Here is a 40,845-nt window from a genome sequence, read left to right on the forward strand (position 1 = left end):
AGATGTGTATAAGAGACAGGTGCTGGTGGATCTCGGTGGTGAGCTGGTGCACCTGCCGGGTGAGGTCGGCGATGGAGGTGAGCTCTTGGTCGGACTTAGCGAAGTCGTGGTCGGCCTTGGCCTGCTGAAAGGCGGCCTGCCTGTTCTGGGCGATCATGACGAAGGTCGACAGGAAGATGGCCTCGAGCGACACCACCAGGGTGAGCGTGGGCCACGGGCTCTGCTCGAAGACGAGCATCCAGAGCGCGAAGAGGGCGGCGTGCAGGTAGACGAACCTGATCGACCCGGCAAACGAGGTGATGCCGTCGGCAACCCTCAGCTGCACGCTGCCCGCGCGGCGGCGCGCTTCGGCCAACACGAGTGGGTGGTGTGGCTGGCCATCGCGCAGGATGCGGCGGGGCACGGTGGCGTGGCCGAGTGGCAGCGGCGACCGGGTGGGGGCGGGAGCCATCGCCGGAGCGGCTGGTGGCGCAGTGGCCGGCGCCGGCGCACTGGCCGGGCGAGGCGGATGAACGGGGGCAGACATGCGTCGAAGTTTAGGCAGCCCGACGCTGACGTTGGCCGATTATCTATGCATTCGAGCAATACTCACATCAGAGATTCAGCGTCAGCTGGAGGCCGCCGTGGCACCGATGACGCCGTGCAGCGCCGAGCGGAGGTGCTCGAGCTCCGGCACGGGCATGCTCAGCGCCTCAGCCACCCGCGGCGGAATGGTGAGCGCCTCGGTTCGGAGTGCGGCCCCGCGGGCGGTGAGGGTGAGGTCGAGCATCCGTTCATCTCTGGCACTTCGGGAGCGAGCGAGGTACCCGGCCGCCTCGAGGCGCTTCAGCAGTGGTGACAGGGTGGCGGGCTCGAGACTCAGCGCGTGACCGAGGCTCGTGACCGAACGTGGGCTCTGCTGCCAGAGCGCGAGCATCACGAGGTATTGGGGGTGAGTGAGGCCGAGCGGCTCGAGCAGCGGACGGTAGAGCGCGATGACATTGCGTGCGGCCACCGCGAGCGCGAAGCACACCTGATTCTCGAGCGCGAGCGGATCATCCGACATAGTTAGTACACTAACAGTATGCGCACGAAACGACCACGCAAGGTCACACTGAAAGAAGCCGGCGGCGTTGGCAACTGGCTGAATGCCCGGCTCTTTCCCTACCTGGGCCCACCCCCACTGGGCACGGTCGATCAGCGCGAGCCCGCCGAACGCGCGGCCGAGGCGCTCACCCGAGCCTGCCCGCTCTGCGGGGCGCCGATGTCAGAGCACGAGGTCGACCGCTCGGGTGAGCGTACGCAGCTGTACTGTCCCTGACGGCTGCCTGAAGAGATTTCGGCTGAGTAGGAATATCCAACTCAGACAGTGGTTGAGATGAACACGCCTCGGCGGCGACCGCACGAGCGGGAGCAGCCGGGCATCCGATCACTCGAGCACAGGAGTCAGCTATGTCAACCACCCTCAGCGGCGCAACCGTTCTTGTCACCGGAGCGAACGGCGGCCTCGGCGCCGAGTTCGTTCGCCAGGCGCTAGACCGCGGCGCGGCGAAGGTCTACGCGACCGCCCGCACGCCCCGCGAGTGGAGCGACCCGCGCGTCGTACCGCTGGCCCTCGACGTGACCTCTACGGCATCGATTGCCGCTGCGGTCGCCCAAGCGGCAGACACGAGCATCGTGGTGAACAATGCGGGCGTGCTGGGTGCCGGCGGCATTCTCGAGGGCACTCTGGATGACCTGCGAGCCGTCTTCGAGACGAATTTCTTCGGCGCGGTGGCGGTGGCGCGCGCGTTTGCACCGGTCGTGGGCGCGAACGGGGGCGGCGCCTACCTCGACGTACACTCCGTTCTCAGCTGGATCGGCCTCGCCGGCGGCTACAGCGCCTCGAAGGCGGCGTACTGGTCGGCCACGAACTCGCTGCGCCTCGAGCTCGCTCCGCAGGGCACTCAGGTGGTGGGGCTGCACCTCGGCTACACCGACACCCCGATGACGGCCGGCATCGACGCCCCGATGAACGACCCGGCCGACGTCGTGCGCGCGGCCTACGACGGGCTCGAGGTGGGCGAACTCGAGGTGCTCGCCGACCAGCTGAGCGCCGACGTCAAGAGCGGCCTCGCCGGCCCGATCGAGGCGCTGTATCCGCAGTTCGCGCGCGTCTGACCCGCGCCCGGCATCGCCCGCTGTGCGCCGGGGCAGCGCGTCAACCGGCTGGAGACGAGACGGCCTCGAAACTGAGCTCAGCTTGTCTGCAGCTGGTGGCGCCTGGAGCGCCGGCCACACGCCTCAGCCGATGCGGCCGACCGTCACCGCGATCGACTCCACCGGTTCGCCCGCAGCGGCCAGCAGGTCGGCGATGACGTCGTAGACCCGGCGGCAGGCCTCGGTGGCCGAATCTGCCTCGTCGACTCCGATGGTGACCGAGACGACAAGCCCCCCGGGGCCGTCTGACACGCGAACGCTGTCGCGCGCGGAAACGGCTTCGGCCGTGATCGCTGAAACATCGATCGCCGACGCGTCGAGCACGGCCGCGCTCCGCGACACCGAACCCGCCACCCTTCCGCCTACCGAACCCGCCACCGCACCCACGACCGAGGCTGCCGCTGTGGCTGCGACGGTGGCTGCCACCGAGGCTGCCACCGAGGCCGCCGACACGACGGCGGGTGCACTTGCATACACGGCGGTCACCCCGGTAACGGTGCGCACGGCAGCGGTGAGGGTCGCCGAGAGGGAAGCCAGGTCATCCATCAGTCGTCCTCGTCTGTTCGAACCAGCAGAGCCTCGGGTGCGCGGGAGCGGTGCACGTCGTGCACGGTCACGTCGATCGAGGCGACGGTGAGCTCGGTGTGCTTCAACAGTTCGGCGTAGATCGCCTCGCGCACCCTCGCGGCCGCCGCCACGATGGGTTCGCCCCAGAAAACGCTCGCATCGACGAGAACGGTGATGGGTTCACCCGCGAGGGTGACGTCGCCGACAAGCCGTACCCGCCCGATGAGCAGCCCGCCCACGGTGTCGCCGGCCGCCCGGATGAGCCCGCGCACGGCCCCCTCGGTGAGCGTCAGCTTCGCCGCCGGCGACGGGTGCTGCACCGGAATGTCGCGCCCCGCCCGGGCTTCGAGCCCGATACGGTTCAGGATGCCCGACACCCAGGTATCGGTGGGCGCCGGCTCTGACAGCACATCGGTCTCCAGAAGCGTGCGCGACATCTCGCGCAGGCGCAGCATGGCCGACAGCGCTATCTGGCAGCCCGGAGAGTTCTCGATCGAGGGGTCGAGCGGCTGCCGCCCGGCGTCGAGGTAGTCGTTCAGCTGCTCGATGGTGTGGCCGTCGAGGTCGGCGGGTTCGAAGCCGTCGAGTACAGCATCCGGCGCCTCGAGGTCTACGGGCAGCACCGTGTCGACGGGCAGCACGGCGTCGGTGGGAACACCTCGGGCCTGCAGGGGTTCGTCGCTCATCGCCACTCCTCCATCTGCCGGATCAGGTTCTTGCGCGCACGAGCCAACAGGCCGCGAACAGTCGAGAGGGGCAGATCGAGCTCGCGGGCGATGTCGTCGTAACTGTACTCTGCGAGCTCTTTCAGCACCCAGCACTGTCGCTGCTGCTCCGGCATCGCGTTCAGCGCGGCCGAGAGCGCCGTCTCGCGCGAATGCACCTCCGCGACGTGGTGAGGGGAGGCGGTGTGGGGCGCGGCCTGCTCGTGGTCGTCGATGTCGAGGTGGAGTTTGCGCGCACGGATGCGGTCAATGCTCTTGCGGCTCACGATGCGCATCAACCAGCTCTTGACGACTCCGCCGTCGTTCAGGCTCGGAAGCTGCTGCCAGGCAGTGATGAACGCCTCCTGCACCACATCGTCGCTCTCGCTGTTCGAACCCAGAACTCGTGTGGCGTACGCGCGCATCAACGGCGAGTACCGCCGCACAATGACCTCGAACGCTCGAACGTCTCCGTCGGCCGCCCGGCCCGCGAGGGTGCGGTCGTCGGCCTCGTCGAGCACCGAAGCACGCGCCGGCGGGAGGCTGGCAGGGAGCCGGCTGCGAACATCCACCCTCGCTCCCCCACTTCGAAACTTCTGCACGCTCTGCGTGACGAATCTGACACTGGCTGCGTCTCAGTAGTGACTATCTCATAGCCGCCCTGCAAGGTGCAGGGGTTGATATAAGGAGAAAACTGATGGCAAGCACCACAGCAGCAAGCACCCCCACCACCGTCATTCCGAACTCTGAGACTGCGATCGGCAAGACCGTCATCAACGACAGCGTTGTTGCTAAGGTCGCCGGCATCGCCGCCCGCGAGGTGTCAGGCGTTCACGCTCTGGGTGGCGGCGCAGCTCGCGCCCTCGGCGCCATTCGCAACGTCATGAACAACACCGACCTCAGCCAGGGCATCAGCGTCGAGGTCGGCGAGACCCAGGTCGCCGTCGACGTGACCATCGTCGCCGAGTACCCGGTGCCGCTGCAGACGGTTGCCGACGGCGTGCGTTCGTCGATCATCCGAGCGATTGAAACCCTCGTCGGCATGGAGGTCACCGAGGTCAACGTGACCATCGACGACGTGTACATCGCCTCTGACGACGACACCACCGAGCCGGCCGAGGCGCGAGTTCAGTGAACCCCTCAGGCATCGGCTCGGCGACCCGCACCGGCATCGCGATCGGCGCGGTGCTCGCCCTCACCTGGATCCTCTTCGGCTTCTGGGCGTTCGTCTTCGTCGGCGTCGCCATGGCGATCGGCGCGCTGATCGGCCGCATCGTCGAAGGCAAGCTCGACCCGTCGGCCCTCGTCGGGGCCCTGCGCGGCAAGCGGTCATCGTCATGAGTTCGGTCGCAGCGGCGGGCCCCGGGGTGGGGTCGCTCAGCGTTCCCGCCCAGACCGACGCTGACGGCCGAACCCGCATCACCTCACGGGCACTGAACCGCGTGGTCACGGCGGTGGCCGCCGATGCTCTCGGCGTCGAGGTTCGAAGCGTGAGCGTCGACCTTGCTGACGAAGCGGGCCAGTTGGTGGTCACCGTCAGGTCGCCGCTTCGCGTGGTGTCGCTGACCAGGGTTCAGGATGACCTTTCTCTGGTCGCCCGCACCTCTGGCACCATCCTCGAGCGTGCCGCCGCCGCGCAGCAGCAGATCCGTCGCCAGGCCGCCGATCTCACGGGCTCAGAGATCGCCCGCGTGGTGATTCGGCTGACCGGGGTCGACATTCGCACAGAAAGGCGTGTCTCATGAGTGACACCGTCATGAAGCCCGCAGCTGCGGGCGGCAGCGCCGGCTCAGGGCGGCTCTACCGCCGGCTGCTGCGCCGCGAGACGCACTCACCGAAGTCGGGCCTGGCTATCGTTCTGGCCGTCATCGCCATTCTGATGCTCGTCTACGTGGGCACCGAATGCGTGTTGCGCCTGCTCGGCCAGCCGGCCCTGCTCGTCGCGCCCGCCCGGCTCGCGCAGGCGGTGATCGACGCCCCCACGTACCCAGCGGGCGCGCTGATCGCCGGCGGTATTGTTGCGGCCGTGATCGGTGTCGCACTCGTGATCGGCGCCTTCGGCGGCGGTCGTCGCGCCCGGCACACGCTGCCGGGGTCGCGCGCGGCAACGGTCGTCGACAACGAAGTGATCGCCTCGGCACTCGCCCGGCACGCGGCGAAAGCGGCACACGCCAGCGCCGACAACACCATGGTGTCGGTCTCGCACCGTACCGCTGTGGTTCGGTTGACGCCCACCTCGGGCCGGCCGGTCGACCGTGACGCCGTGGTTCGGGCGGTCGATGAACAGCTCGCCTCGTACGAGGTGAAGCCGGGCATCCGGTCGCGCGTCATCATCAGGGAGCACGGGAAGGTCGGCGCATGAACTCCACCAATCGAGGGGCGAACCGCGCGGTCATCCTGATCGCCGGGCTCGTACTGCTCGTCGCGGGGGCCGCCGCTGTCGCCGTGGGCGCTGTGCCGCAGTTTCGTGACGGCTGGCAGCAGCGCGCACCCGAGGTGCAGAAGACCGTGACGGGCTGGCTCTACCAGACCCCGCTCGGCGATTCCGGGCACAGCTGGCTCTGGATCGTCGCCGCCGCCGTGGCACTCGTCGTCTCGGTTCTGCTGCTGGTGTTCATCCTGCGCCAGGGCCGCGGGCACACGCGTGCACTTCTGAGCGACGCCCCGACCGACGACGGTCGCACCATTGTCGAAGCGTCGGTGGCCGAACAGCTGCTGGCCGACGGTCTGAGCGGGCGCCCCGAGCTGGTTTCATCGCACGTGTCGACCTACTCGGTCAGGGGCACGTCGGTGCTCAAAGTGTCGGTGTCGTGCCGGCGCGGTGTCTCACCCCGGGAGGCGGGTCGGATGGTCGAGCAACTGCTGCTCGCCCTCGACGCGCTGCTCGGGTCAGAGGTTCCCGCGGTCGTACAGATCAGCGGGGGCTTCAGGGTTCGAACCGCCGGATCGACGCGGCTGCAGTAATTCCGCATCGTTTCACCCCCCACACCCCACAAAAGATCCCCCACAAAAGAAAGGAAGAACTCATCATGAGCGCTTCAGACAAGATTGAGAACGCCGCGCAAGATCTCAAAGGCAAGGCAAAAGAGGCTCTCGGCAACGTCACCAATGACGACTCGAAGGTCGCCGAGGGCAAGGCCGACCAGGCTGCTGCCAGCGCGAAGAAGGCCGGCGAGAACGTGAAAGACGTCTTCAAGAGCTAGATCGATCGCGACGCCCGTCGCGCCTCCCACGATGATCTGTCGGTCGGCTTCGCAGTGTGCGAGGCTGGGGCCGTGTCAGACGATCAGCTGGGCGGCGCGGCGGGCGTTGTCGTCGTTGCGCGGCCGTTTCGGCCCAACCCATTCGAGCTCGTGCTCTGGGTGATGGCCCCGGTGCTCATCGCGGTGTCGATCGCGGGGGTCTTCACCTCGGCGGCCGCCCAGTACGAGGTCAGCCAGCGGGTCACCTGTAGCCCGAACGGTGGATGCGATGTGCCGGCCAACTTCGTTCTTCGCCAGATTCTTGGCACGTTCGCCCCCGAGACGTTCGCCGTGGGATTGCTCTGCATTGTGGTCGCCCGACCCTGCCGCTGGCTGCCGCTGCTGGCTGCCGCTCGGTGGCGGGGTCTGAGGAGGGATGGAACGGAAACGTCCTCTACGGGCTCGGCTTTCTTGGGTGAGTTGGCTTTCAGTTGCGGCGTAGGCGAAGTTTCCATGGCATGAGAATGGATTCGAATTGCACGGCGAAATTCATTTTCGATGTGCCGTTGCTTCGTTCTTCGAACCGGATCGGGTATTCCGCCACGGAGAGTCCGTGTCGGATTGTGCGGTAGTTCATCTCGACTTGGAAGGAGTAGCCGTTGCTGCGAATCGAAGACACGTCTATTTTGCGAAGGGTTGCTGAGTCCCAGACTTTGTACCCGGCTGTGGCATCTTTGATCCCGAGACGGAGTACGGCGTTCACGTACCAGTTCGCGCCTGCGGAGAGCGTCTTGCGAGACCATGCCCATGCCGCGTCGACGGATCCCCCTGGCACGTAGCGTGATCCAATCACCAAGGCGGCGTCTGATCCTTGTAGCCGGGCAATCATCGCCGGGATGACCTCCGGGGGGTGCGAGAGATCGGCGTCCATTTGGATCACTGTGTCGGCGCCCGCCTCGAGCGCCCGTGTGATGCCGGCAACGTAGGCGCGTCCCAGTCCGTCTTTGGTGGTGCGATGCAGGACCGATACGAATCGGTCAGGCTCCGCTGCGTACTCGTCGGCGAGTTGGCCCGTGCCATCCGGTGAGTTGTCATCGACGACGAGTACCTCAAGACCCGCGACGTCTAGTGCCTTCAGGCGGCTGATGAGGTTGGGGAGGTTTTCGCGTTCGTTGAACGTTGGCACGACCACGACCACTCGCTGCTGCACGTTCGCCATACATAACCCCTATTTACCTCTGAGACGTCGAAACCCGAGCGGATCGGACTCCGCAGCGAGCCTAGTGGAGCGTCCTCAGCTCTCAGAATTGGCCGCGCTGAGTGAACCGCTGGGGGCGTCACGAGGGGGATGGCGCGGGAGATGGGTGTAGACGCTAATCTGGGCGAATATCCCCAGATTCGTGGAGGCCCAACCCATGCCCGATGTCAAGATCTCTGCCCGACCCTCCAGGATCGTTGCGGGGAGGTACACGGCGGACGATGGGCTGTTCGGGCCCGACAGCATCACGTGGAAGTTGCATGCGCAGCCGAGCATGGCGTTTGTAGGCATTCTCGCTGCGACCACCCAGATGCTGCACCCTCGCGTGATGCGGATGATCGACCAGGCGTCATCGTTCCGCACCCATCCCGAGTCGCGGGGGTATCAGACCTGGCTCTACACCATGACGATCACTTATGGCGATGTGGCGGCAGCGAACCGGGCGGCCGCGACGCTTCGGCGCATCCACCAACACGTGAAAGCGATTGACCCAGATACCGGGCGAGAGTACAACGCCGAAGAACCCGATCTGCTCATCTGGGTTCAAAACTCGCTGACCTATTCGGCGATCACCGTCTTCAGCCGGTACGTACCCGACCTGATGACCGACGCCAACCGCGACCAGTATGTCGACGAGCAGCGCACCGCGGGTGAGCTGATCGGCATGAACCGCGACGACCTGCCAAAGACCTACGCCGAGCTGCAGGCCTATATCGACTCGGCGCTGCCGAGGCTCGCCACTATTCCCGAAGCACTCTGGTTCCGCGACGCGATGACCTCCCGCACAGTCGCGGGCGCGGCGAAGCAGAAACTGCCTGATTATCTGTTGGGCCGAATCATCAAAGACGAAGCCCTCGGAATGATGGTCACGTCTCACCGCGAGCTCTTCGGTATCTCGTTCCCGGTTTGGCGGCGGGTAGCCGCACGCGTGGGAGCGTCGTTGCTGCTGAAGGCGGCCGCCTCGAAGGCGCCGGTAGGACCGACGATCTCGAAGCTGCGTGAACAGGTCGACACGGAAGCCTTCGGTTCTCCGCGGCACTCTCGCATGCCCGGCGGCCACTGATTGGCCCGGCTGCTCGACTGCACGCGACGAAGAAGTCTGGGCGGCTTGTGAATTCGGTGCCCGGTCTGGGCCAACTTCTGCGCTGGTGGTTGAGGTTCGCATGGATGCCTGTTATGGAGCAGCGGCCTCAAGCTCGCTTTCACCGCGCGGTGGGCCCCCTCCCCTGTCCAGCGATCCGCGCGGACTGTGGTCAGCCGGTGGGTGGGCTTAGACCGAGGCGTGGGTAGAGGGCGCCGTATCCGGTCTGCAGTCCGAGTTGTAGCGCCGGGCCGTCATGGCCGGCGTTGGGGATCTCTGTGTAGCTGGATTTCCAGCTGGCTTTGACAGCAGCGTTGAAAACGGTTTGGACGCCGGTTTTGATCTCGCTGTCGTCACTGCCAGCCGTGAACACGGCGAAGGTGTCTGGGTAGGCCTTTTTCGCCATAATGTTCACTGGCCAGGTTGACTCGTACGTTGCCTTATTGCCGCCGAAGTATTTCCGGACTGCCCCGTCATCGCCGTATGCGGGATATTGGTCTCCAGAGATGTCGACGACGTTGCCGAAGGTTTCTGGGTACTTCGCGGCGAAGTAGGTGGCGCATTCTCCGCCGTTAGAGAATCCGACGAAGCTCCAGTCTTTCGGGTCGTCGAGGACGTTGAAGTGCGACCGAACGTATGGCACAACATCTTTCATGATGTATGTCTCGGCTTTGTCGCTTGTCACGTCCAGGCAGAGCGGGTCTTTGCTCGGGTCGCCGAGCTGATCCGGGTTGATCACGATCGGCGCGAGGCCGCCATTTTTGGCGGCCATACCGTTCAGAATCGCTGCGGTCGCGGTCAAGTCGGGGCTGCCAGGGGATCCCATCAGCTGGATTACGACAGGCAGTCTTGGGGCATTCGGTACCAGTGCGGCAGGTGGAAGGTACGCCAGCGCTGGCCGAGCGACGAAACCAGAATTTGCATTCGGAATGCTGAGAGAGCCCAAACTCCCTGCGGCAGGCATGTCCGCCGGAGGCGACCAGGTCTCATACAGCGGCGCGGACACCGGAATCGGGCCAGATGCGGCCGGGGTTGTTGGCGTGGGCAGCATTGGGCTTGTCGCGGGGAGGGCGAGGGGTTGGGCGGTGCTGATATCGATGAGTGCGCCGAGGGTCGTCAGTAGCCCGATGCTGGCGTTCACGCCGAGGACACCCGTCACGGCGAACACGACAATTGCTATGCCCGCGATCATTCGCCTCCACCACCGTGCTCGCCACACGCTCACCAGCGCCAAACCGATCGCCGCGAACGTGAAAACGATCACCAGGACCGAGGTCGTGGACAAGCCGACGTTGAAAATGTCCCACACGTTTATGGTGAGCAACACGGTGATCAGCGCGATCAGGGCGCCGCTAAGAATCCCTGTCAGAGCGACCAGTACCCACTTTCGTGTCGGTCGACGTGCCAGCAGGAAGATCACGAGGGCGATGCTCAGAGCGACTACCGCATGAATCGACGCGCCGTCAATGATGTTGAGGTTGAGAATGGTGTCGATCACCGAACCTCCGAGCTGAAACGAAAACGTACGCGTCTACCGTACCGATTCCAAACCCACGCATACTGACAACCAGCCCGACGGTGGTAGCTCAAATCGACGACACAGTGTCGGCCTTTGACGGTGATTTGGACTGAGACGGGATCGGCGCTGGTTCTAAGCCAAGCCCATCTCGAGGACGAGTCTTCGCCGTATCCGACTGCTCCTGAACGGAGGCTACCCTCACGCGAAACTCCTGACCAGTGCGACGAGAACCTGCCCATCGGGGACCTGCTGCGGAAGGGGTCCACGATCAACACGACCTCGTGGGGTGGACCGAGGCGGAAACGTGGCTCCGCTTGCGCCGCAGCTCACTCTTGTCGAACTTCGAACCGCCAAGACCCTGAGCAGACGTCTTCGTTCCGTTACTACTACTGCTCAGACCCCGTGGTCCTTGGCCGCGGTCAGCGAGCCAGAGTGGCCGCGAGTTGCGCGCGCAGCTCGCGGCGCACGGAGTCGGCCATGAAGCCGGCCCGCACACTCGTCTCGGCCAGGTCGGCGAGGGCCGCGGCGTCGAAGCCGAGCTGGTCGCTCAGAACGCGGTGCTCATGGCTGAGGGTCGACCCGGTCTGGCGTGGGTTGTCGTCGCCGAGCACCAACGCCACCCCGGCCGCCCGAAACGCGGGTGCCGGATGCCCGGCGATGGCGCCGATCGCCCCGGTGTACCAGTTCGATGTGGGGCACACCTCCACGACGATGCCGTCACCCGCGATGCGTTTGAGCGCTTCGGGGTCGTCGGTGAGGTGGGCTCCGTGCCCGATGCGGGTGGCGCCGAGGAGGGCGACCGCCTCGAGCGCCGCCGATGCCGGGCCGGCCTCTGCCGCGTGGCAGGTCACCCCGAGGCCGGCCGCGCGGGCGATGCCGAAGGCCCCGACGAACGGCTCGAGGGCAGCGAATCGCAGCTCGTCGCCGGCGAGATCGAACCCCACGACTCCGGCATCGGCGAAACGGGCAGCCGAGCGCGCGACGGCCTCGTTGAGCTCGGAATCGTGCAACCTCAGGGCTGCCACAACGACGCCGGCGGGCATCCCGGAGGCATCGGAGCCCTGCCGGGCACCCTCACACACCGCGGCGATGACCTCGTCGAGACCGAAGTTCTCGGTGGTGTGCGTGGCCGGGCCGAAGCGCAGTTCGAGGTAGCTCTGGCCGTCGGCCGCGGCGTCTTCGACGGCCTCGCGCGTGATGCGGGTGAGCGATTCGCGGTCGGAGAAGAGCGGGTAGGTCGAAGCGACCTTCTCGAGGTAGATGGTGAGGTTCGATGGGGCGTCGAGCTGCAGGGCATCCACCCAGCCGCCGGCCGGCTGCGAAAGGCCGAGCTTCTCGGTGAGTGCACCGGCGGTCGTGGGGCGAACGTTGCCCTCGAGGTGGGTGTGCAGATTCACGAGCATCAGCGGGCGCCTTCGGTTGCGGGTGGGGTTGCGGGTGGGTTCGCGACAGCGGCGGCCGAGCGCGGCCCGGGGCGGGCACGAAGGTGGATGCGCTGGCCCTGCTTGCTGAAGATCATCAGCACGTTGACGTCGGTAGGGCCGGCCGCCGACATCCAGTGCGGGGTTCGGGTGTCGAATTCGGCGGCCTCCCCGGCGCCCATCACGAGGTCGTGCTCGCCGAGCACCAGGCGCAACTCACCGTCGAGCACGTACAACCACTCGTAGCCGTCGTGCGTTCGGGGGTCTGCGACCAGTGGATGCCCGCCCGCCTCCAGCGCCGGCATCGTGACCTTCACCGTCTGAACCGGTGCCGATTCGGGCGAGAGCGGCACGTAGACCATTCCGTTCGCGCGCCGCTCAGCACCGTGGATGCGCGGATCAGGCGCCGCCCGTGGCACAAGATCGTCGAGCTCGAGTCTCAGGGCCCGGGCGATGGGCACCACCAGTTCGAGATTCGGCGCACGTTTGCCCGACTCGAGCCGTGACAGGGTGCTCGCCGAGATGTCTGTGGCCACCGAGAGCTCGTCGAGCGTGAGCCCGCGTTTCTGCCGCCAGCTCTTCAGCCGCGGCCCGAGGTCAGCGAGCGAGGAATCGACCACAGCGACCTTCTCTCTCGTGCCTGAACGCGAATCACCAATGCTGTCAGCATAGCCGCAGCCGGTTCCCAAAATTTGCCACTTCGGCACAGCGGCTTGCCAATCAGTGCGATTTGCAGCGACGCTTGACCCATGATCGAGAACAGCTATGAAGATGCCGCAACGACCGAATCCCGCGAGATCGACCACTCCCAGCCATGGGAGGTGGTGATCGTCGGGGGCGGTGCCGCCGGGCTCAGTGCCGCCCTCATCCTGGCGCGGGCCCGGCGCCGCGTGCTGGTGCTCGACGGAGGCGAACCCCGCAACCGGTTCGCGCCGCACCTGCACGGCATGATCAGTCGCGACGGATACTCGCCGCTGCAGCTCGTCGAAGACGGCCGCCGCGAGGTTCGCGCGGCCGATGGTGTCATCGAGACGGCACACGTCGTGTCGGTGCGGCGGCTCACGCCCGCCGAGAGCGCTGACGCAGACGCGCGCGCCACCCCAACTCCAACCACAACCACAACCACAACCACAACCACAACCACAACCAACGTCACAAACGGAGCCGCAAACCTGGGCACGGGCACACTCGGAACCGGAGCCGCAGCCGCAGCCGCAGCCGCAAACCTGGTCACGGCCACACCCGGAGACGAATCCGCACTGACCGGCATAGCCCCGGCACGGTTCGAGCTCACGACAGAGTCGGGCGCGAGCATCCGGGCCGGCCGCATCATTGTGGCGACGGGCATTCGCGACGAGCTGCCGCCCATCGAGGGGCTCGCCGAACACTGGGGGCGCGGGGTGGTCGCCTGCCCGTATTGCGACGGATTCGAGGCGCGCGGCCGTGCCATCGGCGTGCTCGCGGGGTCGGTGCCGGCGCTGCACAAGGCGCATCTGCTGCGGGCCTATTCTGACGATGTGACCGTTTTCACTGCCCTCGCCGGGCCCGTTCCCACCGACGACCTGCGTGCTCTCGCCGCGCGCGGCATCGCCGTCGACGACCGTCCGATAGCCCGCATCGTCAGCACCGATGGCCGCCTCACCGGGGTCGCCCTCGATGACGGCACCATCGTCGCCCGCGACGTGATGTTCGTCGACGGCCGGATGATCGCCCTCGACGCCCTGCTGACCCAGCTCGGTGCCCAGCAGAGCGACACCATGGCCGGGCCGTGGACAACGGTCGACGCCACCTTCAAGACCACCGTCGACGGGGTGTGGGCCATCGGCAACTCGGCGAGCCCTTTCGCTCTTGTGCCGATCGCGGCCGCGTCTGGAGTCGTGGCGGCCGCCACGATCAACGCCGAACTCGTGCAAGAAGATGTCGCCCGCGCCCTCGCCGCCTGGCAGGTGGCAGCGTGAGCCCCCACGAGCCGCACGGCCATGTCGAGCACGATCCGTCTGCCGGGAACGTCGGGCCGCCCAGACCTGGGCCGCACGATCACGACGGCCAGCACCCCGCACCGCGCCCGTTCGTGCCGAACGAGGCGCACGGCAACGACGCAGAAGCCGTCTGGGAGGAGCTCTACCGCGAGCGCGGAAAGGCCTGGAGCGGCCGCGTCAACGCCGCCCTGGCCCGGGAAGCCGCGGCCCTCGAACCAGGTTCGGCGCTCGACCTCGGCAGCGGCGAGGGCGGCGACGCCATTTGGCTCGCACAGCGCGGCTGGTCGGTGACGGCCGTCGACGTGGCACCCACCGCACTGGCCCGGGGCGCGGCCGATGCCGACGCTGCGGGGGTCTCCGAACGCATCCGGTGGGTGCACTCAGACCTCGCGACCTGGCAGCCCGCTGAGACGTTCGACCTGGTCACCTCGCACTTTCTGCATTCGCCCATCGAGTTTCCGCGCGAGGCCGTACTTCGGCGCGCGGCGGCCGCAGTCGCCACCGGCGGCCTGCTGCTCATCGTCGGTCACGCCGCCTTTCCCTCGGGCCACGAACACGACACCCTCGCGCTGCCGTCGCCCGACGAGGTGCTGCAGTCACTTGCGCTGCCGCCCGGCGACTGGATGATCGTCACCAAGGCCCCCGTCGAACGCCCCGGCTCCGGCCGGCCCGGGGAGCCCGCCACCCTCGTCGACAGCGTGCTCAGCCTGCGCCGCCTCTGACCGAGCCGCCCCCGCCGGCGGGCGACGAAGTGGGGCAACTCGATAGGAAGAGTGGAGTGGGCAGGGCATGGGGGGAGGGAGCGGAGCGCTAGGCGCGACCCTTCAGAATGAGGTTCCAGTAGACCCACGGCAAGACGTAGCGGTCGGCGACCCAGGTGAGGCGGCGCTCCTTCGCGAGGCCCCTCCAGAAGGGAATCGTGGGCTTGGGCTGGTAGCGGTCGTCGAACTCGGCAAAGACCACGCTCGAGCGCGAGACCGTGAACGGGCACACCGAGTAGCCGTTGTAACGCTCGGGCAGGGGCTTGCCCGCGAGCGCCGCCGCGAGATTCTTGGCCAGCACGAGCGTCTGCTGGCGGAGTGCGCCGCCCGACTTCGAGTTGGTGGTGGCCGCCGCGTCGCCCAGCGACCAGACATTCGGGTAGCGCGGGTGCCGCAGGGTCAGCGGGTCGACATCGACGAAGCCAGTTGTGTCGCCGTCGTCGCGAACGTTGCCGGCGACAGCGGCCAGCCCCGTCGAGGCGATCCAGTCTGGTGCCGACTGCGGAGGCACGGCGTGCAACACGTCGTACGAGAGCGACCGCCGCGAGACGCCGCCGGAGCCTGAGTACGCGCCCACACCGGCGATGACGAGGGTCTTGGCCTGGGCATCCACTTCGACCAGTTCGCTGCTGTACTGCACCTCGATGCCGTACTCGGCGACCTTACGTTCGAGCTCGCGGTCGATCATCGGCATGCCGAAAAGCGTGGGCGACGAGACCACGAGCACCACGCGGATGTCGGCGAGCACCCCCTGCTCGCGCCAGTAGTCGCACGCCAGGTACATGGGTTTCTGCGCCGCACCCGCGCACGTCGCGGGGCCGGCCGGCTGGGTGAAGACGACTGTTCCGCTTCGGGTGCTGCTCAGCACCTGCCACGCTTTTGGCGCGTACTCGAGTTCGTAGTTCGACACACCTTGCGGCGTTGCCATGGCGTCTGCCAGGCCGGGCACGGCATTCCAATTCTTCTGGATGCCCGGGCACACCACCAGCTGCCCATACGTCACCCTCGCGCCCGACTCGAGCATCACCGTATTCGTATCGGGGGCGATCGTCTCGACCCTGTCTCTGATCCACCCGACGCCCCGCGGAATGACCGACGCCTGTCGCCGCACCGCCATGCCGGGCGCGGCGGTTCCACCGGCGATGTGCGAGAACATGGGTTGGTAGAGGTGGTTCTCGCGAGGCTCGATCACCGTGACATCCGAGACGCCGTACCGGCGCAGCCGACCGGCCACCGAGAGGCCGGCGTTGCCACCGCCGATGACGACGACGTTGTGGTGGGCGCTCTGTGGTGCGGGCATGCTCGTCGCCCTCCGTTCCGGAGGCGATGCCCCGCACTCGAGGTTACCCGGGGCGACAGATACCCGAAAGCGGTTGTGCGCTCCCTCGGATGTGAATACAAGCGGCGCGCGCCGACGCAGCACAATGGAGGCATGACCCGCGTCTGCTTCCAGCTCTCTGTCTCTCCCGAACACCTCGATGAGTACCGTCGCCGGCACGCGGCCGTGTGGCCGGCGATGCTCCGCGAGATCGACGCGTCGGGCCGGCGCAACTACTCGCTGTTCCTCCGACCCGATGGGCTGCTGATCGGGTACTACGAGACCGACTCGGTCGAGGCGAGCGACGCCTACCTCGAGGCGTCGGCCGCGGCCGCCGAGTGGGAGGCCCACATGGGCGACCTGTTCGACGGCCTCGACGGGCGCGCCGACCAGGCGGCCACCCCGCTCGAGGAGGTCTTCAACCTGGGCGACCAGCTGGCGGCGCTCGGCGAGTAGCTGGCCGGCACCCTGCACGACCGCTCGCGCACACCGGTTCGCTCAGCGACCGCCTTCGAGCTTGCGCGCGCGCTGCTGCTGGCCACCCGGCCCGTACGGGTAGTCGTCGAGCTGCGGTTCGCTGGCGACGGTGAGCCGAAGCAGTTCGTCGGGAGTGAGGTCGAGATCGGTTGCACCGAGGTTGTCGTTCAGCTGTTCGAGGGTGCGGGCACCCAGGATGATCGAGGTCACGGCCGGGCGCGACGCCAACCACGCGAGCGACACCTGCGACGCCGACGCCGAGTGGATGCGCGCGATGTCGGTGACAGCATCCAGAACCTGCCAGGTGACAGAGTTCGAATTGCGCTTCTGCCAGGCCTCGAACCCGCGCTCGGGGTTGTCGCCGAGGCGCGTGCTGCCGGCAGGGGCCTGGTCGCGCACATACTTGCCGCTCAGCCAGCCGCCGCCGAGGGGCGACCACGGGAGCAGCCCGATGCCCGCATCGAGCGCCGCCGGAACGATCTCGTGCTCGATGTCGCGCACGAGCAGGCTGTACTGCGGCTGCAGGGTGACGGGGGCCGCGAAGCCCTGCGCCCGCGCGACGTGCGCCGCTTTCGTCAGCTGCCAGCCGAGGTAGTTCGAGAAACCGTAGTAGCCGATCTTGCCGGCCGTGACCGCGTCGTCGAGAAACCGCAGGGTCTCCTCGATGGGCGTGAAGGCATCCCAGGCGTGCATCTGGTAGAGGTCGATGTGGTCGACGCCGAGCCTGCTCAAAGACGCGTCGAGCGCGGTGCGCAGGTGCCGGCGGGAGAGACCGAGGTCGTTCGGGCCGTCGCCCATCGGAAAACGGCCCTTCGTGGCCAGAACCACTTGCGCGGCCTCGGTCGGATGCGCGGCGAGCCACCGCCCGATGATCTCTTCTGAGACGCCCGCGCTGTACACGTCGGCCGTGTCGACGAAGGTGCCGCCGGCTGCGACGTAGGCATCGAGGATGGCGTGCGAGGTCTGCTCGTCGGCTTCGGCGCCGAAGGTCATGGTTCCGAGGGCGAGCTCGGAGACGGCGGCGCCTGACGCGCCGAGGGTGCGGTACTGCATGAAATCGTGCCTTTCGGTTGAGGCGAAGATCGCGTTCACCGGTCTTCGGGAGCACCTTCGACGCTACACCCGGGGGTTCGGCCGCCGCAGCACTTGCGCGGGCCCCCGCCCTCGCCCTCAAGTCGATTCAGGTGGGCCGCGGCGAGGGGCGAGGGCGGCGACGGCAGCGGCAGCGGCGACGGCAGCGGCAGCGGCAGCGGCAGCGGCAGCGGCAGCCAGCCTACTCGCAGCCCCAGCCGTCTCCGTTGCCGTCGAGTTTGTAGATGTCGGTGCCGATGACGTGCACGGGACCCTTGACGTAAGCCGGCCCATTGCCGCTGCCTCCGGCGCAGTCGACATCGCTGGCGATCGGCACACAGGCGTGGTCGTAGTTCGGGTCGCAGCCCGACGTGTCGGCAGCAGGCGCCGGCGCAGCGGGCGCCTGCTCCGGCGCAGCAGCGGGCGCCGGCTGCCTGGTTCCCTTCGAGGTCGTCTCGTCGATCGGGGGCGTTGTCACCGCGCTGCCGAGCTGCGCGCGTGACGTCTCGACGCCGTCGGTCATCGTCACGTCGTACGTGGCCGCTGACTCCCCGTTCTGCCCCGCTCGCGTGATCGCGCTCGACCCGGCATCACGCGACGGGTCGTCGACCGTTGTCTTGGCGAACGGAACCGTCGTCTTCACCGTGACCGTCGAGTGCGTGACAACCGGGGTGTGCGTCGGAGCCGGGGTGGGGGTCTGCAGCGCAGCCGCACTCGGTGATGCCGGGGCGCCCGCCCGGGCATCCGGAGCCGACGCATCGGATGGCCCACCAGCCGGCGTCGTCACCGACGCATCGGCTGAGGTGAGCGACGGATGGGAGGCCTGCGACACTCCGACCGACACCGCGACGACGACCGCAGTTGTGGTGAGCAGCAGCACGGCGCCCCCAGCGATCAGTGCGCCGATGAACAGGCGAGCCCCCACTGGCATACGTCTGGCCGTCGAATTCTTCTTCTGCACTTTCAACCCCCGTTGCGATGCCTCAACTGTAGGCACGCGTCGGCGCGCTGAACAGAGATTCGAGCCGATGTGCCCCGCTTTGGGGGTACCCGAACCGCGCTCAGCGCGCGGGAACCAACGCGGTCGGCGCGGCGACTGCGAGCGACCCGATCGGCCGCGACGGCACTCCCGTCTCGGGGTCGAGCTCGAACGCGGTCACCTCACTCGATCGCTCGTGGGCCACCAGCAGCAGCCGACCCAGAACGGCATGGTGGCGGGGCCAGTCACCGCCGCTGTCGGTGTCGGCTACCGGATGCACTGCTCCCGCCTCATCGATTCGCAGCGTGCTGACGAGGTTCGATCCGCGCACCCCCACGTACGCGAACCGCGCATCGCCCGACAGTGCGATTTCGGCCGCGGAGTCGCCCGCCCGTGCGCCCCCGTTCGTGGCCGGGCCGACGCTGGCGATGCCGTACCGGCCGCCCGACGTTGCCGCCGCGCCCACACGCACCACGACCACCTCGATCGAGTACTCGGTCACCACCAGCACCGACCCGTTCGGATGCAAGGCCATATGGCGCGGGCCGCTTCCGAATGGAAGCTCCACTTCGTGGTCGAGCACCAACCCGCGTGCGACGCCGGTTTCGGGCGTGGTCACGGGCACATAGTTCCAGACGCGCAGCAGGTCGAACCCGAGGTCTGTGGTCATGATGCGTCCGTCGGGCAGCATCAGCGACGCATGCGCGCGGCTCACGCGCGGCGGCAGCGTTTGGGGCAACCCCGCCTCGGCGAGCGCGGCAGAGGCGGCGCGGGTGGTGGCGGCGTGTGGATCCGCCGCTGGAGCACCCTCGAACCGCGACCCGATCGACCCGTCAGCTCCGAGCTCGTACAGCAGCACGCGGCCGTCGCCCCAGCACGTGACCGTGAGGTACCGGGCATCCGGAGCCACCGCCACATGACACACCGCTGCCCCCGCCGGCCACGGCTCGCCGAACGGTTCGAGCGTCGGTGACGCGGCGTTCGGCTGCCGGTACGCGGCCACCGTCTCGGCGGCTTCGGCTACGGCGTACACGACAGGCAGCTCCGGATGCACGGCCACGAACGAGGGCGACGATGCCGCTGCTCCCACTCCCGCCCACGCGAGTTGCCCGTCGGACGCCACCGTCAGCGCGCCGACCCCCACCCCGTCGCGCCCCGCATCGGCGGTGTAGCTGCCCACCCACAACGCGGTGGATACGGATGCGGCGTCTGCTGTCGTCATTCCCCAATCTAACCAGCAGGAACATTCTTGGGCACAAATGGAACCTTTCGCCGGGCTGTGCACACTATGAGGTATGGGGACAGAAATATTTGACGAACCAGCAGCGTGGGAGCTGGCTCGAGACGGTGACGCCGAAGCCTTCGCGCAATTCTTCGACGCTCATCACGGCCGCGTGTTCGGGCAGGCTCTTCGACTCATCCGCAATGCGCACGATGCAGAAGAAGTGACGGCCGTCGTCTTTCTCGAGGCTTGGCGCAGACGCGCCGCTGTTCGCATCGTCAACGGAAGCATCATCGGGTGGTTGCTCGTGACGACCAACAACGTGTCGCACAATCTCAGACGCAGTCGGCACCGTTACCGAGCGGCCATCGATCGCCTCTCGCATTCTGTAGCCGAAGAGGGGCCCTTCGCCGAACTCGACGAACGGCTCGACAGAGTGGGCCGCGATGCGACGGTGCGGTCGATTTTCTCTCAGCTCACTCGAAATGACCAGAACGTCATGACGCTCTGCGTGATCGAAGAACTTTCACTCGCGGATGCAGCAGCCGCTCTGGGTGTACCCCTGGGAACCGTCAAATCCCGGCTGTCCCGCGCAAAACAGAGGCTGGCCCGGCTTACGGCCGAAGCATTCGACGAGAACACGACCACATCGGGAGGTGTGAAATGAGTAAAGATGATCGATTCGACCCCCAGCGCAGATCTGAGATTCGGCAACTGCTCATCGAGACCGTGAATGCAACACCGAGGCGCCGACGAAACCGGCACATGATTCTCACGGTAGCGGTCATCGTCGTTGCCGGGCTGACAGCAACAGGTACCGCTGCGGTCGCTCTCAACGGCGCTGCGCTCTTCGGCCAGCCTGCGCCGGTGACAGCTGCACCGGCCGCGACCGTCACGCCCCCGCCCACGCCGCACACACCGCAGCCGACCGCAGCCCCGACGACAACCGCTCCCGTTGACACGAAGCCCCACATCTCGACGCCGACAACCCGCTTCACTGCACCGAGCTGGGGCGCCGGTGTGACGACCAAACTGACCGGGCTCAGCGCAGATTCGGCGTATTCACTCTCGATCGACTCGAGATATCGTGGCGAATCAAAGATTCCCGGTGGATACTTTTCGCAGTTCAGTACTGCCGTCGTCTTCACCACAGATGACGCTGGAAATGCGACCGTGACGTGGACTCCCGACGTCTTTCCCCGAAACTTCACCGATAGTGGGGAGAGTGGCTATCTTCTGGGCAGCTACATCCGAGTCGACGAAGGGAGTTCACCTCGGAACGACAACTCGACATCGGGAATCATCGTTCCCATAGCCGTGAGCGATCAACTGTCGCTGTCCTTTCTTCCAATCGACGACGTGCAGGTGAAGCCAGCCGCCTGCGTCGAGCCCGATCAGCTGATCGGTGATGGATCGGGCCTCGCCGTCACAATCACCGGACTGTTGCCGAACGAATACGTGATGGTCAGCGGGCAGCAGACCAATACCCTGGGTCTCTACTACTTTCTCGACATGGGCTATGCCGACGACTGGGGTCGTATCACTCTTTTCGCGCGCAACACGTCACCCGACACCACCATCCCAACGTCGGCGTCAATCGAACCCGCTCAGTGGCGCCTGATCTGGTCAGGCAACTATCGGGTCACACCGACTGCCGCTCACCCCGACGGGTCGCTCCCGCTGACGGTCGGCAACTGCTGAGGAGCGATGCGAGTCAGCCGGACTGACGCGTCACCGAGACCATCGACTTTCCCCAGATCGTCGGCGCGGAGGGAATGGCCCGACGATCTGGGGAAAGTCGGCGAAGACCGTGGCTACGGGCTGAGGGCTGTGGGCTGTGGGCTACGCGGAGGGCGCGAAGAACGCGGCGATGGCCGCGGAGAGCGCGGCCGGGTCGTCGACGTGGCAGAGTTCGCGGGCCGAGTGCATCGACAGCAGGGCGATGCCCACGTCGACGGTGCGAATTCCGAGCCGGGTCGCGGTGAGCGGCCCGATGGTCGATCCGCAGGGAACCGAGTTGTTCGAGACGAACTCCTGGTACGCGACGCCCGCGTCGGCGCACGCCGTCGCCCAGAGGGCCGCGCCGTGCGCGTCGGTGGCGTAGCGCTGATTGCCGTTGATCTTCAGCAGCGGCCCGCCGCCCGCGATGGGACGGTTGGCGGGGTCGTGCTTCTCCGGGTAGTTCGGATGCACGGAATGCCCGGCATCGGCCGACACACACCACGAACCGGCGTAAGCCTGAAGCCGTTGCCCGCTGGTGGCTCCGAGCCCGCCCGAGATACGGGTGAGGATGTCGTCGAGCAGCGGCCCGCTCGCCCCCGACCGCGACTCAGAGCCGAGCTCCTCATGGTCGAACGCCGCCAGCACGGTGATGTGCCTGGCCGCCCCCGCGCCGCCCGCCGCCCCAGCGCCGCCCGCCGGTCCCGCGCTTGCCGCGGTGCGCGCAGCAGTACCACCGCGCGCACCCGCCACCGCGATCAGCGCCCGCAGCCCCGCGTAGACCGACGAGAGGTTGTCCATGCGCCCAGCCGCAAACAGCTGGCCGCCGAGCCCGAACCGGGCCGGCGCCGCGGTATCGGCGGTGAGAATGTCATACCCCGCAATGTCGGCGCCAGTCACAGCAGCACCGGCTAGCCCTCCGCCCGCACCCGCGGCCGTGAACGCGCCACCAGCACCGCCAGCACCAGCACCAGCACCAGCACCAGGCTTCCGCCCCTTCCCCTTGGCGGGCACAGCCGCCTCCACCAGCCCCGCGAGGTGGTCGAGCAGGTCGGCCTGCGACACGTCGCCGACACCGAAGACCGGGCTGGTGTGCCGCTGCCGGTCGAGCGTGAGGCCGCTGTTGGCCTCGCGGTCGAGGTGGATGGCCAGCTGCGGTATGCGCATGAACGGCCCCGTTCGCACGAGGTGTTCGCGGCCGTCACGGGTCACGATGCGCCCCGCCAGCTCGAGTTCGCGGTCGAGCCAGGAGTTCAGCAGCGGGCCGCCGTAGATCTCCACGCCCGCCTGCAGCCAGCCGTTCGACCCGATGGTCGGCTTGGGCTTCAGCTTGAAACCGGGCGAGTCGGTGTGCGCCCCGAGGATACGGAACGGCGTCGTCGGCCCGGCGCCCTCGGGCAGCGCCCACGCGATGATGGCGCCGTCGCGCACCACGAAGAACGTTCGCGGCGGCTCCTCTGACGCACCAGCCGCAGCCGCAACGCGCCGACCCCGCCCCGGGGCGCCCGCGGTACCCCAGTCTGCCTGCTCGTCGAGCCGCACGAACCCGGCCGCTTCGAGCTGCCGAGCCGCCTCGGCGACGGCGTGGTACGACGACGGTGAGGCGGTGATGTAGTCGGCGAAGTCGGCGATGTAGTCGGGTGCGGCATCCATGCCCCCAGTCAACCACTCCCCACTGACGCGCAGGCCACCAGCGCCGCACCGCACAGGCCTCACTGCTCGAGCAGCGCCAACCCCGCAGACACCGGATGACCGCCCTGCACCGCCCGCGTCACGAACTGCTCGAGCGTCACACCGTCTTGCGTGGCCGAACCGAAAAGGTCGCCCGTCGCGAGCAGGCCCGGCGTCTCGCCGTGCGCGTCGGCTCCGTAGTTCGTCACGAACACCGTCGCCCCCACGTCGCTGGCAGTGAGGGTGCGCAGAGCCGATTTGAGCTGAAAGTTCCAGTCGGCCCCCGCCTGGGGCGAGTAGTAGCCGTCGTCGAGTTCGGCCGAGAATGCCGCAGATGAGCGGTCGAGCAGGGTCTGTGAGAGGAGGGTGGTGAGCCGACTGCCGAACAGGCCGGTGTTGTAGACGGTGGCCGCGGTCAACGGCGACCGGGTGGGCGAGAACCCGAACCGGTGCTCGAAGTCCGCCTGCCACACCCCGTCGATGACGATCGGAAACGATGACGCCTCGATGAAACTGCTGTCGGAGTATTCGGTGAGCGGCTGGGTGCGGTAGTGCGCCCCAACGTCTCCCAGCCAGATGGCCGAGCTCAGCCCGCCGGTGCCCGTTCCGGCCACCATCACGGTGTCGGGAGACGGAACATTCGCGTACACCCAGTCGAGGGCGGCACGCGTGTTCGCGTAGCCGTTGAACACCGAGGTGGCCGCCTGGCCGCCCTTTGAGACGGTCGACGTGGTCGTGTCGCCCACGCCGAGGTCGCCCGTCGTGGTGGGGATCACGACCGTGGTGTACCCGGCGAACGGGTTCTGGTCGCTCGCGCTCAGCAGCCCGCCGAACGTGTTGACCTCGTAGAACGGCAGGTGGTCGCTGTAGAAGTTGTCGCCGCCGAAGATGGTGGTCGCGAGGCTCACCGGCTGAACGGCCGTCTCTGCGGTGAAGTTCAGCCCGCCGTCGCCGAAGAACACCATGAGGCCTTTGCCCGTGCCCGGTTTCACGAAGATGTTGTACGCCGAGCCGTCGCCGTTCCGGGCCGGGCTGCCGAGCGTGACGCTGCTCCACGCGCCCGCGTGCGCCTCCGACAGCGAGGAGACAGAGGGGGCCCGCTTCAGCACCACGGCGCCCGTGACGACCACTGCGAGCACCACGACCAGCACCGCGCCGACGACGATGAACGGCCAGCGACGGCGTCGACGCTGACGGGGAGGGGGCGCGGGTGTCACCGGTTCATCATGCCATGCCGCCCGGCCCTCACGCCGCGCGCAGGTGGTCGAAGCGGCGCAGAATCAGGCCTTCACGCAGCGCCCACGGGCAGATCTGCACGGCGTCGATTTTCAGTGCGCTCATCGCCTCCTCTGCCACGAGCGCAGCGGCGAGCAGCTGCTTGGCACGAACATCCGAAACCCCCGGCAGCTCGGCACGGTCGGCGGCCGACATCGCGGCGAGCCGGCTCGACCAGAGCGTGAGGTCGTGCAGCCGCAGTTCGCGTTTCACGTACAGCCCGGCCGCCCGCGGTGCAGCACCCGTGATGCGCGCCAGCGACCGGAACGATTTCGACGTACCGGCCACCACATTCGCGCTCTCGCGCGCCGAGAACGCGGTGATCGAGTCTTCGAGTGTGGCCCTGATGTACTTTCGCAGCGCCTTCACACTCTTCGCCGTGGGCGGGTCTGCCTCGAGGTGATCCCACGTGAGGCGCCCGGCGCCGAGCGGCACTGATGCTGCCAGCTCCGGATGCTCGTCGGCACCCATGGCGAGCTCGAACGATCCGCCGCCGATGTCGAGGTTGAGGATGGTGCCCGCGCCCCAGCCGTACCAGCGCCGCACGGCGAGAAAGGTCGAAGCGGCTTCGTCGTCGCCGCTCAACTCTTCGAGCCGGATTCCGGTCTCGGCAAACACCCGGGCGAGCACCGCCGACCCGTTGGCCGACTCACGGATGGCCGAAGTGGCGAAGGCGAGCAGGTCTTCGGCGTTGTTCGTGCGCGCGAACTGGGCCGCCTCGGTGATGAAGTCGATCAACTCACGCTGCCCGGCCTCGGTGATCGCACCCTTCTGATCGAGGTACGCCACCAGCTGCAGCGCCCGTTTGAACGACCCGAACGGAATGGGGCGGGCACCGGGGTGCGCGTCGACGAGAAGCAGGTGAACCGTGTTCGAGCCGATATCGAGAACGCCAAGTCGCATGTGTCGAACCTATCGTGCCGGGTGCCCTCTGAATTTGAGGCGACCCCTCATTTCGGTGTACTGTCGACAAACGACAGTCTTCGTTCGCGCACGATGCCCTCCGCCAACGAGTCACAGAGCTAGGAGCCCCTATGACCACAACCGCCCCCCTGACGGATTCGGTTGACAAGACCCCCGGCTCGCCGAGCGAGCGTGTGCTGCGAACCCACCTCCCCCAGCGCGAGGCGGCCCCCGGGGTCTCGGTGCGGGCGGCCGACCTGTCTCTGCGGCTCGACGGCGGCGGCAACGGGTTGCTCGACACCACCCACTTCGACACTGTCCGCTTTCCGCCGCCGCCGTGGGTCGCGGCCGACATGGCTGCCGCCATCGACAACGGAGCCTGGGCGTATTCTCCGTACCGCGGTGACCCGACGGTGCTCGAGGCGCTGTCGGCACCGATCAGCGCATTTCTCGGATCGCCTGTTGCCTCGAGCAACCTCGCCCTGACGCCCGGCACGCAAGGGGCGCTTTTCACCACGCTCGCCGCCCTGGTGAACGAGGGCGACCTCGTGCTGCTCGCGGACCCCGACTACCTGTTCTGCGAACGCATCCTCGCGTTCCTCGGCGCGCGCGTCGAGCGGGTGCCGCTGGTGTTCGACTCGGCAGAACCGAGCCTCGACCTCGACGTGCTCGAAGAACTCATTCTGCAGAAACCGAAGCTACTGCTCTTCTCCCACCCCAACAACCCCACCGGCGCGGTGTACTCCGAAGCGATGATCGCCCGCGTGGCCGAGCTCGCGGTCGAAGGCGACTTTCTGGTCATGGTCGACGAGCTCTACAGCCGGCTCGTCTACGAAGACACTCCTTTTCACCACCTGCGCGTGCAGCCGGGCATGGCCGAACGCTCGATCACGCTGCTCGGGCCGTCGAAGACCGAGTCGATGAGCGGGTTTCGCATCGGAGTCATCGTGGCGCCCGAGGCCGTCATCGACACGGTGGAGCAGTGCCTCGCCATGACGTCGCTGCGAGCGCCGGCGTACTCGCAGCACCTGCTGGCCCGCTGGCTCGTCGACGACCACGCGTTTCTCGCCGAACGCATCACCGAGCTCGAGAACCTGAAGAACCTGACGATCGAGAAGCTCAGCACCGTTGCGGGCCTCGTTCTGACGCCCCAGAAGGCAACGGCGTATCTCTTCGTCGACGTGTCGGCGTTCGGCGCGACCGATGTCGAGATCGCAGGGGCCCTGCAGCGCGAGGCGCAGGTGATCGTGTCGCCCGGCTACCAGTTCGGGGCCCGCGGCACCGGCCACTTTCGTATCTGCTACGCCCGCGACGAAGCCGAGTGGGAGGCCGCTCTCGACCTCATGGTCACCTGCCTCGGGGCGTTCGCGGCCCGCGCCGGAATCACGTCGTGAGCGCGCCCCAGGCGGCGGGGTCGTACTCCGTCGCCCGCGCGCTGGGGGAGCTGGTCTTCACCGCCGGCATGACCCCGCGCCGCGACGGAGCCCTGGTGACGACCGGACTTCTCGGTGCGGGCATCGGCGACGACGAGGGGCGCCAGCTCACCGCGCTGGCAACGGTTCGGGCGCTCGACGCGGCGGCGAGCATCCTGAGCCCGGGCGAGACGATCGCCGAGGTGCTCTCGCTGACGGTCTATGTGGCGAGCACGCCCGAGTTCACGCGGCACAGCCACATCGCCGATGCCGCGAGCGCCGTCGTGGGCGACCGGATGCCCGGCACCGAGCTGCCCGTTCGGGCCACCGTGGGGGTCGCCTCACTGCCCGGCGGCGCCCCTGTCGAGGTGCAGCTGATTGCGCGGCGTGTGGTCGAGCCGAGCGCTGCCCGCTAGAGCGACGCCGTTCCGGCAGAAGCTCTGCAGCTCAACGCCCGCCGAGCGCGGCTCAGTAGCCCCGCTCGCTCACGAAGAGGTTCTTCAATGGCTCGCCGGCCCGCCAGCGCCTCAGGTTGTCGATGAACAGCGCTGTGAGCGTCTCGTTCTCTGAGGCGAGGGTCGAGGCGGAGTGCGGCGACAACATCACGTTCTCGAGTTGCCAGAGCGGTGAGTCGTCGGCGAGGGGTTCGTGGTTGACGACGTCGAGGGCCGCCCCGAGCAGCTTTTTGCTTTGGAGCGCATCGATGAGGGCCTGCTCGTCGATGACCTGGCCCCGCGAGATGTTCACCACGATGGCGCCGTCGGGCAGCAGCGCGATCTGGTCGCGGCCGATCAGCCCCTCGGTCTCGGGCGTCAGGGCCGTGCAGAGAATCAGGATGTCGGTGCGCGGCAGTACCTCGGCGAGGCGGCCGATATCGCTCTGCTCGACACCCGCCGGCAGCTCGTACGACCCGCCGACCCGGCCGATGCCGGTGACCCGCGCACCGAGGGCGTTGAACACCGCGATGACGTTGCCGCCCATGCCCCCGATGCCGAGAACCGAGACCCGCATCCCCGCCAGCTGCCGGGTCGTGTACCGCCGCCATTCGCGGCGGCGCTGCTGGTTCTTCAGGTGCGGAACACCCTTCACGAAGTGCAGCGCCCCCGTGAGGGCGAACTCCGCGAGCGGAATGGCGTGCACGCCGGCCGCAGTGGTCGCTGTCAGCCCCGTGGAGTCGAGGCCGGTGCGCTTCATGAAGGCACCGATGCCGGCACTCGTGGCCTGCACCCATTTCAGCCGGGGAGCATTCACCGGCAGCGCCGCGGGGTCGCGCCAGTCGAAGTCGAATGCCACGTCGGCCTGGGCGAGCAGGTCGAGCCAGCGCTTCTCGTCGTCGGCGCCCAGTTGGAGCGCGACACCGGTGTGGTCGGAGGCATACCGCGGCACGGGCACCAGTTGGGGGGCGTAGAGCACCTCGACGTCGGGCTCCGCTCTGATCAGGTCGACCAGGGCGGGCTCGAGGTAGGTGGAGATGAGAACCTTCGTGGTCATGAGCGGGCCCTCGAGGGGAGAGCCGCCAGCACGGCGTCGGTCAGCGCGGGCGCGGCGTCGGCATCCTGAACCTCGAGCCGGAACGCGCTCCGCGGGCCGGTGACGATGGGCACCAGGCCCGGCCCGTGCCCCGGCAGCGGGGAGCCGCCGTGGCAGATGATTCCGAAGGTGACCCAGTCGCGCCGGTAGCCCATGTTGTGGCGTACATCGAGGTGTTCGATGGCCCAGAGTTCGCCGAGGCGCATGGTTCGGCCCCCGAGGTCGGGTGAGTCGGCGACCACGGCCAGGTCGACATCCCACATCTGCGCGGGGCGCCCGATGCCGTTGCCACAGACCTTGCTCGGCAGCACGCCCGCGACCGCGACCGTGACCGGCACGGCATCTGAAGCGACCGCACCGGTACCGGTACCGGTACCGGCATCGTCGTCACCAACGCCACCGACCGCGAACGGCAGCAGCGCGAACAGCTCGGGGTCGACGTTCAGCACCGCGACACCCTGCGGCACGCCGTCGGGAACGAAGCCCTGGCCCACCGCACGCACGCTCAGTTGATCGCCCGGCAGCAGCTTCGCCATGGCGTCGTCGTCGAGCAGCGCGATCACCCGCCCGCTCTCGCCGCGCTTGCCGGTCACCCGCCCGATGCTGCCGGCGGCGAGCCCCGACCGCACGATCACCTCGTTGCCGATGCAGGCGAAGGCCGTGAGGGCGAACCGGGCACCGGCATCCGGATGCACGAGCGTGACCCCCGGGGCCACATGGTCTCCATCGGTGGCGAACACCGAATCACCCAGCCGCACGCCCTGCACGATGCCGCCGTCGCCGATGGGCACGTAGGGGTGCCCGTCGCGATCGATGCGGTACGCCACCATCGGCGTGAGGGCGGCGTGCTCGGCGATGCCCAGCAGATTGTTCGCGACGAGGTCAGGCATGGGTGCGCTCCGGGTTCGAGGTGGGGTGTGAGGTGGCGGCAGCAGCAGCGCCCGGCACGAAGTGTGCGGCAGCGGCCGGCGACAGCGCGTTGGCCAGGTTGGCCGAGTCGCTCTCGGTGACGGTGAAGGCCGACGCGGGCCCCGACAGCAGAGTCGAGGGGCCTGGGCCGTGCCCGAACAACCGGCACTCCCCCGTGGAGATGAGGCCCACCGTCACCCAGCCGGGCCGGTAGCCGCGGCCGTACGAGTGGTCTTGGTCTTCGAGCAGCACGAGGTCGCCGATGCGCAGCGTCTCGAGCCCCAGCGACAGGTCTTCTGAGAGCCCCGGGTACGCACCCATCAGGTCGGTGTTGGCGAACTCCGACAGCATTCCGCCACCGGCACCGGCCGCCTCTGCGGGCACGCGCCGGGCCACCTCGACCGCCAGCGTGCCGTCGGGCGCGGTGCTGAACGGCAGGCGGTCGACCAGAGCCGGGTCGAGGTTCTTGACCCGCACCTCAGGGTGATCGAGAAACCGCAGCCCCTGGCCCACGGCGTTGACGCTCACGCGGTCACCCGTCGTGACGAGGCTGAGCACGTCGTCGGCAAAGTCGGCGAGCACGTACGCGTGCTGCCCGAGCACTGTTCCGGTGGCGCCCGTCGCCGGGCCCGACCGCACGGTCACCCGGTTGCCCACGCAGCTCAGAAACTGTAGCGCGGCGTTCGCCCCTTCGTTGGCGTGCCTAATCGACAGCCCCGGTTCGAGGTGGTCGCTGGCATACCCTGTGGCGGCCTGGCCGATGTGCGCGGCCATGCTCACCCCGCCCATGCCGGGCAGCAGAAACGGATGCCCGTCGGCATCGACCCGGTAGCCGTGCCGGTCGGCCAGCGGAGGCCACACCTCGCCGGTCAGGGTCTGGGTGACGAGCCGGTCGGCGTTGGTCGCGAGGGGCATCAGGCGTTTCCTTTCGAGACCGGGGCGGTGCCCAGCGAGAAACCGCGCACCCGGATGGCCGGCGACGAAGCCGAGCCGTTGAAGACGTTCATGAGCGGTTGGCTGAGCGAATCGGTGCCCACGCCGTCGACGCGGGCCAGGGCATCCAGAACACTCATCGTGAACCGCATCGACTCGACCGGGTAGGCGATGCGCCCGTTCTCGATCATGAAGCACGCATCGCGGGTGACGCCGGTGATGGTCGTGTTAACCGGATCGACCGTGCGGGTATACCAGAACCGCTGCAGGTACACGCCGTTCTCGATGCCTGCGATGAGGTCGTCTTCGGTGGAGTCGGATGCCCGCAGCACGACGTTCATGGGAATGGCATGCGGAGCCTCTTCGCGGGCGATGTGAAAGTTGCCGGTCGACTCGGAGCCCAGCGCGAACGCGGTCTCGCGGTCGGTGACCACCGACTGGGCGCGCCCGTTCGAGATCATCGGCACGTCACGCTTCGAGGTGCCCTGAAAGTCGAACGGAAACGGCAGGCCGATGTCGGCCGTCGCGTCGTCGTGCACCGAGACCAGGGGCGAGGCGACCTGTTCGCCGCCGCGGGTGGCCACGGTACCGAAGCCGGCCCCGAGGGCAGACCCGGTGAATCCGAAGGCACCGAAGAAGTCGAGCAGCTCACCGGCGGCCAGCGGGCCGAGCACGACGTCGTATCTGCCGGGCTCGAGTTTCGCGCGGCCCCGGGTACGAGAGGCCTGAGAAAGCGTTCGGTCGATCGCGGCGTCAGCGCCGAGCCGGTCTGAGAAGCGGGTGAGGTCTTTCCAGTGCGACGACCCATCGTCGATGCGCACAGTCAACGAGCCCTGTGCCTCTGACGCGAAGGCGTGCCGGGAGAGGTGCGCCTCCCGATCGTGGAACGCCACCTCTGTCACCGCTCGGCCGAACATGCCGGCCGCCACACCGCCGAGGGCCTGGGCTTCGTTCATCGCGCGGTCGGCCAGGCGAGCGTGCTCACCGACCGACCATGCAGCGGTGTCTTCTCCCCACAGGATGCCCGAGTCGAACGAGCTCGCACCGAGATCGGCCCCAGGGTCGGCCAACGGCGTCTGCCGGGGAGCCGGCGTCACCTTGTCTGCGGCTTGCTGCGCTGCGGCGGCGCAGCTGCGGTCGACGGCGGCCCGCAGCGCACCGAACGAACTGGCCGCGGCACGCGATACCCGGCCGTCGACCTCGGCGCGCACCATGATCTGCACCTCGTCGATGGCCTGGCTCTGGTGGATGCGCTGGCCGGCGAACCGGGTGAAGTCGCCTCGCCGGGAGGTGATGAACGCCTCGATGCGGTCGGCCGGTGCCGATTCGAGCGCCTCTTCGAGTGCGCTCGTCGCGCGGTCGCCACCGAACGCGGGGGCGAAGATGTCGTTGGCCGTGTCTGTCATCTGTCTACTCCGATTCGAACGTTGCGCACCAGCGTGGGCGATGCCCCGTGGCCGAGAAAACCCCACTGCTTCGGTTCACCCTTGCCACAGGGCATGCCGAAAGCCTTGAACTCCGACGGGCCGGCCACGGCTTCGACCGAGTTCCAGAACTCGACGGTCGTACCGCCGTAGGAGAAGCCGCGGTGCAGTCGGCCGCGCCGACCGTTCTTCACCTCGTACGCCACCTCGGTGCCGAACTGAAAGTTGTGGCGCCGTTCGTCGATCGACCAGCTGCGGTTGTCGTCGACGTAGAACCCGTCGCCGAGCCGCTCTTCGAGCTCGGCCGTCGTACCCTCGCCGGGCTCGAGAAAGACGTTCGTGGCGAAGCAGACCGGCAGGTAGCCCCAGCCGTCAGAGCGCGCCGCACCCGTCGTCTCTGCACCAATGCGCGCCGCCGAGTCACGTGTCGAGAGAAAGTTCGTGATTACTCCCCGCGAAATGAGCGGCTGCCGGGAGGCCGGCACCCCTTCATCGTCGAAACCGAAGGAGCCTCGAGTGCCGGGCACCGTCGGGTCGGAGGTGATGTTCACTGCCTCTGATCCGTACTGCAGGGTTCCCACCGCGTCGGCCGTGATGAACGACGTTCCGGCGTAGTTCGCCTCGTCGCCCAGAATGCGGTCGAGCTCGAGGGCATGACCGGTCGATTCATGGATCTGCAGGGCCATCTGCGCCGGCCCGATGATGAAGTCGGCGTAGCCCGCCGGGGCGAGCGGGGCGGTCAGCAGTTCGACCGCCTCCCGGCCGATGCGGTCGGCCTCGGCGACCATGTCGAGGCCCTCGACGTACTCCCAGCCGGCCTGAGCAGTGTTGCCGTGGAACGAGTTCGGAAACGAGCGCCGCTGCATCGTGCCGTTACCGACGGCATTCACGAGCGCCATGGCACCGCTCTCGATGAAGTGCTGGTGCTGCACCGACCCCTCAGTGTTGGCGAAGTGCCGGTGCTGGCGTTTCGCGTTCAGGCCGGCCTGCGCCATCACGATCTCGACTGGGGCGCTGGCCGCCGCCAGAATCTGCCCGAGCAGCTCGTAGCGCTCGGAGGCAGCCACCGCGAACGGATCGGTCTCGACCGGGCTGAGGTAGCTGCCGCTCGCTGCCGGCAGGGGCGGCAATTCGGTGCGGTACGCGTTCGCCACCGAACCCGCAGCCCGCGCGTTGCTGAGCGCCCGTTCGGCCGCCAAGGTGATGTCGGCCGTGCTCGAAACCGGTACAGAGGCGAACCCCCAGCTGCCGTCGACGAGCACCCGGATGCCCACGCCCAGGTTGTTCTCGATGCGCTCATCGAGCCCGGCATCGAGTGTGGTGTAGAGCCGCAGTTCTTCGGCCTCGATGAGGCGAACGTCGGCGTAACTCACACCCCGGGCATCCAGAGCCGCCAGGGCGAACTGCAGCAGTTCGGCCGCCGCAGCGTCGTTCGCCAGATCGCCCCAGTGATGCGCCGCGTGGCCGACGCTCGGCCGCGCCAGAGTGCGCTCGGCGCTCATGAGCGAGCGAGTTCGAGGTTCTCGGCACCGTCGCCGGCGGCAGCACCCTCGACAACAGCGGCCTCGACGGCCAGCGGGAAGTCGCACCACGCACGCGTGCGGAACGACTTCTCGAAGGCGTTGATGGTCTCCTGCACCAGCGCGCCCTGGTCGAAGTTGCCCTGGTTGAAGTCGTCGCCGCTCAGAATCTCGGTGGCGAAGTCTTTGACCAGGTTCGAGTAGAAGAGGAACGGCCACGGCTCGGTCGACACGCCGCCCTCAGGAAAGAACTCCTGAGGAATCTCGAGTTCGACGAACTCGACCGAATCCTTCTTGGCCACCTTGATGGTCTGGCAGATGCCAGCCTCTTCGACCAGGCGCACGATGATCGCGCCCTCAGAGCCGTAGATGCGCGCCTCGATGCCGGGGTAGTTGCCTACCGTGACGTACGACGACTGAATCGACGCGAGCCGGTTCTTCTCGAATTCGGCGATCCACATGTCGCCGTCGTCGATGTTCATCGCCTGCATCTTGCCGGTGTCGCGCACCATGCGCTCTGGCACGAAGTTGCGCATGGTTCCGACGACACTCGTCATCGGGGCATCCACCCACCAGTGCATGATGTCGATGATCGGTGCGCCATAGCCTTCGATCGACGAGACGGCGATGCGGTCGGGCGAAGCCTCGAGGTCGACCTGGCGAAGCGGGGTCTGCGGGTCGATCCACTGGCTGTTCTGCTCGTAGCCGTTGAACATGTACGGCTCGCCGATGTAGCCGGTGTCGATGAGGTGCTTGGCGAACTGGATGGCCGGGGCGAACCTGAAGGTGAAGCCGAGCTTGGTCTTCACACCCATCTCCGCGGCCAGGGCGGCGGCGCGGCGCGTTTCGAGGTAGTCGCTGTTGACGGGCTTCTCGCAGAGCACGTGCTTGCCGGCGGCGATGGCCGCCATCGAGATCTCGAAGTGCATGTGGTTGCCGGTGGCAACGTCGATGACGTCGATGTCGGGGTCGTTGATCAACTCGCGGTAGTCGGTCACGGCGCGGGCGATGCCGAACTCCTCGGCGGCCGCGGCCAGGGCTTCTTCGTTGATCTCGGCGAGCGCGACCACCTCCACGCGCGGGTCGCGCTGCCAGCCGGGGATGTGCGAACGTACGGCCCAGCGGCCAGCGCCGATGACGGCCACGCGAAGTTTGGGTGTGTTCATGGGTGAATCTCCTTAGGTGGGGTGCGTCAGCTGTTCAGCCGCACGCGCGGATCGATCACGGAGTACAGAAGGTCGACGATGAAGTTCACGACCACGATGAAGATCGCGGCGAAGAGCACTGTGCCCACGATCATCGGGGTGTCGAGGTTCGAGATGGCGTCGAAAGCGAGCCGGCCGATGCCGTTCAGGCCGAAGACCGTCTCGACGATCACCACGCCGCCCAGAAAGTAGCCGAAGTCGAGGCCGATCATGGTGAGCAACGGAATAGCGATGTGCCTGAAGCTGTGTCGCCAGAGAATGACGCGTTCGGGCATCCCCTTCGCCCGCGCCATGCGTACGAACGGCGAGTCGAGGGTCTCGATCATGTTCGTGCGGGTCATGCGGGCGTACCACGCACCACCGCCGGCACCGAGGGTGAAGGTGGGCAGTACGAGGTACCAGAACACCGGGCTACCGAGTCCGTTCAGCGGAAACAGGCCCCAGGTGAACGCGAAGTAGTAGATGAGCAGCAGCCCCAGCCAGAACGGCGGAGCCGAGAGCCCGATCAGCGAGAGAAAGGTGATCAGCCGGTCGACCCAGCTGCCACGGCGGTATGCGGCGAAGATGCCGGCGGGCACCCCGAGGATGATCTGCCACAGGATTCCGCCGACCGCCACCATCAGCGTGGTCGGCAGCGCCGCGACGATTCGCCCGAAGACCGGTGTCTCGCGCAGCACATACGATGTGCCGAGGTCGCCGGTGAGCAGGCGGCCGATGAAGCCGAAGTACTGCTGCCAGAGGGGGTTGTCGAGCCCGAGCTGCGCGTGGATCGACGCGATCGTCGCCGCGCTCGCATTCGGGCCGGCCAGGGTCGACGCAGGGTCGGCCGGCACGGCATAGACCAACAGAAAGGCCAGGCTGACGACGCCGAACAGAACGATCAGCATCTGCCCGAGCCGTCGCAGAATCCACCAGATCATGCCGTCACCTCGCCAGCGGGGTCTGGGAGTTCAACATGTCAGAGAGCCAGTCGCCCACCAGGTTGAACGCCATCACGGTCAGAATGAGGCAGATGCCAGGAATGAAGAGCATCCACGGGGCGATCTGAAAGTACGTACTGCCGTCGGAGATCATCTGGCCCCACGAGGGTTGCGGTATGGGAACCCCGATGCCGAGAAACGACAGCGCGCTCTCGATCAGAATGCTCGAGGCCACACCGAGCGTCGTGTACACGATGATGGCCGGCACCAGGTGCGGCAGAATGTGCCGCCACATGATCGAGCGGTGCGAGAGCCCGAGCGTCTGCGAGGCCACCACGAACTCGCGCTCCTTCAACGACACCACCATGCTCCGGATGATGCGGGCGAGCGTCGTCCAGTAGATGAGTGCGATCACGATGATGACGTTGAACGTGCTGCGCGTGGTCACGGCAATCAGCGCAGTGCACAGCAGCAGGATCGGAAACGAAATGACCACGTCGGTGATTCTCATCAGAATGGCCTCGACCACGCCGCCGAAGTACCCGGCCACGATGCCGACCAGAACTCCGAAAGCCGTGGCGAGCCCGTTGGCCACGATGCCGATCACCAGCGAGACCTGCGCGCCGTAGATGAGGCGAGAGAGCACGTCGCGCCCGAGCGCGTCGGTGCCGAGCAGAAAGCCGGGGGTTCCGGGCGGCAGCGGCTGGCCCTGCGGGCCGAGCCCGATGTCGGGAAACGTCTGCAGGGGGTCGTGCGGCGAGAGCAGCGGGGCGGCGAGAGCGATCACAGCGAGCGCGAGCAGAACCACGATCGAAGCGAGGGCCGCAGGGTCTTTCTTCAGGCTGCGCAGCACTTCGCGGGCTCGCACCGGCTTGTCACCGAGGGCGAGCGGGTCGACGGCCGCCGCGGCGGGAACTGCCTCGCTCATGCTTCTGCCACCACCAATTCGGGTTCGGCGAAGTGGCAGGCCGCGAGCTGGCCCGACGACGTCACCCGGCGGGCGGGGGCGGTCGTTCGGCAGATCTCCTGGGCCAGCGGGCAGCGCGGGTGAAAGCTGCAGCCCGTCGGCGGGTTGGTCGAACTCGGCGGCTCACCCGTCAGCCGCACCCGCGGCAACCGAACCGTTCGGTCGATGACCACGGGTTCGGGCACAGCCGAGAGCAGGGCACGCGTGTACGGGTGCTGGGGGCGCTCGAAGATCTCGTCACGGGTGCCGAGCTCGACGATCTTGCCGAGGTACATGATGCCCACGTAGTCGGCCATGAACCGCAGCGTCGAAAGGTCGTGCGAGATGAAGAGGTACGCGAGCCCCAGGTCTTCCTGCAGGTCCTTCAGCAGGTTCAGCACCTGCGCACGCACCGAGACGTCGAGTGCCGAGACGGCCTCGTCGCAGAGAATGAGGCGCGGGTCGACGCACAGCGCACGGGCGATCGACACCCGCTGGCGCTGGCCGCCCGAGAGCTCGCGCGGTCGCCGGGAGGCGAAGCTCTTCGACAGCCCTACCTTCTCGAGCAGCTGGTAGACCTCGTTCAACGGGCTGGCCGGCTTGTTCTTTCGCAGCTTGATCGCCTCGAGCAGCGTCTCTGACACCTTCATGCGTGGGTCGAGCGAGTCGTACGGGTCTTGAAAGATCATCTGCATTGTCTGGCGGTACTGAGCAAGTTCCCGGCCGCGCAGAGCCCCCACATCGGCGCCGTTCAGCCGCATCGACCCGCCAGAGGGCTTGTTGATGCCCATCAGCGTGCGGGCGATGGTGCTCTTGCCCGAGCCGGACTCCCCGGCGATGCCGAGCGTGGTTCCAGCCTCGAGCTGAAAACTCACCCCACGCACTGCCGGAACCGATGCCGCCCGTCGACCGGGGCCGGCCGAGCGCCGAAAGGTGACCTCGAGGTCGTCGACCTCCAAAAGAACGGTGCTCATGCTGCGGTCACCTCATCTGCCAGTTCGAAGGCTGCAGGTGCGGCCACTCCGCACGCCACCCTCTGGCCCGGGCTGGCGTTCGACGCGGGCACGAGAGCAGGGTCGAGGGTTCTGCAGGCATCGATCGCCAGAGCGCATCGAGGGGCGAAGGAGCATCCGGATGCCCGCTGACCCGCCAAGGGCGGGGCACCGCTGATCGACTTCAGTCGCCGGGGGATGGGTTCGGAGAGCCGCAGAATGGAACTCAGCAGGGCCTTTGTGTAGGGATGCTGTGGGTCGCCCACGATCTGCTCGGCAGTGCCCTCTTCGACGATGCGGCCCGCGTACATGACCAGGATGCGGTCGCAGAAACTCGAGATGACGCCGAGATCGTGGCTGATCAGAATGACGCCGGTGTTCAGCTCGGTGGCCATGTGGTCGAGCAGGTCGAGAACCTGCGCCTGCACGGTCACGTCGAGGGCCGTAGTGGGCTCGTCGGCGATGATCAGCTTGGGCGAGCAGGCGGTGGCGATGGCGATGCACACGCGCTGGCGCATGCCGCCCGAGAACGCGCCCGGAAAGTCGCTCAGGCGCGACTCGGCGTCGGGAATGCCTACGCGCTGCAACAGTTCGATGGCGCGGGTGCGGCTCTCGGCCTTCGAGAGCCCGAGGTGCTCCTGCAGCGACTCGGTGATCTGGCGGCCGATACGCATCAGCGGGTTGAGGCTCGACATCGGGTCTTGAAAGACCATGGCGGTCTGTGAACCGCGCCACTTCTGCAGCTTCTTCGCGCTGAACGCCATCACGTCGGCGCCCTCGAACAGCACCGAGCCCGACGAGACCGTACCGGGTTCGGGCACGAGGCGCATGAGCGCCTGCGAGGTGAGTGACTTACCCGAACCGGATTCGCCGACAATGCCCACTCGCTCGCCGGCACTCACTGTGAACGAGACCGAATCGACGGCGTGGAACACACCGTCTGCAGCGGTCGGAAAGTCGACAACAAGATCGGAGACTTCGAGAAGAGCTGACATTGCGCTTCCTTTCGGGAGGGAGCGCCGTTGCCGATGGCAGGAGGGCCACCGGCAACGGCGCGGTTTCGTGGCGAGGCTGCGGCGCTGTGGCGCCGCTACGAGCGAGAGCTCGTACCGTCAGCCTTCCAGTACTCGGCCATGTCCCAGCCCCAGATCGGCTGCGGGAAGTAGTTGCCCACATTCGCACCGCGGATCTCGGTCTTGGTTCCGAAGTACAGGGGAACAACCGGGTTGTCGGCGAGCATGAGCTTCGACGCATCGGTGTACTTCGCGGTGGCCGTGGCCGGGTCGGTTGCGGCGAGCGCCTGCTGGACATCCGCATCCATCGCAGGGTTGCAGTAGTAGGCGAAGTTCTGGCCCTGGGGCACAGCCGTCGCACACGAGAGCAGCGCTTGGAGGAAGTCAGAGCCTTCGGGGTAGTCGGCAACCCAGAAGGTCAGCGCCAGCGGCGCCTTGCCCGAACCGGCCAGCTCAGAGAACGTGTTCGGTGCGAGAGTCTGAAGGTCGGCGTTGATGCCGATGGCCTTCAGATCTTGCTGCATCTGCGGCGCGAGTGCCGAGAAGGGTGCCACGTTCCAGGCGTAGAACTGCGTGTCGAAGCCATTCGGGTAGCCGGCTTCGGCCAGCAGCGACTTCGCCTTGGCCACGTTCTGATCCTGCGTCATGGTCTCGCCCGAGTTGCCGAGCACTCCCGGCGGAATGAACTCGGTCGCCGGCTTGCCCTGGCCATTGACCAGCTTCAGCAGGCCCGTGCGGTCGAAAGCGTACGAAACGGCCTCGCGAACCTTCGGATTGTTGAACGGAGGCGTGTTCATGTTCATCGTCAGGTAGTACGTGCTCGGCTTCTCGATCGTCACGATCTGGGCCTTGTACTTGGCGTCTGTGGTCACCTGAAGAAACTTCGCCGGCGGAATGGGGCTGCCCATCAGGTCGATGTCGCCCTTCTGCAGCATCAGCACCTGATTGTCGGGGTCGACACCGAGAATCATGTGCACGTGGTCGACGTACGGCCGCGGCGAATCCCAGTACTTCGGGTTGCGGTCGAGCATGACCTGCACGCCGGGCTCGAACTTCGCCAGCGTGAACGGGCCAGAACCAACAGGAGCGGTGCTGACGGTCGAACCGGTACCCGACGGGATGATCGAGCCGGCCGGCATCGCCAGCACGTACTTGAACGACGAGTTCGGTGCGGTCAAGGTGATAGCGAGGGTCAGATCGTCGACGACCACGATGCCGCTCGGCAGACCGGTCGGGTTCGCAGCGTACGCGTCAGCACCGGCGATGCCCTTCCAGAACTCGGCGAGCCCGGCCTTGGTGGCGGGGTCGAGAACGCGAGCGTACGAGTAGGCCACGTCTTTCGCGGTGACAGGGGCCCCGTTCGAGAAGGTCAGGCCCGACTTGAGCTTCATCGTGTACGTGAGGCCATCGGCGCTGACAGAGGGGAAGTCAGCTGCGGCCTGCAGCTTCAGGTTGCTCGTCGAACCGTCGTAGTCGTACAGGCGGTCGAACACCATGCGCATGATGTTCCAGCAGGTGGCTCCGGTACAGACGGCTGGGTCGAAGGTCTCCGGATCAGACGCAGCGGCGGTGGTCATTGTTCCGCCATAGAGGGCAGTGGCGGCGCTGGCCGAGCCTCCCCCCGCGGTGCTGGAGGTGCCGGAGGTGCCGGCTGCGGTGCAGGCTGTCAGTGCGATCGCCAGAGCTGCTCCCAGCAGCCCGACTCGCAAGCTTCGTTTCACGAATTACCCCTAATCTCTTGGAGTCGGACTCCTGAGGGAGCAAGCAACCGACTGATCTGAAGCGCTGTTGATTGAGCCACGCTAGCACAAATCTGCAGACTGTCGACAATCTACTACGCAGCAGATTTTGTCGGTAAGGTATTCGCATGGACACACTCTCCCGAGCTGGCCTCTCTGGCGCAGCAGTCAACGAGTTGCGCGAAGAGATACTCGAAGGGCGCCTCACCCAAGGCGAGCGGCTCAGCGAAGTGAGCCTCTCGACCACCCTCGGTGTCAGCCGGGCCCCCATCCGCGAAGCGCTGCTGCATCTTGAACAAGAGGGCCTCGTCGTCTCACTCCCTTACAAGGGCGCGTCAGTCGTCACGCTCTCCCAGCAAGACTTTCTCGAGCTCTCCACCCTGCGCATCTCACTCGAGAAGCTCGCTTGGGCGCGCGCCATGGAACGCGTCACCCCCGAGGCCATCACCGACCTCAACGCGATCATCGCCGACATGCAGTTCGCCGTGAAAAGCGATCAGAAGGCCAAACTCGTGCGCCTCGACCTCGACTTTCACGAGCGGGTCTTCATCATGGCTGACCACTCCCGCCTCTACACCGCCTGGACCGCCATCAAATGGCAGGTCGCTCTCTTCCTGCTGGCTCGACGGGTCAAAGTCGACGACTATCACAACATCATCGTCGAAGAGCATGCCGAACTCATCGAGGCCATCCTGAAGCGGCACGACCCCGCGTTCGAGCAGCTCATCGACGTGCACATCGGGTCGGGGTATGGGCGGCTCAGCACCATTGTTTGAGTCGTTTGAGTCGTTTGTCGTTGTTGCTTGACCTGCCGGAAAAGAATTTTGAGATTCTTTTCTGTGGGGGTCGATTTGGGCCCTATTTGTTGAGTGAATGTCAGTGGTTGGTGGTTGACTTGGGTCATGAACGAATCGACCACCACTTCGCCTGCTGCTGACGCGGCTGCCTTTGACGAGGTGGTTGGTGTTGTGGCGGGGTGGTGTGGGGCTGCCGCGCCCTTCGGGCTTGCCGATGAAG

The 40,845-nt window shown here is 67.1% G+C and carries 45 protein-coding genes; 18 read left to right on the plus strand and 27 right to left on the minus strand.

Annotated features, from left to right (window positions below):
* Both QN358_RS12755 and QN358_RS12760 read right to left on the minus strand, forming a co-directional pair.
* Positions 1-526, minus strand: a 526-nt coding sequence (locus QN358_RS12755; RefSeq protein ID WP_323512611.1) for a DUF1003 domain-containing protein, incomplete at its 3' end; no start/stop codon positions are given.
* Positions 527-607: 81 nt separating this feature from the next.
* Complete coding sequence (locus QN358_RS12760) at positions 608-1,045, minus strand: MarR family winged helix-turn-helix transcriptional regulator (RefSeq protein ID WP_136643054.1); 438 nt, start codon at positions 1,043-1,045, stop codon at positions 608-610.
* A gap of 18 nt (positions 1,046-1,063) precedes the next feature.
* On the opposite strand from QN358_RS12760, the gene QN358_RS12765 reads away from it, so the two are divergent.
* Both QN358_RS12765 and QN358_RS12770 read left to right on the plus strand, forming a co-directional pair.
* Positions 1,064-1,300, plus strand: a complete 237-nt coding sequence (locus QN358_RS12765; protein WP_136643053.1) for a hypothetical protein — start codon at positions 1,064-1,066, stop codon at positions 1,298-1,300.
* Positions 1,301-1,431: 131 nt separating this feature from the next.
* Positions 1,432-2,139 (plus strand): SDR family oxidoreductase, encoded by a 708-nt coding sequence (locus QN358_RS12770; protein WP_323512612.1) that lies wholly within the window; start codon positions 1,432-1,434, stop codon positions 2,137-2,139.
* 123 nt (positions 2,140-2,262) lie between these two features.
* Here QN358_RS12770 and QN358_RS12775 read toward each other — a convergent pair whose 3' ends face one another.
* Genes QN358_RS12775 through QN358_RS12785 form a run of 3 tightly spaced genes read right to left on the minus strand, consistent with a single transcriptional unit; the run spans position 2,263 to position 4,021 of the window.
* Positions 2,263-2,724, minus strand: coding sequence for a hypothetical protein (locus QN358_RS12775; RefSeq protein ID WP_136643051.1), 462 nt, complete (start codon positions 2,722-2,724; stop codon positions 2,263-2,265).
* Complete coding sequence (locus QN358_RS12780; RefSeq protein ID WP_237280460.1) at positions 2,724-3,431, minus strand: hypothetical protein; 708 nt, start codon at positions 3,429-3,431, stop codon at positions 2,724-2,726. The genes QN358_RS12775 and QN358_RS12780 overlap by 1 nt, the downstream gene beginning before the upstream one ends.
* On the minus strand, positions 3,428-4,021 hold the full coding sequence (locus tag QN358_RS12785; protein ID WP_136643050.1) for an RNA polymerase sigma factor: 594 nt from the start codon (positions 4,019-4,021) through the stop codon (positions 3,428-3,430). The genes QN358_RS12780 and QN358_RS12785 overlap by 4 nt, the downstream gene beginning before the upstream one ends.
* 125 nt (positions 4,022-4,146) lie before the next feature.
* Between QN358_RS12785 and QN358_RS12790 the strand changes: the two genes are divergently transcribed.
* The 7 genes from QN358_RS12790 to QN358_RS12820 all read left to right on the plus strand — a co-directional run bounded on the left by QN358_RS12790 (position 4,147) and on the right by QN358_RS12820 (position 7,153).
* Positions 4,147-4,584, plus strand: coding sequence for an Asp23/Gls24 family envelope stress response protein (locus QN358_RS12790; protein WP_136643049.1), 438 nt, complete (start codon positions 4,147-4,149; stop codon positions 4,582-4,584).
* Positions 4,581-4,790 (plus strand): DUF2273 domain-containing protein, encoded by a 210-nt coding sequence (locus tag QN358_RS12795; RefSeq protein ID WP_237280459.1) that lies wholly within the window; start codon positions 4,581-4,583, stop codon positions 4,788-4,790. Before QN358_RS12790 ends, QN358_RS12795 begins: the two co-directional genes overlap by 4 nt.
* Positions 4,787-5,194, plus strand: coding sequence for a hypothetical protein (locus QN358_RS12800; RefSeq protein ID WP_237280458.1), 408 nt, complete (start codon positions 4,787-4,789; stop codon positions 5,192-5,194). Before QN358_RS12795 ends, QN358_RS12800 begins: the two co-directional genes overlap by 4 nt.
* Positions 5,191-5,811 carry a hypothetical protein gene (locus tag QN358_RS12805; RefSeq protein WP_136643048.1) on the plus strand — a complete coding sequence of 207 codons (621 nt, stop codon included), beginning with the start codon at positions 5,191-5,193 and terminating at the stop codon, positions 5,809-5,811. Before QN358_RS12800 ends, QN358_RS12805 begins: the two co-directional genes overlap by 4 nt.
* Positions 5,808-6,413 (plus strand): hypothetical protein, encoded by a 606-nt coding sequence (locus QN358_RS12810; protein ID WP_136643047.1) that lies wholly within the window; start codon positions 5,808-5,810, stop codon positions 6,411-6,413. Before QN358_RS12805 ends, QN358_RS12810 begins: the two co-directional genes overlap by 4 nt.
* A 65-nt stretch (positions 6,414-6,478) precedes the next feature.
* Complete coding sequence (locus QN358_RS12815) at positions 6,479-6,652, plus strand: CsbD family protein (protein ID WP_136643046.1); 174 nt, start codon at positions 6,479-6,481, stop codon at positions 6,650-6,652.
* 72 nt (positions 6,653-6,724) lie between these two features.
* On the plus strand, positions 6,725-7,153 hold the full coding sequence (locus QN358_RS12820; RefSeq protein ID WP_323512613.1) for a hypothetical protein: 429 nt from the start codon (positions 6,725-6,727) through the stop codon (positions 7,151-7,153).
* Here QN358_RS12820 and QN358_RS12825 read toward each other — a convergent pair.
* The gene (locus QN358_RS12825; protein WP_323512614.1) at positions 7,119-7,850 is read right to left on the minus strand and encodes a polyprenol monophosphomannose synthase; all 732 of its coding nucleotides are present in this window, start codon (positions 7,848-7,850) and stop codon (positions 7,119-7,121) included. The two genes, QN358_RS12820 and QN358_RS12825, sit on opposite strands and share 35 nt — an antisense overlap.
* 196 nt (positions 7,851-8,046) lie before the next feature.
* Between QN358_RS12825 and QN358_RS12830 the strand changes: the two genes are divergently transcribed.
* Positions 8,047-8,952 carry an oxygenase MpaB family protein gene (locus QN358_RS12830; protein ID WP_323512615.1) on the plus strand — a complete coding sequence of 302 codons (906 nt, stop codon included), beginning with the start codon at positions 8,047-8,049 and terminating at the stop codon, positions 8,950-8,952.
* A gap of 190 nt (positions 8,953-9,142) precedes the next feature.
* On the opposite strand, the gene QN358_RS12835 is transcribed toward QN358_RS12830, so the two are convergent.
* The 3 genes from QN358_RS12835 to QN358_RS12845 all read right to left on the minus strand — a co-directional run bounded on the left by QN358_RS12835 (position 9,143) and on the right by QN358_RS12845 (position 12,530).
* Positions 9,143-10,468 carry an alpha/beta hydrolase-fold protein gene (locus QN358_RS12835; RefSeq protein WP_323512616.1) on the minus strand — a complete coding sequence of 442 codons (1,326 nt, stop codon included), beginning with the start codon at positions 10,466-10,468 and terminating at the stop codon, positions 9,143-9,145.
* A gap of 440 nt (positions 10,469-10,908) precedes the next feature.
* Positions 10,909-11,892 (minus strand): adenosine deaminase, encoded by a 984-nt coding sequence (gene add, locus QN358_RS12840; RefSeq protein ID WP_323512617.1) that lies wholly within the window; start codon positions 11,890-11,892, stop codon positions 10,909-10,911.
* Positions 11,892-12,530 carry an XRE family transcriptional regulator gene (locus tag QN358_RS12845; protein ID WP_323512618.1) on the minus strand — a complete coding sequence of 213 codons (639 nt, stop codon included), beginning with the start codon at positions 12,528-12,530 and terminating at the stop codon, positions 11,892-11,894. Before QN358_RS12845 ends, add begins: the two co-directional genes overlap by 1 nt.
* 129 nt (positions 12,531-12,659) lie before the next feature.
* Between QN358_RS12845 and QN358_RS12850 the strand changes: the two genes are divergently transcribed.
* Together QN358_RS12850 and QN358_RS12855 are read left to right on the plus strand one after the other, a co-directional pair.
* Positions 12,660-13,868: an NAD(P)/FAD-dependent oxidoreductase gene (locus tag QN358_RS12850; RefSeq protein WP_323512619.1), complete on the plus strand. Its 1,209-nt coding sequence runs from the start codon at positions 12,660-12,662 to the stop codon at positions 13,866-13,868.
* Positions 13,865-14,611, plus strand: a complete 747-nt coding sequence (locus QN358_RS12855; protein ID WP_323512620.1) for a class I SAM-dependent methyltransferase — start codon at positions 13,865-13,867, stop codon at positions 14,609-14,611. Before QN358_RS12850 ends, QN358_RS12855 begins: the two co-directional genes overlap by 4 nt.
* 88 nt (positions 14,612-14,699) lie before the next feature.
* Here the strand turns inward: QN358_RS12855 and QN358_RS12860 are convergent, their stop codons facing one another.
* Positions 14,700-15,950 (minus strand): FAD/NAD(P)-binding oxidoreductase, encoded by a 1,251-nt coding sequence (locus tag QN358_RS12860; RefSeq protein WP_323512621.1) that lies wholly within the window; start codon positions 15,948-15,950, stop codon positions 14,700-14,702.
* A 132-nt stretch (positions 15,951-16,082) separates the two neighbouring features.
* Between QN358_RS12860 and QN358_RS12865 the strand changes: the two genes are divergently transcribed.
* A complete protein-coding gene (locus tag QN358_RS12865; protein WP_323512622.1) occupies positions 16,083-16,424 on the plus strand; it encodes an L-rhamnose mutarotase in 342 nt (113 codons plus the stop codon).
* Positions 16,425-16,466: 42 nt separating this feature from the next.
* On the opposite strand, the gene QN358_RS12870 is transcribed toward QN358_RS12865, so the two are convergent.
* The 3 genes from QN358_RS12870 to QN358_RS12880 form a co-directional block, all read right to left on the minus strand.
* On the minus strand, positions 16,467-17,498 hold the full coding sequence (locus tag QN358_RS12870; protein WP_136643037.1) for an aldo/keto reductase: 1,032 nt from the start codon (positions 17,496-17,498) through the stop codon (positions 16,467-16,469).
* 220 nt (positions 17,499-17,718) lie between these two features.
* A complete protein-coding gene (locus tag QN358_RS12875; protein WP_323512623.1) occupies positions 17,719-18,477 on the minus strand; it encodes a G5 domain-containing protein in 759 nt (252 codons plus the stop codon).
* A gap of 100 nt (positions 18,478-18,577) precedes the next feature.
* Positions 18,578-19,717, minus strand: a complete 1,140-nt coding sequence (locus QN358_RS12880) for a lactonase family protein (RefSeq protein WP_323512624.1) — start codon at positions 19,715-19,717, stop codon at positions 18,578-18,580.
* Between the two features lie 73 nt (positions 19,718-19,790).
* On the opposite strand from QN358_RS12880, the gene QN358_RS12885 reads away from it, so the two are divergent.
* A complete protein-coding gene (locus QN358_RS12885) occupies positions 19,791-20,384 on the plus strand; it encodes an RNA polymerase sigma factor (RefSeq protein WP_323512625.1) in 594 nt (197 codons plus the stop codon).
* Positions 20,381-21,418: a hypothetical protein gene (locus tag QN358_RS12890; RefSeq protein WP_323512626.1), complete on the plus strand. Its 1,038-nt coding sequence runs from the start codon at positions 20,381-20,383 to the stop codon at positions 21,416-21,418. Before QN358_RS12885 ends, QN358_RS12890 begins: the two co-directional genes overlap by 4 nt.
* A gap of 141 nt (positions 21,419-21,559) precedes the next feature.
* Here the strand turns inward: QN358_RS12890 and QN358_RS12895 are convergent, their stop codons facing one another.
* The 3 genes from QN358_RS12895 to QN358_RS12905 are packed head-to-tail and all read right to left on the minus strand — an operon-like array spanning position 21,560 to position 25,285.
* On the minus strand, positions 21,560-23,089 hold the full coding sequence (locus QN358_RS12895) for a M18 family aminopeptidase (RefSeq protein ID WP_323512627.1): 1,530 nt from the start codon (positions 23,087-23,089) through the stop codon (positions 21,560-21,562).
* 59 nt (positions 23,090-23,148) lie between these two features.
* The gene (locus QN358_RS12900) at positions 23,149-24,324 is read right to left on the minus strand and encodes a hypothetical protein (RefSeq protein WP_323512628.1); all 1,176 of its coding nucleotides are present in this window, start codon (positions 24,322-24,324) and stop codon (positions 23,149-23,151) included.
* A gap of 28 nt (positions 24,325-24,352) precedes the next feature.
* On the minus strand, positions 24,353-25,285 hold the full coding sequence (locus QN358_RS12905; RefSeq protein WP_323512629.1) for a Ppx/GppA family phosphatase: 933 nt from the start codon (positions 25,283-25,285) through the stop codon (positions 24,353-24,355).
* A gap of 131 nt (positions 25,286-25,416) precedes the next feature.
* On the opposite strand from QN358_RS12905, the gene QN358_RS12910 reads away from it, so the two are divergent.
* Both QN358_RS12910 and QN358_RS12915 read left to right on the plus strand, forming a co-directional pair.
* Complete coding sequence (locus QN358_RS12910) at positions 25,417-26,679, plus strand: pyridoxal phosphate-dependent aminotransferase (protein WP_323512630.1); 1,263 nt, start codon at positions 25,417-25,419, stop codon at positions 26,677-26,679.
* Positions 26,676-27,113 carry a RidA family protein gene (locus tag QN358_RS12915; RefSeq protein ID WP_136643031.1) on the plus strand — a complete coding sequence of 146 codons (438 nt, stop codon included), beginning with the start codon at positions 26,676-26,678 and terminating at the stop codon, positions 27,111-27,113. The genes QN358_RS12910 and QN358_RS12915 overlap by 4 nt, the downstream gene beginning before the upstream one ends.
* 52 nt (positions 27,114-27,165) lie before the next feature.
* Here QN358_RS12915 and QN358_RS12920 read toward each other — a convergent pair whose 3' ends face one another.
* From QN358_RS12920 to QN358_RS12970, 11 genes are all read right to left on the minus strand, one after another.
* Positions 27,166-28,188, minus strand: coding sequence for a D-2-hydroxyacid dehydrogenase (locus QN358_RS12920; protein ID WP_136643030.1), 1,023 nt, complete (start codon positions 28,186-28,188; stop codon positions 27,166-27,168).
* Positions 28,185-29,117 (minus strand): DUF4438 domain-containing protein, encoded by a 933-nt coding sequence (locus tag QN358_RS12925; RefSeq protein WP_323512631.1) that lies wholly within the window; start codon positions 29,115-29,117, stop codon positions 28,185-28,187. Before QN358_RS12925 ends, QN358_RS12920 begins: the two co-directional genes overlap by 4 nt.
* Entirely contained in the window at positions 29,110-30,051 is a 942-nt protein-coding gene (locus QN358_RS12930) for a DUF4438 domain-containing protein (protein WP_323512632.1), read from the minus strand. The genes QN358_RS12925 and QN358_RS12930 overlap by 8 nt, the downstream gene beginning before the upstream one ends.
* The gene (locus tag QN358_RS12935) at positions 30,051-31,475 is read right to left on the minus strand and encodes a TldD/PmbA family protein (RefSeq protein ID WP_136643027.1); all 1,425 of its coding nucleotides are present in this window, start codon (positions 31,473-31,475) and stop codon (positions 30,051-30,053) included. Before QN358_RS12935 ends, QN358_RS12930 begins: the two co-directional genes overlap by 1 nt.
* A complete protein-coding gene (locus QN358_RS12940; RefSeq protein ID WP_323512633.1) occupies positions 31,472-32,995 on the minus strand; it encodes a TldD/PmbA family protein in 1,524 nt (507 codons plus the stop codon). The genes QN358_RS12935 and QN358_RS12940 overlap by 4 nt, the downstream gene beginning before the upstream one ends.
* Positions 32,992-34,179, minus strand: coding sequence for a Gfo/Idh/MocA family oxidoreductase (locus tag QN358_RS12945; RefSeq protein WP_323512634.1), 1,188 nt, complete (start codon positions 34,177-34,179; stop codon positions 32,992-32,994). The genes QN358_RS12940 and QN358_RS12945 overlap by 4 nt, the downstream gene beginning before the upstream one ends.
* A 26-nt stretch (positions 34,180-34,205) precedes the next feature.
* Positions 34,206-35,138: an ABC transporter permease gene (locus QN358_RS12950; protein ID WP_136643024.1), complete on the minus strand. Its 933-nt coding sequence runs from the start codon at positions 35,136-35,138 to the stop codon at positions 34,206-34,208.
* Between the two features lie 4 nt (positions 35,139-35,142).
* Positions 35,143-36,066 carry an ABC transporter permease gene (locus tag QN358_RS12955; protein WP_136643023.1) on the minus strand — a complete coding sequence of 308 codons (924 nt, stop codon included), beginning with the start codon at positions 36,064-36,066 and terminating at the stop codon, positions 35,143-35,145.
* On the minus strand, positions 36,063-37,058 hold the full coding sequence (locus QN358_RS12960) for an ABC transporter ATP-binding protein (RefSeq protein ID WP_136643022.1): 996 nt from the start codon (positions 37,056-37,058) through the stop codon (positions 36,063-36,065). The genes QN358_RS12955 and QN358_RS12960 overlap by 4 nt, the downstream gene beginning before the upstream one ends.
* Positions 37,055-38,071: an ABC transporter ATP-binding protein gene (locus tag QN358_RS12965; RefSeq protein ID WP_323512635.1), complete on the minus strand. Its 1,017-nt coding sequence runs from the start codon at positions 38,069-38,071 to the stop codon at positions 37,055-37,057. Before QN358_RS12965 ends, QN358_RS12960 begins: the two co-directional genes overlap by 4 nt.
* Before the next feature lie 95 nt (positions 38,072-38,166).
* Positions 38,167-39,810, minus strand: a complete 1,644-nt coding sequence (locus QN358_RS12970) for an ABC transporter substrate-binding protein (RefSeq protein ID WP_136643020.1) — start codon at positions 39,808-39,810, stop codon at positions 38,167-38,169.
* A 146-nt stretch (positions 39,811-39,956) separates the two neighbouring features.
* Here QN358_RS12970 and QN358_RS12975 point away from each other — a divergent pair, with 146 nt between their 5' ends.
* Positions 39,957-40,604, plus strand: coding sequence for a GntR family transcriptional regulator (locus QN358_RS12975; RefSeq protein ID WP_136643019.1), 648 nt, complete (start codon positions 39,957-39,959; stop codon positions 40,602-40,604).
* The last annotated feature ends 241 nt before the right edge of the window (positions 40,605-40,845 follow it).

Origin of the sequence: Subtercola sp. RTI3 (genome assembly GCF_035018625.1) — a bacterium.
Taxonomy (GTDB): Bacteria; Actinomycetota; Actinomycetes; order Actinomycetales; family Microbacteriaceae; genus Subtercola; species Subtercola vilae.

Bases quoted from the DNA above. Each gene is read 5' to 3' on its own strand.
- QN358_RS12810 (WP_136643047.1), top strand. From the start codon at position 5,808: ATGAACTCCACCAATCGAGGGGCGAACCGCGCGGTCATCCTGATCGCC.
- QN358_RS12770 (WP_323512612.1), top strand. From the start codon at position 1,432: ATGTCAACCACCCTCAGCGGCGCAACCGTTCTTGTCACCGGAGCGAAC.
- QN358_RS12930 (WP_323512632.1), bottom strand. From the start codon at position 30,051: ATGCCCCTCGCGACCAACGCCGACCGGCTCGTCACCCAGACCCTGACC.
- QN358_RS12950 (WP_136643024.1), bottom strand. From the start codon at position 35,138: ATGATCTGGTGGATTCTGCGACGGCTCGGGCAGATGCTGATCGTTCTG.
- QN358_RS12870 (WP_136643037.1), bottom strand. From the start codon at position 17,498: ATGCAGTACCGCACCCTCGGCGCGTCAGGCGCCGCCGTCTCCGAGCTC.
- QN358_RS12960 (WP_136643022.1), bottom strand. From the start codon at position 37,058: ATGAGCACCGTTCTTTTGGAGGTCGACGACCTCGAGGTCACCTTTCGG.
- QN358_RS12910 (WP_323512630.1), top strand. From the start codon at position 25,417: ATGACCACAACCGCCCCCCTGACGGATTCGGTTGACAAGACCCCCGGC.
- QN358_RS12965 (WP_323512635.1), bottom strand. From the start codon at position 38,071: ATGTCAGCTCTTCTCGAAGTCTCCGATCTTGTTGTCGACTTTCCGACC.
- QN358_RS12780 (WP_237280460.1), bottom strand. From the start codon at position 3,431: ATGAGCGACGAACCCCTGCAGGCCCGAGGTGTTCCCACCGACGCCGTG.
- QN358_RS12800 (WP_237280458.1), top strand. From the start codon at position 4,787: ATGAGTTCGGTCGCAGCGGCGGGCCCCGGGGTGGGGTCGCTCAGCGTT.
- QN358_RS12865 (WP_323512622.1), top strand. From the start codon at position 16,083: ATGACCCGCGTCTGCTTCCAGCTCTCTGTCTCTCCCGAACACCTCGAT.
- QN358_RS12940 (WP_323512633.1), bottom strand. From the start codon at position 32,995: ATGAGCGCCGAGCGCACTCTGGCGCGGCCGAGCGTCGGCCACGCGGCG.
- QN358_RS12925 (WP_323512631.1), bottom strand. From the start codon at position 29,117: ATGCCTGACCTCGTCGCGAACAATCTGCTGGGCATCGCCGAGCACGCC.
- QN358_RS12790 (WP_136643049.1), top strand. From the start codon at position 4,147: ATGGCAAGCACCACAGCAGCAAGCACCCCCACCACCGTCATTCCGAAC.
- QN358_RS12935 (WP_136643027.1), bottom strand. From the start codon at position 31,475: ATGACAGACACGGCCAACGACATCTTCGCCCCCGCGTTCGGTGGCGAC.
- QN358_RS12945 (WP_323512634.1), bottom strand. From the start codon at position 34,179: ATGAACACACCCAAACTTCGCGTGGCCGTCATCGGCGCTGGCCGCTGG.
- QN358_RS12920 (WP_136643030.1), bottom strand. From the start codon at position 28,188: ATGACCACGAAGGTTCTCATCTCCACCTACCTCGAGCCCGCCCTGGTC.
- QN358_RS12975 (WP_136643019.1), top strand. From the start codon at position 39,957: ATGGACACACTCTCCCGAGCTGGCCTCTCTGGCGCAGCAGTCAACGAG.
- QN358_RS12880 (WP_323512624.1), bottom strand. From the start codon at position 19,717: ATGACGACAGCAGACGCCGCATCCGTATCCACCGCGTTGTGGGTGGGC.
- QN358_RS12885 (WP_323512625.1), top strand. From the start codon at position 19,791: ATGGGGACAGAAATATTTGACGAACCAGCAGCGTGGGAGCTGGCTCGA.
- QN358_RS12775 (WP_136643051.1), bottom strand. From the start codon at position 2,724: ATGGATGACCTGGCTTCCCTCTCGGCGACCCTCACCGCTGCCGTGCGC.
- QN358_RS12905 (WP_323512629.1), bottom strand. From the start codon at position 25,285: ATGCGACTTGGCGTTCTCGATATCGGCTCGAACACGGTTCACCTGCTT.
- QN358_RS12955 (WP_136643023.1), bottom strand. From the start codon at position 36,066: ATGAGCGAGGCAGTTCCCGCCGCGGCGGCCGTCGACCCGCTCGCCCTC.
- QN358_RS12895 (WP_323512627.1), bottom strand. From the start codon at position 23,089: ATGGATGCCGCACCCGACTACATCGCCGACTTCGCCGACTACATCACC.
- add (WP_323512617.1), bottom strand. From the start codon at position 11,892: ATGCTCGTGAATCTGCACACCCACCTCGAGGGCAACGTTCGCCCCACG.
- QN358_RS12890 (WP_323512626.1), top strand. From the start codon at position 20,381: ATGAGTAAAGATGATCGATTCGACCCCCAGCGCAGATCTGAGATTCGG.
- QN358_RS12830 (WP_323512615.1), top strand. From the start codon at position 8,047: ATGCCCGATGTCAAGATCTCTGCCCGACCCTCCAGGATCGTTGCGGGG.
- QN358_RS12825 (WP_323512614.1), bottom strand. From the start codon at position 7,850: ATGGCGAACGTGCAGCAGCGAGTGGTCGTGGTCGTGCCAACGTTCAAC.
- QN358_RS12760 (WP_136643054.1), bottom strand. From the start codon at position 1,045: ATGTCGGATGATCCGCTCGCGCTCGAGAATCAGGTGTGCTTCGCGCTC.
- QN358_RS12850 (WP_323512619.1), top strand. From the start codon at position 12,660: ATGATCGAGAACAGCTATGAAGATGCCGCAACGACCGAATCCCGCGAG.
- QN358_RS12860 (WP_323512621.1), bottom strand. From the start codon at position 15,950: ATGCCCGCACCACAGAGCGCCCACCACAACGTCGTCGTCATCGGCGGT.
- QN358_RS12805 (WP_136643048.1), top strand. From the start codon at position 5,191: ATGAGTGACACCGTCATGAAGCCCGCAGCTGCGGGCGGCAGCGCCGGC.
- QN358_RS12815 (WP_136643046.1), top strand. From the start codon at position 6,479: ATGAGCGCTTCAGACAAGATTGAGAACGCCGCGCAAGATCTCAAAGGC.
- QN358_RS12765 (WP_136643053.1), top strand. From the start codon at position 1,064: ATGCGCACGAAACGACCACGCAAGGTCACACTGAAAGAAGCCGGCGGC.